This window comes from Flavobacterium panici (assembly GCF_024499525.1).
GTDB lineage: Bacteria > Bacteroidota > Bacteroidia > Flavobacteriales > Flavobacteriaceae > Flavobacterium > Flavobacterium panici.
The window spans coordinates 1903160-1960830 of sequence record NZ_CP100437.1 but is presented as its reverse complement, the minus strand read 5'-3'; the positions used below and the strand labels follow the sequence as shown (position 1 = coordinate 1960830).

The following is a 57671-nucleotide window of genomic DNA, read 5'->3' as shown; positions in this document are numbered from 1 at the left end:
ACTCTTGTAACCAAGGGTTGTTTGCATGTTGTCCATCACCCATACCTGTTTTAGTATATAATACTAATTCAAAGTCTCCAGCAGATTTTGATTTTGAAAGTGCACTTGCAGCACCAGCGAAATCAAATGAACCACCAGCTAAAGCAGTAGAGCCAATTACAAAAACACCATCATGTAAAACTTTATTCCAAGAAGAACCAGTAATGATTGCTGCAGAATTAGCTTTTACATAATCATAGAAAGTCCCAGGTGTTCCATTCACTGATAATAAAACATCCTGAAATTGTTTTGTATCAAAGATTGGACGAATTGTAGGCTGAGTTAAACTATAAGTTCCTTTTGTAATTACTACATCTCCCCAAGATTCTAAATAATGAGGTGCAGGAGCAGCAATTGTAGATATTGCAGCAGTTTCATCTTCTTTTAAAGAAAATGTAACTGAAGTTTTTACTTTTTTCAATCCAGACACGAAAGAAGCTGAATCAGCTAAAGTGTAAACCGGGTTAACACCACTCATAATTAAAGTATGAACACTTCCTGCATTCAAATCTTTAATTAACTGTGCTACAACAGCATTAGAACCTTTTCTAATTTGTCTAGTTCCAGCAGTATTAAAAGCTTCACTAGCCAATGCCTGATTGATAGCTAAAACTAATAATTGTGCATTTTTATCTTCAATTCCTGATACTAAAATTCCTTTTGTACCAGATGCTTTTAATTGCTGAGCAGCTTTTACAACTTCTGCTTTAAATTTTTCATCTAAAGTAACCGGAACAGAAGCACCAACAACAATATTATAAATTTGAACCAAAGCTTGTTTTTGATCAGCTGTACTCATTGGCACACGCTTATCAGCAGCAGCTCCAGATAAAGTCATATTTGATTCAAACTGAAAATGACGGGACATTTTTCCGTTTTGAGGAATACGTCCTTTTGCATATCCAGCATCGTATCCACCACCTTGCCAGTCTCCTAAGAAATCAGCACCAACAGATACAATTAATGAAGCTTTTGAAAAATCATAATCAACCAAAGCTCTCTCTCCATATACAGTTTCGAATGCATCTAATGCATCAGAAGAAGAAACGGCATCATAAACAACATGCTTTGCATTTGGGTTTTTAGCAATAAACTCACCTATTAATTTCTCAGTAGATGGACTTGCTAAAGTATTAGTTAATAATACTACCTGACCTCCTTTTGCTTTCGCATCTGCCAAACTTGATTTAATTTTTAAATCAACTGCTGACCAGCTGCTAGCTTTTCCATCTAATTTAGGAGCTTTCAAACGCATACTATCATATAATCCTAAGATAGATGCATGAACTCTTGCATTAGCTGAAAACTTAGCTCCAGAAATAGTATTGTTTTCAATTTTAATTGGACGACCCTCACGAGTTTTTACCAAAAGGTTAGCAAAATCAAAACCATCAAAAACAGTAGTTGCATAATAATCTGCAACACCAGGAATGATTTGCTCTGGTTGTAATACATAAGGGATAGACTTGTGCACAGGACCTTCACAAGCAGCAAGTGTAACTGCCGCAGTACTAAATCCTACGTACTTTAAAAAGTCACGACGTGAAGTTCCAGATGAAGCTAAAGCATCTGCATTTCCTAAGAATTCATCCGTAGGAATCTCTTCAACAAATTCGTTATTTCTAAGCGCCTCAACAATAGAACTATTTTCTAGTTCTTCAACACTTTTCCAGTATTTTTTGTTTGATGACATTGTATATAAATATTAAAATCTTAATAATTCGATTAATAGTGGCATTTACCGCATTCTAAACCTCCCATTTGCGCTGCAGTTAATTTCTCTACACCGTATTTTTTAGAAAGTTCAGCATGAATTTTATCATAATATGCATTTCCTTCCATCTTAACATCAGTTTTTCTATGGCAATCAACACACCATCCCATTGTTAATTTAGAGTATTGCTTCATGATTTCAAATTCCTGTACTGGACCGTGACAAGTTTGACATTCAACTCCTGCAACAGAAACGTGTTGTGAGTGGTTGAAGTAAACAAAATCAGGAAGATTGTGAATACGAACCCATTTTACAGGCTGTGTTTTTCCAGTATAAGCTTGTTTAGTCTTATCCCATCCAACAGCATCGTATAATTTTTGAATCTGAGCATCGTAAAATGCTTTGCTGTATTCAGCAGTAGCAGTAGTTTCTGCAACTTCAGAAATATTTTTATGACAGTTCATACAAACATTTAAAGAAGGAATACCTGCAGTTTTACTCACACGTGCAGCAGAGTGACAATATTTACAATTGATCTCGTTATCTCCAGCGTGAATTTTGTGAGAATAGTGAATTGGCTGAATTGGCTCATAATTCTGATCAACACCAACCTGCATCAAGTAACCATATACAAAATATCCACTAGCTAAAAGCAAGAATATAGAAGTAACTAATACTAAAAATTGGTTTTTAGCAAATGCTTTCCAAATTGGAGTTCTAGCTTCTTTAGGCCCAACTACAATTCCATTATTACTTGCAACTTTAGTTAATACTTTGTTCACCATGAACAACATAACAACTAAAATAGCCATTACTAAAGCAAGAGCTCCTAAAATAATATTGTTAGAAATTCCACCGCCTTCAACTTGAGTTCCCGGAGGCCCTGCACTCACCGTTTTAGTAGGATCAGCAACAGGTTTTTCTTCAGAAGTGTAAGCGATAATATTATCAATATCAGCTTCAGATAACTGAGGAAAAGAAGTCATTACAGACTTGTTATTCTCTTCAAAAAGCTTTACAGCAACAGGGTCACCTGACTTAATTACTTCAGAGCTATTATGAACCCACTTGTAAATCCAAGCCATTTCATGTTTAGCAGCAACTCCTCTAAGAGCCGGACCAGTTGATTTAGCATCTAATTTGTGACATGCAGCGCAATTTGCATTAAAAAGTTCTTTCCCTTTTACCGGATCACCACCACCAGATGCAGCAGCAGGAGCTGCAGCAGCTTCAGTCGCCGCAGGAGCTGCAGCCGGATCTTGAGCAAATGAAGTTAGGGAGAAAATTAACGTTAGCGATAAACTAAGTAATAATTTTCTGGAGATCGAATTATGGTTACCCACCTTTTTCATATAGTATAATAATTATCTACTAATTTTTGGTATGATTTTTTCTGTAATAAATCAGACAAAAACTAATACCTTCTTTTAAAACTTGCACAAAAATACGACTTATGAACTATTCTCAAAACCTTAAAATAGTCTTAAATATCAATTTATATCAATTCTAAATAATATTAAAATTTTACATACAAACTTTAAATAGTATTTTTGCATAAAAACCATCACATTATGAGAATTTTAACCTCTTCAAAAAACGTTTTCTTAACATTCACAATGTTGACATTAGCATATAATATTCATGCTCAAAGCCAAAATTTAACACTGAATCAAGACCCAAAATTTGAGCAATTATTGAACGACAAACGTAAATTTAACACATCAATAAGTACAAACGATTCTTATCGAATTCAAATTTTTAGCGGCAAAAGCGAAGATGCAAAAAAGACTTTGTCAGACTTCAAAAGAGAATATACAAATATTGACGGCACCATAATTTTTAACACTCCGAATTACAAGGTTATTGTTGGAAATTTTAAATCAAGAATAGAAGCCGAAAGGAATTTAATTGACATTAGAAAAAAGTACAAAAGCGTCTTTTTACTTAAGCCTGGTAAATAATTAAAAACTAAATAAAAAGAAAAAGCGAGATAATTATCTCGCTTTTTCTTTTTATAAACCTAAACGTCTTTAAACTCTTCAACTTTTGCAGATTCAACTATAAATCAAAATTTAGTTCACCACTTTTATTCCATCTGCTAAAAATCTAATTTCTTCTTTTGGCGCAGTAATAGCATCTATCTCAGCTTTTGACTTTTTAGCATCTTTTGCATAATGCTTCAACTCGTCTACAGATGTAACTTTGCGCTCTGCGTTACCTTCTAAAACTACTTTTTTACCTTTTAGAGCTGTTGGAACAAAAAACGCATAATCTTTCATTTTTACAAAGAAAGATGATCCATCTTCCATCTTAAGAGTTATCCAGCATCCCCTTTTTTCACAAACATTAGTCACCTCACCTTTCACAGCAATCCCTTCTTCTTTTTTTGTATCCTTTAATTTGCTTTCAAGCTTTTCAACAGAAATTGCTTTGTCAATTGAAACATCAGAAACATCAGCACCATAGAAATCTCCAATTAGTGCATTACCCGCTGGCGGAGCAGGTTTTTCTACAGCTTCCTGACAAAAAGACAAAGTAGAAAAACATAAAAACAAAACTAATGAATATATTATTGGTTTCATATTATATAGTATTAAATTGATTCTCCCAAAAATAATATTAAAATTTGAGTTGGCTAAAATATTTATAAACTATATCAAAGTAGACAAATATAAATTGAGCCCATAAAAAAAGTCCCAATTTTCATTGGGACTTTACATATAGATTTGAATATTATTTCAATTTCTTTTTAATTGCTACTTCATGGTAAGCTTCAATAACATCGCTTATTTCGATATCATTAAATCCTTTAATTTGGATACCACAATCATAACCTTTGCTTACTTCTTTAACGTCATCTTTGAATCGTTTTAAAGCAACAAGATCACCTGTATGAACTACAACTCCATCTCTAATAACTCTAATCTTAGAAGTTCTTAAGATTTTACCATCTGTTACCATACAACCAGCGATTGAACCAACTTTCGAAATTTTGAAAATCTCGCGAATCTCTGCAGTTCCTAAAATTTCTTCTTTCATTTCAGGAGCTAACATTCCTTCCATCGCATCTTTCAAGTCATCGATTGCTGCGTAGATAATAGAGTAGTAACGGATATCGATTTCTTCTTTATCAGCAAGCTGTCTTGCGTTTCCAGCAGGACGAACGTTAAATCCGATAATAATTGCATCAGATGCAGAAGCCAACATAACATCAGTTTCTGTAATTGCACCAACTCCTTTATGTATGATATTAATTTGAATTTCTTCAGTAGAAAGTTTAGAGAACGAATCTGATAATGCTTCAACAGATCCATCAACGTCTCCTTTAAGGATTACGTTCAATTCTTTAAACTGACCAAGAGCTATACGACGTCCAATTTCATCAAGTGTAATATGACGCTGAGTACGTACAGATTGTTCACGCATTAATTGAGAACGTTTAGATGCAATTTGTTTTGCTTCTTTTTCATCTTCAAATACATTAAACTTATCACCTGCTGTTGCAGCTCCATCTAAACCTAAAACAGATACCGGAGTCGAAGGACCAGCTTCTAAAACTATATGCCCTCTTTCATCATGCATCGCCTTAACTTTACCATGGTGTTTTCCTGCAAGCATATAATCTCCAACTTTTAAAGTTCCGTGCTGAACTAAAATTGTTGATACATATCCTTTTCCTTTATCCAAGAAAGCTTCAACAACTGTTCCTTGAGCCGCTTTATTTGGATTAGATTTTAAATCTAGGATTTCTGCCTCTAATAAAACTTTCTCTAATAATTCTTTTACTCCTGTTCCAACTTTTGCAGAAATATCATGTGACTGAATTTTTCCACCCCAATCTTCAACAAGTAAATTCATACTAGCCAGACGCTCTTTGATTTTCTCAACATTAGCATTTGGTTTATCAATTTTATTGATTGCAAATATAATTGGCACTCCCGCAGCTTGTGCGTGAGAAATTGCTTCTTTTGTTTGTGGCATGATATCATCATCCGCCGCTACTACGATAATAGCAATATCGGTAACTTGAGCTCCACGTGCACGCATTGCGGTAAACGCCTCGTGACCCGGCGTATCTAAGAATGCGATTTTTTGACCATTATCAAGAGTTACTCCGTAAGCCCCAATGTGCTGTGTAATACCTCCAGACTCACCAGCGATAACATTTTCTTTACGAATATAATCCAGTAAAGATGTTTTACCGTGATCGACGTGACCCATTACAGTAACGATAGGTGCTCTTGTAACTAAATCTTCTTCTTTATCTTCAACAACCTCAATTGCTTCTTCGATATCAACAGTAATAAACTCAACTTCGTAACCAAATTCATCAGCAACAATAGTTAATGTTTCAGCATCTAAACGCTGGTTCATCGTTACCATGATTCCAAGAGACATACAAGTTCCAATTACTTTAGTAATTGGCACATCCATCATGATTGCAATTTCACCTACTGTAACAAATTCTGTAACTTTAATCGTTTTACTTCCTTCGTCAAGAGCTCTTTGCTCATCATCAGATTTCTGACGGTGCGTTTCTCTTTTATCTCTTCTGTATTTAGCCGCTTTAGATTTACCGCCTTTACCTTGAAGTTTTTCAAGAGTTTCTCTAATTTGGTTTTTTACTTCTTCTTCAGTAGGCTCAACTTTTGCAACAATTGCAGGACGGTTTCCTTTTACAAAACCTGGTCTTGCACTTCTGTTAGCATTGAAGCCTCCACCTCCTGTATTTGGAGTAATTTTATTAGGATTTGGTGTTCCCGGCGCATTTCCTGTTGCAGGTTTTGGCGCACCCGGTGTACCAGGTTTAGGAGCGATTCTTTTACGCTTATTTTTATTAGCGTTATTATTGTTTCCAGCTCCCGGAGCTCCAGGTTTATTTGGAGTAATTTTCGGTTCTTCCTTCTTTTTCTTAGGCTTGTTAAATTGAGATAAGTCAATTGTCTGCCCAGTAAGAGTAGTTCCTGATAATTTTTGATATTGAGTAGTGATCGTTTCTTCAGCAGTTGCAGGGTCAGTTGAAACAATTGGCTCCTGCGCTGTTTTAGAATTCTCAGCTTTTACTTCTTTTTTCTCTGTAATAATTGGTTTTTCCACCTTTTTCTCTTCAGATACTACAGGAGCAACAGGCTCTGATGGTGTAGTTTCTTTTTGAACAGGTTTTTCTGTTTGAGATGGAGTAACAGTTTTAGGCTCTTCAGCCTTAACTGGTTCTTCTGGAGCAACAGCAGGTTTTTTTGGATTTAAATCAATTTTACCAACTTGAACAGGTCCGGTAACAACAGCTCTCGCTTTGATGATTTCTTGTTGTTTCTGACGCTCTTCGTCTTGTCTGCGTTTGTCCTCAATTTCTTTCTCGCGCTCAACACGCAATGCTTCTTTTTCTTTTCTTTTCTCTTCCCCTACTTCTTTAGAAGCTTCCTTATTCCCCTTATCGCCCGCAAATTGGCTTTGCAGGATATTAAATTCGCTGTCAGAAATTTTAGCATTTGGATTTGCATCAATAGCAATTCCCTTATCTTTTAGATAATCAACAGCTCTTTCTAACGAGATATTTAATTCCCTTAAAACCTTGTTTATTCTTATTACTCTCTCTTCAGACATATAACCTTTTTATTATTACCTTTTTCGTTGTGTTGTTAGAGCAGATAATTAGTTATCAAACTCTTCTTTTAGTATTTTCATAACGTCAAGAATTGTTTCCTCTTCTAAATCCGTTCTTCTTACTAAATCTTCTACTTCTTGTTTTAAGATACTTTTTGCAGTATCTAAACCTATTTTAGCAAATTCTTCAATTACCCAGTCTTCGATTTCATCTGAGAACTCTGTTAATTCAACATCGTCTTCATCAGCCGTTGCACCTGCAACATCTCCTTCACGAATAACATCTAATTCGTAACCTGTTAGCTGACCCGCTAATTTAATATTGTGACCTCCTCTACCAATTGCTTTAGAAACTTCTTCTAATTTCAAGAATACTTCAGCTCTTTTGTTTTCTTCGTCAATTTTGATTGAAGAAACTTTTGCAGGGCTTAATGCTCTTGTAATAAACAATTGAATATTGTTTGTATAGTTGATTACGTCGATATTTTCGTTTCCTAATTCACGAACAATTCCGTGAATACGCGATCCTTTCATACCAACACATGCTCCAACAGGATCAATTCTGTCGTCATAAGAGTCTACAGCAACTTTTGCTTTTTCTCCCGGAATACGCACTACATTTTTAACTGTAATTAAACCGTCGAATACTTCAGGAATTTCTTGTTCAAATAATTTTTCTAAAAACTTCTCAGAAGTTCTAGACATAATAATTTGTGGTTTATTTCCTTTTAATTCCACGCTTTCAATAATTCCACGAACATTATCTCCTTTACGGAAAAAGTCAGATGGAATTTGTTTTTCCTTTGGAAGCACAATTTCGTTTCCTTCGTCATCAACTAAAATAACAACTCTTGGACGTACGTGGTGTACTTCGGCAGTATAAATATCACCAATAATATCTTTAAATTGCTTGTAAAGATTTGTATTATCATGTTCGTGAATTTTAGATATTAAGTTTTGGCGTAAAGCCAAAATAGCTCTTCTTCCTAAATCAATCAATTTTACCTCTTCAGAAACCTCTTCACCAATTTCAAAATCCGCTTCGATCATTCTTGCTTCAGTCAAAGTAATTTCTTCATTTTCAAAATCAAGATCTTCGTCAGCAACGATAACTCTTCTTCTCCATATCTCCATATCTCCTTTGTCAGGATTTATAATGATATCGAAATTATCATCAGAACCGTATTTTTTCTTCAATGCATTTCTAAACACGTCCTCTAAAATTGCCATAAGCGTTACACGATCAATAAGTTTATTATCTTTAAACTCTGAGAATGAATCGATTAATGCTAAATTTTCCATGCGAATTCTTTAATTAAAATGTTACTGTAACAACTGCCTCTTTAATTTCTGTATAAGGTATCTGTTGTTCTTTTTGAACTGTTTCTTTTCCTTTTCCTACTTTTTTCGGTTCTCTTGCCTCCCAAGACAAAATTATAAAAACATCGTTAGCTTCTACTAATTCTGCTTCAATTTTTTCATTATTTGTAGTAACAATCAACGTTCTACCAATATTTTTCTTGTATTGTCTTATTAATTTCAAAGGAGAACCTACTCCAACCGATGCAACTTCAAGCGAAAAATCCTGTTCTTCACGATCCAGATTATTCTCAATTGCACGACTAATATCAATACAATCCTGAAGCGCCACTCCATTATCTCCGTCTAAACCTACACTAATTTTAAAAGAATCAGAAATAGCAAGATCAATCAAAAAGATCGATGGCTTTTCCAGAAGAGCTTCTGTAATTAATTCGTTTACTTTTTCCTTAAATGTCATAATTTTATAAAAAGAGGGGACAATTAGTCCCCTCATTATTTAGATTTTAATAAATAACGGTGCAAATATAGTGATTTTTTTATAAATCAAATAAATAGATTGCTCTAAAAATATTTCTTATCTTTATAGTAGCGTTCAAAAACATATTATTCTAATAATTTAACCCGAAAATTATGAAACGAATTTTAGTACCTACTGATTTTTCAGAACATGCAGAACACGCCTTAAAAATCGCCGCTCAAATCGCAAAAAAAAACAATTCTGAAATCATTATTTTACACATGCTCGAATTCCCGCATCAAACCAATGATGCAATATTTGGGGGTGTAAGCATTCCCGAAACTATGCTTTTTATGCAAAAAGCAAATGAGACTCTTGACGCAATCTCACAAAGCGCTTTTCTTGACGGAATTCAGGTCACGGAAGTTGTAAAAATGGACAAACCAATTCACGGTATTACTCAAGTAAGCAAAGACTATAATATTGATTTAATTATTATGGGCTCACACGGTTCTTCAGGACTTGAAGAATTATTAATTGGTTCAAATACCGAAAAAGTAGTAAGAAATTCCGAAATTCCTGTTTTAGTCATCAAAAAAGATATTTCAGATTTCAATGTTCAAAATATTGTTTTTGCTTCTGATTTTACAGAAGAAACCAAAAAACCGTTTGAAAGGCTTTTAAATTTCACTAGATCCTTTGACGCAAAATTACATCTGGTAACTATTTGCACTCCAAATAGTTTTAAACCAACACACGTAATCGAACAAGCAATTAAGGATTTTACAAATCATTTCAATCTCACAAATTACGACACACATATCTACAATGACACTAATATCGAAAAAGGAATTATCAATTTCTCTAACAGCATAAACGCCGATATTATTGGAATGTGTACTCATGGAAGAACTGGTTTCGCACACTTTTTTAACGGAAGTATAAGTGAAGGCTTAGTAAACCATGCGGTAAAACCCGTTATCACCTTAAAAATTTAAACTGAAATTTCAATGAAGAAATAAATACTCTGAATTTTAAATTTATTCCATAAAAAAAGCCTCTCAATCGAGAGGCTTTTTATGTTGGTCTACTAGGACTCGAACCTAGAAAGACTGCACCAAAAACAGTTGTGTTACCATTACACCATAGACCAGCAATGCTGTTAAGCGGGTGCAAAATTAAACCTTTATTTAAATTGTGCAAATTTTTAAGCAAACTTTTTTGCATAAAAAAAAGCCTCTCGATTTGAGAGGCTTTTTATGTTGGTCTACTAGGACTCGAACCTAGAAAGACTGCACCAAAAACAGTTGTGTTACCATTACACCATAGACCAGCAGTGCTGTTAAGCGAGTGCAAATTTAAGGTTTTATTTAGTTTGCGCAAACTTTTTTGTCAAAAAAAATATTTTTTTTCATTCTTTTTCATTTTAAAGTCTCGTACTTTTCCCAAAGAGCCTTATACACAATACATTAATATTTACAAATAGTTATTATAGAATTTTTTGTTAATGCTCGTTTCTTTACATAAAAAAACATTTTCTTTGTAGGATTGAAAAACATACAAAATTATAACACCTAAATATGGCACAATTCAATTTCAATAAATGGAATACAATTATTGGTTGGTTTGCATTTGCAATCGCTTTAATTACCTACACATTAACTGTCGAACCTACAATGAGCTTTTGGGATTGCGGCGAATATATTGCCACAGCAGCTAAATTAGAAGTTGGCCACCCGCCGGGAGCGCCTTTATTCCAAATGATGGGAGCTTTCTTTGCCATGTTTGCTATTGATGCCCAGCATGTAGCCTTAATGGTAAATATGATGTCTGTTTTTTCCAGCGCCTTTACAATTTTATTTATGTTTTGGTCTTCTTCTATGATTTTAAAGAAAATCGTAGCGCGTTTTGCCGAAATCGATCAAAATAATTCTATTGTTATTTTAGGAAGTTCTTTTGTTGGGGCTTTAGCTTATACTTTCTCTGACAGTTTTTGGTTTAATGCTGTCGAGGCCGAAGTTTATGCAATGGCTTCTTTATTAATTGCATTACTATTCTGGCTTGGATTACGCTGGGAACAAGATATGGACAAACCAAAAGGAAATAAATGGTTATTAATCATTTCTTTGGTTGTTGGTCTTTCTTTTGGAGTTCACTTTATGGCGTTATTAACGATTCCGTCAATTGGATTCTTATATTATTTTAAGCATTACGAAAAAGTTACCATTAAAAACTTCCTTATTGCCAATGTCGTTGTAATTGGAATTTTGTTGTTTATCTTCAAATTACTTTTGCCTTTAACCATGGCTTTCTTTGGTAAAACCGAAATTTTCATGGTAAATAGTTTGGGATTACCTTTTAATTCAGGAACTATTTTTGTGACTTTATTATTAATTGCTTTCTTCTATTTCGGATTAAAATTCACTAGACAAAAAGGATTAATTTTTTATAACACCATCATCCTTTGTACTTTGTTTATATTAATTGGTTTCTCTACCTGGATGATGCTTCCAGTTCGTGCAAATGCCAATACGGTAATTAATGAAAACAAACCATCAGATGCTGCCGAGGTTTTAGCCTACTATAATCGTGAACAATACGGTGTAAATCCATTATTTTATGGCCCTCAATATACCGAAGTTTTCGCCGGTCTTGATGCTAACACTCCATATTTAGACAAAAAACCTAACTACGAAAGAGACAATAAAACTGGTAAATATATTATTACCAACAATTATAAAAACGCTGAACAAAACAGCGACGACAATCAAAAAGCAATTCTGCCAAGAATGTGGAGTACCGAAACCGGACACATTCAAAACTATATCAGTTTCACAAATCCGCCTAAATTCCGAATCAATCCAGACTATAATTATGAGGATGATTTAGGTAAATACGGAATTGATGCAAGTCAATTAACCGAAGAAGAATACAACAAAGCAACTGGACAGCTTCGTAATGAAGTAGAAAAAACAATATCTGAATTCAGAAATGCTTATGCTCAAAAGCAAATTGACAACGAAGGTTATGTTAAGTTCTTAAAAAGCTACGGAGAATATCTTATAATCGAAAAACCAACTACTGGTGATAATTTCAGTTTTATGTTCGAATACCAATTTGGATATATGTACTGGAGATATTTAATGTGGAATTTTGTTGGACGTCAAAGCGATGTTCAGGGGAAATACGACAACTTAGATGGAAACTGGATTAGCGGAATCAAAGCGCTGGACTCTGTTCATTTGGGCTCTCAGGATAAATTACCATCTGATGTTTTAAACAACAAAGGACGTAATGTTTACTATTTCCTTCCTTTCATTTTAGGATTAATTGGAATAATGTATCATGCTAATAAAGACCTTAAAAGTTTTTATGTGCTTTTAGCCTTATTCTTATTTACGGGAATCGCTTTAAAAATCTATTTAAATGAAAGACCTTTTGAACCTCGTGAAAGAGATTATGCGCTGGTTGGATCTTTCTATGTCTTTGCCATCTGGATTGGTTTTGGAGTTTATTCTTTATATGAAAGTATTCAGAAATATATTGCTCCAAAAATCGCCGGGCCAGCTATTATTGCAGTAAGTTTATTGGCTGCGCCGGTTTTAATGGCTTCTCAAAACTGGGATGATCACGACAGATCAAACAGATATACTGCTGTTGCAATGGCAAAAGCGTATTTAAGTTCGTGTGATAAGGATGCTATTTTATTTACTATTGGAGACAACGATACCTTCCCGCTTTGGTATGCTCAGGAAATTGAACATTTTAGAACCGATGTTAAGATTGTAAATACAAGTCTTTTCATGACAGATTGGTATATCGACCAAATGAAAGCAAAATCATATGAATCTGATCCTTTACCAATATCATTTACACATGATCAATATGTTGGGGATAAATTGGATTATGTAGCTCATATTCCGAAGATTGAAACACGCTGGAACATTAAAGATTTCCTTGATTTTATTAAAAATCCAAAGTCAACTGTAGGTTTACAAAACGGACAAACGATTCATTTTTATCCAACGAATAAAATTAGAGTGAATGTTGACAAAAACATCATTCTTAAAAACAAAGTTGTAAATCCTAAATATAATGATTCAATTGTTCCTTATATGGATATTGACATTAAAGGAAGTGCGCTATACAAAAACAGGTTAATGATGCTGGATATTTTGGCTAATAACAACTGGAAACGTCCAATTTATTTTAGTGGAGGTGCTTTTGATGATGAAGATTATTTATGGTTGAAAGATTATCTTCAATTAGACGGTATGGTTTATAAATTAGTTCCTGTTAGAAACGTGCCTTCTAAAGATGGCGGGCCAATGGATATGGGACAAATTGATGCTGATAAAATGTATGATATCGTTATGAAATGGGATTGGGGTAACAGCGAAAGTGAAAAAATTTATCATGATCCTGAAACCAGAAGAAACAGTATTACATACCGTACTAACTTATCTCGTTTAGTAGACGAACTTATTGCCGAAGGTAAAATTGACAAGGCTAAAAACGTAATTAATTTAGCAATGACAAAAATGCCATTGGATAAATTTGGTTATTATTCTTTAGTTGAGCCATTTGCAGGCGGATATTATAAAGTAGGAGAAACAGCTAAAGCGCATGATTTATTAGATAAACTAGTAAATAAATACAAAGAGAATCTAAACTATTACGCTACTCTGCCGCCTGGTGACCAAACTGATTTAGCAATGGATATTATTACAGATATTGAGCGTTACAGAAGTTTACTTCATGTTATGAGAGAAAATAAAGATAAAGCTTTCTACGAAAAACATAAAACAGTATTTAATACGTATGTAAATGTTTTTGAACGTTTTGGACGCGAAAAAGAATAATAATATACGAAAAATATATTGATTAAAAAAATGCAGTGCTTCTTGATAAAAAGCGCTGCATTTTTTATTTTTACGTAGATATAAATAAAATCAAAATGAGCTTTTATTGGGTAAAAACTAATTCATTTATTAAAAAGGTGTTTTCTAAATATTGTTGGGATATTCCAAACAACGAAAAGAAAATATACTTAACGTTTGATGACGGCCCAACCCCAGAGATTACAGACTGGGTTTTATCTGAACTTAAAAAGTTTGATGCAAAAGCTACTTTCTTCTGTATTGGAAAAAATATTAAAGCCAATTTATCTTTATTCGAAAAATTAATCACAGACGGTCATTGTATTGGAAACCATACGATGAACCATGTAAACGGCTGGAAAATACATACCAATGATTATATCGAAAATGTAAATAACTGCGCTAAGATTTTAGAAGAAGAAATAAAACCAAACAATTTAATATTTCGTCCGCCTTACGGGAAAATTAAAAAAGCGCAATCAAAGATTTTACGCAAACTTGGCTATAAAATAATAATGTGGGATGTTTTAAGCGCGGATTTTGACCAAAGTATAACTCCTGAAAAATGCCTTGAAAATGTTACCAAAAATGTAAAATCGGGAAGCGTAATTGTATTCCATGACAGCATAAAAGCATCGCCAAATTTAAAATTTGCCTTACCAAAAACGCTGCATTTTTTAAAAGAGAATGGATATAAGTTTGACATTATTCATTAGAAAACCCGAACAATATCTTATTTCTGAAGTATTTTATACGTCGAATTGATCCTGAACAATTCCGATAAGTGTATTTGCATCAAGTTCTCCGGATTGTCTCCAGATCATTTGTCCTTCTTTATAAATCATTAAAGTCGGAAGTCCTTTAATTCTTAATGCTTCGGCCAGTTCCTGATTTTTATCAACATCAATTTTAATTACCTTCGCTTTGTCTCCAAGCGCAGCCGCAACATCCTTTATTACCGGATGCATCAATACTGATGATTCGTTCCAATCTGTGTAGAAGTCAATTAACACCGGAACCTGAGCATTTATAAGTTCTCCAAATTTTGACATAAAACCAAAAATTTAATTCTTTTAATCTATTAAAAAGATATAATTAATACAAATGTAGCATTTTTAACGAATTAAGCCACATTCTTACCTTTTTTTAGTTCAATAACCGTGATTTCAGGCATAATTCCAACTCGTCCAGGATAAGCATGAAAACCAAATCCGCGGTTCACATAAACATATCTTCCGGCTTCTTCATAAAGTCCCGCCCATTGTTTATAAATGTATTGCGCCAGACTCCATTTGAAATATCCCGGAATTTCAATTCCAAACTGCATTCCGTGCGTATGACCTGATAAAGTTAAATGAAAGTTTTTAGGATCTTTTTTAACTTCATATTCCCAATGACTTGGATCGTGGCTCATTAAAACTTTAAAATCAGATTCCTGAAGTCCTTGTGAAGCTTTTTTTAAATCTCCGGCCTTTTTAAAATTCTGTCCCCAGTTTTCAACACCAACTAAAGCAATTTTATCTGCACCTTTTTGAATGTATTTATTTTCATTCAGCATCAAATCAAAACCTATTTTACCATAAAGATTTTTGATTTCTGCAAAGTTCTCATCTTTTTCTTTTTCAGAAGGCCAAGTCACGTATTCTCCGTAATCATGATTTCCTAAAACAGCATATTTTCCGTATTTATAATCTTTAATTCTGCTAAAAGTTTCCAGCCACGGATGCATTTCTTTTGCATGCGTATTTACAATATCTCCTGTAAACAAAATCATGTCTGATTCCTGTTCATTAATCAAATCAATTGCATAATTAATTTTATCAGGATTATCAAAACTTCCGCTGTGAACATCAGAAATCTGTGTTATTTTAAAACCATCAAATTCATCTGGAAGATCTGGAAAAAAGATAGTCTGCTTGAATACTTTAAAATTATATTTCCCTTCGAAAATTCCGTAAATCAAAGATAAAAACGGAACAGCTGCCAATCCTAAAGCAATCTGACTAACAAACTTACGTCTGTCCGGCATCATTTCTTTTCTAGGCGCATTGTACATGCAGTAGTTTAATATACTGGCTCCAATTCTAAAAATATCTTCTCCAAACATTACAAGTGTAAGCACAATTTTAGGAACATAAACCAATAACATTAATCCCATTGTAAACATGGTTTGTTTGGTTTGCCCAACAGAACGGTCAAATTGCGTAAAAGAATATATAATGAAAACTAAAAGCAGTACACTAATAATTTGATAGCTGATCAATACCCATCTTAATTTTATTAAAGTACGAAAGGCTTGATACGAATAGAACTCAATAAATAGAAAAAGAGCACATAGAATTATAAAACGAAGGATCATTTATTTACAGTTTTAAGCAAAGTAACAAAGAATGAATATTCTATCGCTTTTTATTATCAAAAATTTAACTCAAATAATAGCAAAAGCCGATAGATTTCTCTATCAGCTTTTGCAGCCAAATTATTTAAAACCTTTAGTCTACAACAAAGTTTATTCAATAAACCTTTATCGCATTATTTTTGAGCTTTTGCCGCTTCTGGCTTAGCTTCTGCTTTTTTAGCTTTTTTATCAGCTTTTTTCTCTTTTTTAGCAGCTTTTGCTTCTTTTGCCGGAGTTTCTTTTACTGGAGTTGTTTGAGCATTTACCATTGCAGTTGTTCCTAAAACTGCTACCGCTAATAAAATTAATTTTTTCATGATTGTTGATTTTTGTGATTACTACTTCTTTATTTATAGCTCAAAGATATAATCAGTAAATGAAGACAAAATGAAGATTGCACCAATCTGAAAAAATTAACTTTTAATTGGGTTTTTGGGTTTCTGGAAACAACAAAGTAAAAGTTGTTCCTTCGTTTATAAGAGAATTAACTTTAATTTCTATATGATGAAAAACAGCAATACTCTTAGCAATAGCAAGGCCTAACCCCTGCCCTTCCTGATCTGAGCTTACTCTGGCAAAGCGGTTGAAAATATTTTCGATTTGCGATTCATTTAAACCAATACCAGAATCAGTAATTGAAATAAAATATTGATTTTGCAAAAACCCATCAGAAACAATAATACTTCCATCCGGTTTATTATATTTTATGGCATTCGTTACTAAATTATAAATCAGAATATGAATTAAAGTTTTGTTTCCTCTAAAAGCAAAATCATGTTCCATTTTATTGACAAACTCAATTCCTTTATCATCAATACGATCCTGCAAATCTTCCTGCAGATCTTTTATTATTTCCTGAAAACTGATATTTTCGTTAGCTTCATATTGATTGTTTTCGATTCGGGAAATCAACAGTAAATTATTGATGATTTTTTTCAGCATATCGAGCGTTTTCAATGAACCCGCAATTTTATCCACAGCATTATCATCTAAAGAATCATTTTGTAATAAATTCTCCAGCTTGTTTTTTAATAAAGCAATTGGAGTTAAAAGCTCGTGCGAAACATTAGAAATAAACTGTTTTTCTTTTTTAAAAAGCTCTGCAATACGATTCATCATTTGGTTTAAAACCAAATCTAATTCCCTAAAATCTCTCGATTTTGCATTTATGGGCGTATGATCAAAAACCTCCGGTTCATTGACCCGCCTTATTTTAGTATCGATAATTTTATAAAAAGGTTTCAGTAAATATTCGATATAAAAAGTATCGGCCAAAAAAGTAACCAAAAGAATAACGACCAAAACTACAATTATAAAAAGCTTTATAATAAAAGTCAAGTCTTTTACTTCGCTTAAGCTGCTGCCAATTTCGAGTTGATATTCTTCATTTTGATAACTAAAATGATGCTGCAGAATTCGGTATTCATTTTCCTCCCCTTCAATAATTCGATATTCATTACTAAAAGTTGTTCTTTTTTGATGTGGTTTTATGGGAACTCTGGAAAGAACCAAAAATTCGCTGTGAAGTGTAGAAAACTGCGAATAAGTTTCGGTAGAATCATCTTCATTTTCGATAAAATCATTAATTTCCTGCTGATTTAAATGATCAATGAATTTCTGTTTCTTTTCGATTAATCCATTATTAATATGTCTGTAAACCACATTTTCGACCAAAATAGGAAGCATGAGCCATAAAACCAAAATCACCAACAATCTTGTTAGTGCATTAAATATGGCCAATTGATGTTTTATCTTCACAAAAATCTATTTATTCATTAATACGATAACCAACATTTCTAACGGTTTCAAACCAATCAATCGAAGTATGTTTGTCTAATTTTTTTCGAAGGTTACGAACGTGTACGTCTATAAAATTAGAATCGGAGTTTACCTCCAGAATATCGCCCCAAATATGTTCTGTCAATTGAAGTCTTGTAATTACCCTGTTTTTATTTAAAACCAAATATTGAAAAATATCAAATTCCTTTTTGGTCAAACTTAAAGGCACATCATTAAAACTCACTTTATAATCCTGAAGCTGCAGTAAAAATCCGTGAATGCTTAAATTGTTTAAAGTAAAACCATGAATACGGCGGATTACGGCAAATAATCTTGCTGCTAATTCGGTTAAAGCAAAAGGTTTCGTCAAATAATCATCCGCTCCAAGATGAAGTCCGTTAATCCTGTCGTCTAATTCTCCGCGCGCCGTTAGCACAATTACCGCAATTTTTGATTTTGTTTTTCGAATCGTCTGTAAAACCTCAAAACCATCTCCGTCCGGCAAACCAAGATCCAGCAGCATCGCATCATAATCATTGCTTGCAAATTCTTCAAGAGCATCGGCGCAATTATTAGCGATTTTACAAATATAACCCGCATTGCACAAAAAGTCGTAAACCTCTACAGCAAGTTCCTTATTATCTTCAACAATTAAAACATTCATAAAAAAGGCATTTAAACGCAACTAAAATTAATCAATTATCAAAAGTCCAGTTACGCGTTATTAAAAAATTAACGAATAAAAAAAGCTGACAAATTTCTTCATCAGCTTTCTTCAATCGCATTCATCATAATCATTATTCCTGTTTTGCCTCCGTTACAATGCTTCGAAAACAAAACGAGAGTAATTCTTATTTTTTCACAGTTGCAGCTTCGTCTTTTGGAGCTTCAGCTTTTGCCTTTTTATTTCCTTTATGATGGTGTTTTGTCGCTTTAACTTCTTTTGCAGGCGCTGCCTGAGCTGGAGTTGTTTGAGCATTTACCATTGCAGTTGTTCCTAAAACTGCTACCGCTAATAAAATTAATTTTTTCATGATTTTAAATTTTTAAATTAACCAACCTTTTTTTCTAAATTATCTTTTTGTTTATTTTTTTGCTTTTGCTGTTTCTGCTTTTGGAGCTTCACTTTTTACTGATTTTGTTTTTTTATCAGTTTTGCTTTTCGGGTGTTTTGTTGCTTTTACTTCTTTTGCAGGAACTGTTTTACCATCTTTTGCAGGAAACGCATGAACCATTGCGCTTGTTCCTAAAACTGCTGTTAATAACATCAATAAATTTCTCATGATTTCTAAGATTTAAATTAATTACCTTTTATTTTACAGATCAAAATTACTCCCATAACATTAAGACAAAATGAAGAAATCCCTGAATAAAAAAAATTAACTTGACATTAACGCTTTGCTCGTTTTTCCACCATATAAGTTATATAAGTTCATTTTAGTAGAGACGCACAGCAGTGCGTCTATTTCGATACCGCATATATTAAATGAACTTATATAACTTATATGGTGAAAAAAAATCTATGGTGGAAAAAAAATCTCGTTAGTCTAATTTTTGAGGACCCAATTGTTTATTTTTACAGACTAATATTTTTTATATGTCAACTCAAAAACGCCTTTTTCTTCTAGATGCTTATGCATTAATTTTTCGCGGCTATTATGCCTTTATAAAAAACCCGAGAATAAACTCAAAAGGAATGGACACATCTGCAATTATGGGTTTTATGAACTCACTTTTAGATGTTATTAAAAGAGAAAAACCAGATCATCTTGCTGTTGCTTTTGACAAAGGCGGAAGTCATGTAAGAACGGAAATGTTCGTAGAATATAAAGCCAATCGTGATGAAACGCCTGAGGCGATTAAAATTGCAGTTCCCTATATTCAGGAATTATTAAGAGCCATGCATATCCCGATTATTGAAATCGAAGGTTGTGAAGCCGATGATTTAATTGGAACTATTGCCAAACAAGCCGAAAAACAAAATTATAAGGTTTTCATGGTAACGCCGGATAAGGATTTTGCGCAATTGGTTTCTGAAAATATTTTCATGTACAAGCCTGCCCGTATGGGTAACGGAATCGAAATTTGGGGAATTCCCGAAGTTTTGGCAAAATTTGAAATCGAAAGACCTGAACAAGTTATAGACTTTCTAGGAATGATGGGCGACGCCGTGGATAATATTCCAGGATTGCCTGGAGTTGGTGAAGTTACCGCTAAAAAGTTCCTAAAAGAATTTGGTACAATGGAAAACCTTTTAGACAATACACATTTACTAAAAGGAAAAATGAAGGAGAATATCGAAGCGAATAAAGATAAAGGTATTTTGTCTAAAAAACTGGCAACGATTATCTGCGATTGCGATGTTGTTTTTAATGAAGATGATTACGAACTTTCTCGCCCTGATATTGAAAAAACAGATGCTATTTTTCAGGAACTGGAATTTAGAAGAATGGCGGAACAGTTTGACAATTTGTTTAAAGTTGGAGGCGGAAATGAATTAGCAAATAGTGCTCCGGCAGCCGATCCTAAATTATACAAAAAACCGCAACCTAAAAACGAAGACCAATTTGATCTTTTTGGCGGAGGCGGAATTACTCTTGATGAAAGTGCAGAAGCTGCAAGAAATTCATTTTACAATACTTTAGAAAATACTGAGCACTCCTATCAAATCGTTCAGGGGGATTTAGGAATTAAATTGCTTTTACAGAATTTACAAAAACAGACTTCAGTTTGTTTTGATACCGAAACTACAGGAATCGATGCGTTGCATGCACAACTTGTGGGAATGTCTTTCTCTTACGAAAAAGGAAAAGCATTTTATGTTCCGTTTCCGGAAAGTCAGGAAGAAGCAAAAGCTTTAGTAGACAAATTTGTTCCGTTTTTTGAAAATGAAAACATCGAAAAAATTGGACAGAACTTAAAATACGATTTAAAAATTCTTGCTAATTACGGAGTTACGGTAAAAGGAAAACTTTTTGATACCATGATTGCGCATTATTTGATTAATCCGGATATGCGTCATAATATGGATATTTTGGCCGAAACGTACTTAAAATACTCACCAAAATCAATTGAAACTCTAATTGGTAAAAAAGGAAAAAATCAGCTTTCGATGCGTGATGTTCCTTTAGAAGATATTAAAGAATATGCTGCAGAAGATGCTGATGTTACTTTACAATTAAAAGAAATCTTTACTACAGAATTAGACAAAACAGAAACTAAAAAGCTGTTTGATGAAATTGAAATTCCGTTAGTAAGCGTTTTAGCTGCAATGGAAACAGAAGGAATTCGCCTTGATGTTGATTTCTTAAAACAAATGTCTGGAGAGATGGAAATTGAAATCAAATCTTTAGAAGAACAGATATATGAAACTGCGGGCGAGAAATTCAACCTTGCGTCTCCAAAACAATTAGGAGATATTTTATTTGATAAACTTAAAATTGGCGGAGCAAAGCAAAAGAAAACCAAAACGGGTCAATATGCAACCGGAGAGGAAGTTTTGACTTATTTAGCAAACGACAATCCTATTGTAAAACAAATTTTGGACTGGCGTCAAATGGTGAAGTTACAAAGTACTTATATTTTGGCTTTGCCGGAACAAGTTGACAAAAAAACATTACGCGTTCATACCGATTATATGCAGACTGTTGCCGCAACTGGACGTTTGAGTTCTAATAATCCGAATTTACAAAACATTCCGATTCGTACGGAAAGAGGACGTCAGATTCGTAAAGCTTTCGTAGCACGCGATGAAAATCACACGTTAATCTCTGCCGATTACTCGCAAATTGAATTACGAATTATCGCTGCTTTGAGTGGTGAAGAAAATATGATTGCAGCTTTCCAAAACGGTGAAGATATTCACAGAGCTACTGCAGCAAAAGTTTTTGATGTAGCGCTTGAAGAAGTTTCACGCGAACAAAGAAGTAATGCTAAAACGGTAAACTTTGGAATTATATATGGTGTTTCTGCTTTCGGATTAAGTAATCAGACTTCATTATCTCGCGGTGAAAGTGCAGCTTTGATTGATGCTTATTACAAAACGTATCCGAGATTAAAATCATATATGCAGGATCAGGTTGATTTTGCGCGTGAAAACGGTTATGTACAAACTATTTTAGGTCGTCGCCGTTATTTAAAAGATATTAATTCTGCGAATGCCGTTGTGAGAAGTGCTGCCGAACGAAATGCTGTAAATGCACCAATTCAAGGAAGTGCTGCCGATGTGATTAAAATTGCCATGATTAACATTCATAAAAAATTACAAGACGAAAACTGGAAATCCAGAATGCTGCTGCAAGTTCATGATGAGCTTGTGTTTGATGTGCACAACGACGAATTAGAAAAAATCCAGCCAATGATTAAACACGAAATGGAAAATGCTTTCAAAATGGCAGTTCCTTTAGAAGTTGAACTTGGTTTGGGTAAAGATTGGTTAGAAGCGCATTAATTTATTTTAGATTGTTGATTTTAGATTTTAGATTTATGAATCAAGAACAATCAACACAATCTTGTCATTTCGACGAAGGAGAAATCTTCGCGAGAAGCTCGACAAAGATTGGATCCTCATTGCGGAGTTACTTGCGGAGATTTCTCCTTCGTCGAAATGACACTAAACATAAAAAAAAGGACTGTTCAAATGAACAGTCCTTTTTTTATGAATTACATTTTATAATTAAGCCTTTCTTGTAGACTCTCTTTCTTTCAATTTTGTTTTGATGATGATCGTTTCGTAATCAGAAGTTTCACCTTCTGGCTCTTCCAGTCTTTCGATTAGTTTTTTGGCAGCCACTTCACCAATTTCAATTCCGTGCTGGCTTACTGTTGTTAAACTTGGAGACAAACGTCTTGAAGCCAAGATTCCATCAGCAAAACCAATTATCGAAATATCTTCTGGAACTTTGTATCCTTTTTTCAAACTTACTCTTAAAGCTGCAACTGAATCATTTTCATCTAAAGCAAAAATCGCATCAATTTTATGATCAAAAATCGAATCAATTTTAGCTTTCATATCATCTTCAGAATCCGTACGAAGAATAATTTTTTCGTTTACCGGAATATTATTGTCTTTTAAAGCTTTTAAATATCCATCAGCTCTTAATTTTCCAACACTTAAATTATCTACAGAAGAAATTAAGGCGATATTTTTACAGCCTAAATTAATTAAATGCTGCGTCGAGTTTAAAGCAGAGTCAAAATCATCAACTACAACTTTATCACATTCTACTTCATCAGCAATTCTGTCAAACATTACAATTGGCGTTCCGTCATTAATAATAGCCGAAAAGTGATTGTAATCTTGCAGCTTTTGTGCTTCTTCAGAAACCGAAAGAATAAATCCGTCGATAGTTCCGTTGCTTAACATTTCAAGCGTATGAACCTCTTTCTCTAAAGATTCATTCGAAATACACGTAATTACATTATATCCCTTTTTATCGGCAACCTTTTCGATGCCGCTAAAAACCTTTGCAAAAAAGGAGTTTAATATATTAGGTATAATTACACCAATTGTTTTGGTTTTTCGATTCTTCAAGTTCAGACCAATAACATTCGGTTTATAATTTTTGAGTTTGGCATACTCTTTAATCTTCACCTTCGTCTGCTCACTTATTTCCGGGCTGTCGTTTAGTGCTTTAGACACTGTAGACACAGAAACACCTAGTTCCTTCGCAATTTGTTTTAGAGTTGCTTTAGCTTTCATCTAATAAAAGTTTATGTAATTAATACAAATATAGTAGAATTACCGAAAATAAAACAAAAAACCCCTACCACTATTTGAAATAATAGTATCTATTCGAAATAATTCTAAAAAAGAAGAAATTTCTGAAACCGCATGTCTAAAAATTTCGTTAATAAACTTAATAGAATGTTATTAACTTAATAAAAGCCTAGATTATGAAAAACGAAGTTAAAATTCAGGAAGTCAACCCTTCCCTGGATAGCAGAAGGAGCTTTCTGAAGCTCAGTGGACTAACATTAGTTACCGCAGGTTTGGTTTTAGCTGGTTGCAGCGACAATGATAACGATGACAATATGGAGGATAATTCCTTACCTGGAGTCAAAAATGGTGTTTTTGACTTAGGCTCAGGAGACTTTGGTGTTCTAACTTATGCGTACGCCTTAGAGCAGTTAGAAGCCGATTTTTACACTAAAGTGGTAAATGCCTCCAACTTTAATACTGTATTTAATGACACAGAACGTCAGGTCCTGACAGATCTTTACCATCACGAAGTAGTGCACAGAGATTTTTTTAAAGCCGCTTTAACCGGAGCGCTTCCAGATCCTGGTTCTCAATTACTTCCTTCTTTAGCCTTTAGTTATGGTGCTTTAAATTTTAATAGCCGTACCGAAGTTTTAGCTACCGCAAAAGCACTTGAAGATACTGGTGTTGCTGCTTATAATGGAGCTGGCAGACTTATTAAAAGCCCTGATTATTTATTATTAGCCGGAAAAATTGTTTCTGTAGAGGCCAGGCATGCTTCTGCAATTAGAAGTTTAATCAACCCGAATTCAAAAGATTTTGCCGGAGATGATATTATAAGCACTTCAACCGGATTAGACGTTGCAAAAGATCCGTCAAAAATCCTACCAGTTGCCGCAGGATTTATTACCACAAAATTCACGGCAAACTATTTACCTTAATCTTAACTAGCTAAAAATTAGAAATTATGAATATTTTAAAATTTATAGAAACCTTTACTGATGACAGCTTAATGAAAAGCACTGGTTCCAGAAGAGACAGTTTTACGCAGTTTGGGAATATCGGAAAAAACCTGGCAATGGCATCAATTCCTTTTGGATTGGCTGCTTTTACCAATAAAGCTTTTGCAAAAGACATAACCGCAACACCGGCGACACCAATTGGAGCTTTGCAGTTTGCATTGACTCTGGAATATCTGGAAAACGAATTTTACGCCATGGCATTAGATTCTGGAGTAATCCCAGCTTCTGAAAATGGCGGACGCGATTTAAAAGTTTTTCAGCAAATCGCGGCACACGAAGCAGATCACGTTTCGTTTTTAATTGCGGGGCTTGGCGGAACAATGAGCGCTAACTTCGTTCCAAAACCAACTTTTGACTTTACTGTAGGCGGAGCATTTGATCCTTTTAATGACTATCCTACCTTTCTGGCATTGGCACAAGCTTTTGAAGATACAGGCGTAAGAGCATATAAAGGTCAGGCCGCTAACTTAATATCTACACCTGATTTACTGACAGCAGCATTACAAATTCACTCAGTTGAGGCCAGACACGCTTCTGAAGTTAGAAGACTGCGAGGTTTAAAAGGCTGGATCTCTAATGCTGAAAGAGGTGCCGGAATGCCGGCAGCAACGCAGGCTGTTTATGATGGCGAAGGAGTAACCATGCAGGCAGGCTTCAATACAGCCTCAGCATTTGGTGCTGCCGCAGGATCAGAAGCTTATGATGAACCGTTAACGACACAACAAGTGGTCGATATAGCCAATATATTTATTGTTTAGTTAAAAATTAAGGTTAATTTTGAACCGCCCTCGCGTTATTGTGAGGGCGGTTTTTTTATGGTTTTAAAAATAAAAACTGAAAGCCTGATTTTCAGGATATAAAATATTCTTTTCAGGTATTTGGTTTTAAAATAATTAATTGTACTTTTGCATCCCCTTTATTGGGGATGGAATGTTTAATTAAAATAATATTATGGACGCATTAAGCTACAAGACAATTTCAGCTAGCAAAGCCACTGTAAATAAAGAGTGGATTGTTGTTGATGCAGAAGGTCACAACTTAGGTCGTCTTGCTTCAAAGGTTGCGATGATCTTAAGAGGTAAGTACAAGCCAAGTTACACACCGCACGTTGACTGTGGAGATAACGTAATTGTTATCAACTCAGAAAAAATTAACCTTACAGGTACAAAAATGAATGACAAAATTTACATGCGTCATACAGGTTACCCAGGAGGACAAAGAACTTTAACTGCTAAAGTATTGCAATCTAAAAACCCTGCATTATTAGTAGAAAAAGCTGTAAAAGGAATGTTACCTAAAAACAAATTAGGAGCTGAACTTTTTAGAAATCTAAATGTTGTTGTAGGTGCTGAGCATACTCACGGAGCTCAAAAACCTAGAACTGTTAACCTAAACGATCTTAAGTAATGGGAGTTATTCACAAAATCGGTAGAAGAAAAACCGCTGTTGCACGTGTATATGTTTCTGAAGGAACAGGTAAAATCACTGTAAACAAAAAAGAATTCGCAACTTACTTTCCAACTGCAACTTTACAATACAAAGTATTACAACCATTATCTATGACAGAAAATGCTAGTAACTTTGATGTAAAAGTAAACGTTTACGGAGGTGGTTCAACTGGTCAGGCAGAAGCTGTAAGAATGGCATTAGCACGTGTAATGTGTGAAGTGAACATCGAAAACAGAGCTATCCTTAAACCAGAAGGTTTATTAACAAGAGACCCTAGAATGGTTGAACGTAAGAAATTCGGTCAGAAGAAAGCTCGTAAGAGATTCCAATTCTCTAAACGTTAATATTACCTGTCTTGTTCAGATGGGACAAGACATTATCAATTATTTATTGAAATTAAAAAACACAGTTATTGTTGCTCTCCTATCGAGGTAGGATATAGTTTAGCATCTAAATGTATAAAGCCAGAGAAATCGCCATTTATACATTGCTAATCAACAGAACGTAAACTAGTACAAAAATGGCAAACAAAATAGAAGTAAAAGAATTACTAGAAGCAGGTGTTCACTTCGGACACATGACTAGAAAATGGGATCCAAACATGGCTCCTTACATTTATATGGAGCGTAATGGTATTCACATTATCAATCTATATAAAACTGCAGCTAAAATTGAAGAAGCTAACGAAGCTTTGAAAAAAATCGCTGCATCAGGTAGAAAAATCTTATTCGTAGCTACCAAAAAACAAGCTAAAGACATCGTTGCTGATAAAGCAAAGGCTGCAAACATGCCTTATATCACTGAAAGATGGCCAGGTGGAATGCTAACTAACTTCGTAACTATCAGAAAGGCAGTTAAAAAAATGTCTTCTATTGATAAAATGAAGAAAGATGGTACTTTCATGACGTTATCTAAAAAAGAGCGTTTGCAAGTTGATCGTCTACGTGCTAAATTAGAGAAAAACTTAGGTTCAATCGCTGATATGTCTAGACTACCTGCAGCATTGTTCGTAGTAGATATCAAAGCTGAACACATCGCAATAAAAGAAGCACAAAAATTAAACATTCCAGTTTTCGCAATGGTTGATACGAATTCTGACCCAAGAGAGGTTGATTACGTTATTCCAGCAAATGATGATGCTTCTAAATCAATTGACAAAATTTTATCTTTAGTGACTACTGCAGTTATCGAAGGTCTTTCTGACAGAGGTTCTGAAAAAGAAGTTGAAGTAGCTGAAGAAGCTGCTGCTCCTGCTGCTGAGGCTGAAGCTGCTCCTGCAACTGAAGAATAAATCAAATTTAAATTCCAAATTTTAAATTCTAAAATCCAAACCACAAATTAAAAACGTTATGTTGATAATTTAATAAAATTGGAGTTTAGAATTTAAAAGATGGAATTTTTACTTTTAACATTAAAATTCAAAATATTATGGCAACAATTACTGCTGCAGACGTAAATAAATTAAGACAATCTACAGGTGCCGGAATGATGGACTGTAAAAAAGCTTTAGTTGAAGCTGATGGAGATTTCGATAAAGCTATACAAGTCCTTAGAGAAAAAGGACAAAAAGTTGCTGCTAACCGTTCTGACCGTGAGTCTTCTGAAGGAGCTGCTGTTTCTTTTGTTAATGCTGACAACACTAAAGGAGCTATCATCACTTTAAACTGCGAAACAGATTTCGTAGGTAAAAATGAGGCTTTCGTAACTTTGGCTAAAGATTTAGTAGAAAGAGCTATCAATTTCTCTTCTAAAGAAGATTTCTTAGCTTCAGATTTCAACGGAATTACTGTTGCTGAAAAATTAATCGAGCAAACTGGTGTTATCGGTGAAAAAATCGAAATCGGTGGTTTTGAAATTTTAGAAGGTGCTTTCGTTGGATCTTATGTTCACGTTAACAAAATTGCTGCATTAACTGCAATTTCTGCTGCAATTCCTAACGCTGACGTTTTAACTAAAGATGTTTCTATGCAAGTTGCTTCTATGGGAGCTGATACATTATCTTACAAAGATTTTGATCCTGCTTTTGTTGAATCTGAACTTGCTGCTCGTATTGCTGTAATCGAAAAAGATAATGAAGAAGCAAAACGTTTAGGAAAAACTTTAAAAAATGTTCCTAAATACATTTCTTACTCTCAATTAACTCCAGAAGTTTTAAAACAAGCTGAAGAAGATGCTAAAGCTGAATTAAAAGCTGAAGGTAAACCAGAGCAAATTTGGGACAAAATTATTCCAGGAAAAGTACAGCGTTTTATCTCTGACAATACTACTTTAGATCAAGAGAAAGCTTTGTTAGATCAAAACTTTATCAAAGACGATAGTAAAAAAGTTGGTGATTACGTTAAAGGATTCAACGTTGAAATCACAGGTTTCAAAAGAGTTACTTTAGGTTAATATATTATTATTTCAATATAAAAAGCCCGAATATTAATTTATTCGGGCTTTTTTATTTTCAGTTTTTAACTTTCAACTGGAAAATTTCTCGCACGCATCAAAGCATCCGATTTTGGAGCATGTCCTCTAAAATCCTCATACATCCTTTCATTATCTACACTATTCCCAACACTTAAAACAATGTCATAAAGACGTTCTGCTACTTTTTTATCATAAGGGCCGTCTCCTTCCAGAAAAGCTTCATAAGCATCTGCATTTATTACGTCAGCCCATAAGTAACTATAATATCCGGCTGCATATCCATCGCTTGAAAAAATATGTGCAAACTGCGGAATTCTATGTCGCATCACAATCTCTGACGGCATATTAATTTCTGCCAAAACATCTTTCTCAAATTGATGCGGATCAACAGTTTCTGTCGTTAAATGCAGTTTCATATCTACAAAAGAACTCGAAATGGTTTCGACAGTTGCAAAACCTTCATTAAAATTCCCTGCTTTTTCTATTCTTTCTACCAAAGATTCAGACAATGGCTGATTTGTTTTATAATGAAGTGCAAACTTGTTCAGTACCTCTGGAGTTGCCAGCCAATGTTCCAGTAATTGCGAAGGAAACTCAACATAATCTCTCGCAACCGAAGTTCCTGACAAACTAGGATAAGTAACATTTGAACATAAACCGTGCAAAGCGTGCCCAAATTCATGAAATAAAGTTGTAGCATCGTCCCAGGAAATCAATACTGGATCATCACTATTTCCTTTTATAAAATTACAGTTATTCGATACTATTGGCAATACTTTTTGTTTTATTTTTTGCTGATCTCTATGCGAGTTCATCCACGCTCCAGAACGCTTGCCAACACGCGCATAAGGATCAAAGTACCACAGCCCGATTAATTTACCTGTATCCTTATTATTCACTTCCCAAACGCGAACATCGGGATGATAAACCGGAACATCAAATAATTGTTTAAATCCTAAATTAAATAATTCACCCGCAACCCAAAACATGGCTTCACGTAAATTTTCCAACTGCAGATATTGTTTTATCTCATTTTGGTCTAAATCATATTTTGCTTTGCGCACTTTTTCTGCATAATAACGATAATCCCAAGGTTGAATTTTAAAATTTCCGCCTTCGTTATTTACCATTTCCTGCATTGCAGCAACATCATTTTTTACTTTTTCAACAGCTGGCTTCCATACCGATTCCATTAAATCTAAAGTCTTCTGTGGGTCTTTAGCCATTTTATTAGACAAACTCCACTCAGCAAAATTCTTAAAGCCTAATATTTTGGCTTTCTTCGCACGTAATTGTAAAATTGAAACCAGTGTTTCATTAGTATCATTTTGATTCTTGTTATCACCACGTTTTACAAAAATATCAAATGCTTTTTCTCGTAAATCTCTTCGATTTGAAAAAGTCAAAAACGGTTCTATTGAAGATCTTGTGTTGCCAATACTAGCTAAACTATTCAGCTTTCTTTCTTTCGCTTCAGCAATGGCTGCGTTTTTAAATTCCTCAGGCAAACCATCCAAATCATTTTCAGATTTTAATTCTAAAAACTGATCATTTTCTTCTGCCAATAATTTTTGGCTGAAAAGAGTAAAAAGTCCGGCAAGTTCCTGATTAATTCTGGCTACTTCCTTTTTATCTTCTTCATTTAACTCCGCTCCTTCTCGAACAAAATCAGTATAATAAAGCCAAAGCAAACGCTGTTGTTCAGGATTTAACTTTTTACTTTCGGCAGCTTTATACAGTTTTTCAATTCTGAGGAACAATTTATCGTTTTGATATAGTTTATCACTAATCTCTGCCAGTTTTGGAGACATTTCTGTATCAACCACATTAAATTCAGGACTGCTTAAATTGGATCTGTAAATTCCGTAAACGGCATGAATTCTGTCCAGTTTTTCGCCAGAAAGCTCTAAAGCAACAATTGTATTATCAAAAGTAGGTTCTTCAACATTGTTTGCAATTGCATCAATCTCCTCTAATTTTTCCTGAATAGCAAACTCAATTGCGGGTTTAAAATCAGAGATTTTATATTTTGTAAAATCCGGAACTCCGCCATAAGCACCAGACCATTCCTGAAGTAACGGATTATTTAAATCTATTTGTGTTTTCATAATAAAATGCATTAATAATTTTCTGCTTAAATAGTTTCCCAAAAAAATAAGCAGCAACTCAAAATTAACCAATCAAAAGCAAACTTCAAACGAACTCATTAATCCATTTCGAACATTTGAAGAAATAGTTTAAATTTGAATCATTATAACCAAAATAACATGTTTAAAACCCGAAAAGAAATTGTCTTTGTAGTTCTATCAGGAATATTTATCACGAATGCCGTTGTGGCTGAACTTATTGGAGGAAAATTAATTCAGATTGGTCCTTTTGTAATGAGTATAGGGATTTTACCCTGGCCGATTGTTTTTCTAACTACTGATTTGATTAATGAATACTTTGGCGAAAAAGGAGTAAAAAAACTCTCTTTTATAACCGCTTGCCTAATCGCATATGCTTTTTTGATTTTATTTATGGCGATTGTAATTCCGGCAGCAAAAGGAATCAGTCCGGTTAATGATGAGCAGTTTCATGCCGTTTTTGGACAAAGTATGTGGATTATCTTCGGAAGTATTGTTGCTTTCATGGTATCACAGTTAATCGACGTTTGGATTTTTTGGTTTTTCAAAAAAAGAACCGGAGAAAAGAAAATATGGTTACGAGCAACTGGTTCTACTGTAATTTCTCAATTATTTGACTCTTTTATTGTATTGGGAATAGCTTTTTGGCTTCCGGGAAAAATCGATTTTAAAACTTTTATCACTTCTGGGCTAACAGGTTACATTTTCAAACTTTCGGTTGCGGTTGTATTAACTCCTTTAATTTACCTTGGACATCATTTGATAAAAAAATATTTGGAAGAAGATCTTACTATCAAAGATTAAAGCTAACTTGTAGTTATGAAAAAGACAATTGCCACGCTATTTCTTTCAATTACCTGTTTTTTGATGGGCTGTGGCAACGATGAAAAAAAGCAGCAGAAACGAAAAACAATTTATCCTGTCGATAAATTAACTCCCGCTTCTGCGAAAACATTAAAAAAAACACCATTAAAAACTATCGGAATATCTAAAGATCTTGCTCATAATTCTGCAACTAACAAACGAAATCATTTTTCATCAAAAAAGGAAAGCCAAAGCAGACCACTAATTCAAAATCAACAAGTTGAGACAGAAAACGCTAACTTAAACTGGAATGAAGAAGAAAACAAATCTTTGGTAACATTTGGCAATCTAAAAAAAATACTTTCTCTCAGTAAAATTGGACAGACTTTAAATCAGAAACAATTAACTGAAAATTTTGAAATCCCTAAAGAAGCCGTAAAACTTGTAAAAAGTATTACAAAAACTTCTGAAGATGAAATAGCCATAAAATGGCGGTCGACCTGGTTTATTGAAAAAGTTTCAGATGCTAAATTCAAAGATGGTCTTATGAAAATTACTTTTAAAGCTAATAAATTATATACATCAGGAACAGCAATTGGCATTAAGTACGACAAAAAAATCCATAATGAATTGATCATAATTGGACGTTCTGCTTATATTCCGGGAGTAGAAGGATATAGCTGGCAAATAGGAAAATAATGAAAAACGAAGATCAAGTAAGATGCGACTGGTGTTCAGCCAGTGATTTATACAAAAAATATCATGATGAAGAATGGGGCGTTCCCGTTTATGATGATGCATCTTTATTTGAGTTTTTAATTTTAGAAACTTTTCAGGCTGGATTAAGCTGGATTACCATTTTAAATAAAAGAGAGAATTTCAGAAATGCCTTCGATCATTTCGATTATAAAAAAATTGCGAATTATTCTGAAGATAAAATTGAAGAATTATTGCAGAATACCGGAATCATCCGAAATAAACTTAAAGTTAAAGCAACTATTTCAAACGCTCAGGCTTTTATAAAAGTTCAGGAAGAATTTGGAAGTTTTTCAGAGTATATATGGAAATTCACCGATGGAAAACCTATCGACAATAATCCCAAAACTTTAAAAGACGTTCCGGCAACAACGCCTCTTTCAGATGCAATCAGCAAGGATTTAAAAAAACGCGGATTCAAATTCGTAGGCTCAACCGTTATTTACGCTCACATGCAGGCAACCGGAATGGTAAATGATCATATCAAAGACTGCTGGACGAGAAAAAAATAGTTTCCAGTCTTTAGTCGCAGTTTTCAGTTTTCAAAAAACTTGAAACCTGAAACTTGAAACTTTTAAACAAAAAACATTATATTTGCTTCACACTTTAGGGGTGTCTACAACTTGTAGGCTGAGATTTTACCCTCTGAACCTGATCTAGTTCATACTAGCGTAGGGAAAAGTAAGATGACTTCTGCGCGCATTTTTATGCGTTCTTGTAGCCATTCCTAAAGTATAACTCTATACTAATTCAAGAAGGAATGGAACTAAAAATCAATCAACAAACCAAACATTTCAATGCTCAATCGCTAAGCGTTCAAGCATTGCTCGATCTCGAAATTCCGAACAAACAAAACGGAATCGCCGTTGCTATTAACAACACTGTTGTTCCAAAAACCAAATGGAACGAATTCCTCATACAAGAAACTGACGAAATTTTAATTATTTCTGCCACGCAGGGTGGATAGAATTTAAATTCCAAAAAATAAATTTCAAATTCCAATTATATACTGGACGTAGACGCACTGCTGTGCGTCTCTACGGAAAAAAATGCGTTAAAAAACATAATCCATATCAACTTGAAACTTTAAACTTCAAACCTGAAACAAAAAACACGATGACAACAGAAGAACAAATATCCAGAACTCCATTTCCTAATTCTAAAAAAGTATATATAGAGGGTGAAATTCACCCTATAAAAGTGGCGATGCGTGAGATCCATCTTAGCGACACGAAACTTTCAAACGGTGGGATCGAAAAAAATCCTCCAGTAACTGTTTATGATACTTCTGGTCCATACACAGATCCAAATATCGAAATTGATATTCGAAAAGGATTGCCACGTTTGCGCGAAAGCTGGATCCTGGATCGAAATGATGTTGAAATTCTAAGCGAAATCACCTCAGATTACGGTCAAAGCCGATTGAAAGATGAAAGCCTAAACCATCTTCGTTTTGAATATTTACATCAGCCAAAACGTGCTAAAAAAGGTGCAAACGTAACGCAATTGTATTACGCCAAACAAGGAATCATTACTCCGGAAATGGAATACATCGCAATTCGCGAAAATCAGCGTATTGAGCTTTTAAACGAACAAACGAAAGCTATGCAATGCCAGCATGGCGGTCATAGTTTTGGAGCCAATACACCAAAAAGCAAAATCACACCAGAATTCGTTCGCACAGAAGTTGCCTGCGGAAGAGCCATAATTCCCAACAATATCAACCATCCTGAAAGCGAACCTATGATCGTAGGCCGTAATTTTTTAGTAAAAATTAATGCTAATATCGGGAATAGCGCCGTGACTTCGAGCATTGAAGAAGAAGTTGAAAAAGCCGTTTGGGCGTGTCGCTGGGGCGCTGATACCATTATGGATTTATCTACAGGAAAAAATATTCACGAAACCAGAGAATGGATTATTCGAAATTCCCCAGTTCCAATTGGTACCGTTCCCATTTATCAGGCTTTGGAAAAAGTAAAAGGAATTGCCGAAGATTTAACTTGGGAAATTTTCCGCGATACTTTAATCGAGCAGGCAGAACAAGGTGTTTCTTATTTTACAATTCATGCCGGAGTTTTACTTCGATACATTCACTTAACTGCAAATCGTGCAACGGGAATTGTTTCTCGCGGTGGCTCCATTATGGCAAAATGGTGTTTATTTCATCATAAAGAAAACTTCTTGTACACGCACTTTGAAGAAATCTGCGAAATCATGAAACAATATGATGTAGCTTTTTCTTTAGGAGATGGTTTACGTCCGGGTTCAATTGCTGATGCTAATGATGCAGCACAATTTGCGGAATTAGAAACTTTAGGCGAATTGACTAAAATTGCCTGGAAACATGATGTACAAGTTTTCATTGAAGGCCCGGGACACGTACCAATGCACATGATTAAAGAAAACATGGACAAACAATTAGAACATTGCCATGAAGCGCCTTTTTATACTTTAGGGCCTTTAACTACAGATATTGCGCCGGGTTACGATCATATTACGTCTGCAATTGGAGCAGCAATGATTGGCTGGTACGGCTGCGCGATGTTGTGTTATGTAACACCGAAAGAACATCTTGGTTTACCGAATAAAAAAGATGTAAAAGATGGCGTGATTACCTATAAAATTTCTGCTCATGCTGCCGATTTGGCAAAAGGTCATCCAGGAGCTCAATATCGAGATAATGCCTTGAGTAAAGCCCGTTTTGAATTCCGTTGGGAAGATCAGTTTAATTTGGCTTTAGATCCAGATACAGCAAGAGAATTTCACGATGAAACACTTCCTGCAGATGGCGCAAAAGTGGCGCATTTCTGCTCCATGTGTGGTCCAAAATTCTGTTCTATGAAAATATCTCAGGAAATTAGAGATGTTGCTGCCGCAGAACAAGGAATGAAAGAGAAATCAGAAGAGTTTATTGAGCAGGGAAAAGAGATTTATATCTAAAAGAAAATAGAATAAAGAGCATAGAAAAAAGATATGATTGTAATTACAAATCCTTTTTTTATTGAAGATGAAATTCGAATTCTTCATTCTTTATTTGAAGAAGGATTGTCTTTGCTTCATCTTCGGAAACCTGATTTTTCTGAATTGGAAATGGCGCAGTTTATTCATCAAATTAAGATCGAATTTAGAGATCGAATTGTCTTGCACAATTATCATTTGCTAGCTGAAGATTTTGGAATTAGCAGAATTCATTTTTCTGAAAAAGAAAAAAAACGTATTCATGATTTTCCTGCAAGGTTTCCAAAACCTTGTAGGTATAATTTTTCCACATCAACACATTCTATAGAAGATTTTAATTCTCTGGAAAATGATTTTGATTATGCATTTCTAAGCCCTGTCTTTAAAAGTATTTCCAAAGAAAATTACGAGCCAAAAATCGATCTTTTTGAAGCATTAAAATCTAGAACAAACTATAAAACAAAAGTGATTGCTTTAGGCGGAATTGATTCTCAAAACATTCAAAAAACAATGAAAAATGGCTTTGATGATATAGCTCTTTTAGGAACAATTTGGAATAATGAAAACCCGATAAAACAATTTAAATTATGTCAGCAAATCGTCCTTTCGTACTTACAATCGCAGGTTTAGATCCGTCTGGCGGAGCTGGTATTTTGGCTGATATCAAAACATTTGAACAGCATAAAGTAACTGGTTTTGCTATTACAACAGCCAATACGATTCAGACCGAAAATACATTTTATGAGATTCAATGGACAGATTTGAGTTTTGTTATTCGTTCAATCGAAACGTTATTTTTAAATTATAAAATCAGTGCTGTCAAAATTGGAATTATTTCTTCTTTGTATGATTTAAACCGAATTGTTTCGACGATTAAAATGCTTTCTCCTTCCACCAAAATTGTCTGGGATCCGGTTCTTCGATCGACAACAAAATTTGAATTTATGGCGATTAAAGATTATTCTGATTTACATAAAATCTTGTCTAAAATCGACTTGATTACCCCTAATTACAATGAAATTGAGATTTTATTTCCAGATTTTATATCAAAGAATCTTCATCTGCAAAATGAGATTACAACAAATATTTTATTGAAAGGCGGACATAATGAATCAGCGATAGGAACTGATCTTTTATTTCTTGAAAATGAAGTTTTGGATTTGCTTCCAACTAATAAAAAATGCTTTGAAAAACACGGTTCCGGCTGTGTGCTTTCTTCTGCAATTGCTTCCAATTTGGCTTTAAATCAAAATATAACAGAAGCCTGCAAAAATGCTAAAATATATATCGAAAATTACCTGAGTTCAAGTTCAACATTAATTGGATATCACTATGTATAACAAGCTGCAATATATTTCACAAGGCGAAACCAGCAAAGAACAATTGTACAATATTCATCAGGCTCTTGATGCTGGCTGTAAATGGGTACAAATGCGTTTTAAAAATCAAACCAGCAAAGAAACATTTGCTTTAGCAGAGAAGGTAAAACCTTTGTGCGAAGAGTATCTGGCTAATTTTATTATAAATGATGATCTGCACCTTGCTGAGCAGATTGCTGCAGACGGGGTTCATTTAGGTTTAACAGATATGAAAATCGATGAAGCGAGAGCCATTTTAGGAGCAACAAAAATTATTGGAGGAACGGCTAATACTTTTGAAGACATTCAAAATCATGTCAAAAACGGCTGTGATTATATTGGTTTAGGCCCTTTTCGATTTACGATTACAAAAGAAAAACTAAGTCCGATTTTAGGGTTATCAGGGTATTTCGAAATTCTTCAAAAAATGAAAAAGGATAAAATCGAAATACCAGTTTATGCCATTGGCGGCATTACATTAAAAGATGTAAGTCCATTAATGGAAACCGGAATTCACGGAATTGCCGTTTCTGGGATCATCACAGAAAGTGCAGAGAAAAAAATACTAATTAAACAATTAAAGGAAAAATTATATGCAAACGTCATTGTTTAATATTGGAGACAAAAGTTTCAAATCCCGTTTGTTTTTAGGAACAGGGAAATTTGGTTCTAACAAAGAAATGGAAGAAGCGATTTTAGCTTCAGAAAGTGAATTGGTAACCGTTGCTTTAAAACGCATTGATTTAGAAACTGAAACTGATGCTATTCTTTCGCATTTACAACATCCGAATATTAATTTACTACCAAATACTTCCGGAGCAAGAAATGCAAAAGAAGCCATTTTTGCAGCTCAATTAGCTCGTGAAGCGCTTGAAACAAATTGGATAAAATTGGAAATTCATCCGGATCCAAAGTATTTAATGCCAGATCCTATTGAAACTTTAAAGGCTACGGAAGAATTGGCTAAACTTGGTTTTTTTGTTCTGCCTTACATTCATGCCGATCCTGTTTTGTGCAAACATTTAGAAAGTGCCGGAACAACTGCCGTGATGCCTTTAGGATCTCCAATTGGAAGTAATAAAGGTTTAAAAACCATTGATTTTTTAGAAATTATAATTGAACAAAGCAACGTTCCGGTTATTGTAGATGCAGGAATTGGCGCTCCCTCTGACGCTGCAAAAGCAATGGAAATTGGCGCCGATGCTGTTTTGGTTAATACTGCAATTGCCGTTGCCGGAAATCCAAAATTAATGGCCGAAGCTTTCAAAGAAGCCGTAATAGCAGGAAGAAAAGCCTTTGAAGCAAAAGTAGCCAATCAACAAAATTATGCTGTGGCTTCTAGTCCTTTAACTTCTTTTCTTTATGAGTAATTTTCTAACGCAAAGTTCTCAAAGTTTTTTCGCAAAGTTCACTAAGCTTTGTGAACTTTATTATTAATAATAAGAACTCAAAGCTTAGTGAACTTTGCGTATTCTTAGCGCACTTTGCGTTAAAAAACAAAATAAAAAATGAACACATTCAAATCAATTTTTGAGCAATATAATTGGGATATTATTCAATCAAAAATATACCAAACCTCATCAAAAGATGTCGAACGAACTTTAGCTAAAACCAGACTAAATCTCGATGATTTTTTGATTCTAATCTCTCCTATTGCTCAAAATTATTTAGAAGAAATGGCGCAGAAATGCCATGAAATCACCAAAAAACGTTTTGGGAAAACCATCCAAATGTATGCGCCGTTGTATTTAAGCAACGAATGTCAAAACATCTGTACGTATTGCGGTTTTAGTTTAGACAACAAAATCAAACGAAAAACGCTTTCGGATGCTGAAATAAAACTCGAAGTCGAAACTTTAAAAAATACAGGTTTTGATCATGTTTTACTGGTTACAGGTGAAGCAAATTACACCGTTAACATCAATTATTTCCTCAATGCAATTGCTTTAATTCGGGAAGAATTTTCGATTATTTCTGTTGAAGTTCAGCCGCTTTCTACCGAAGATTATGAACGTTTACATAGCGCCGGAGTATACTCGGTTTTGGTTTATCAGGAAACCTATCATCAGGAAGTTTACAAAAAGTACCATACCAAAGGGAAGAAATCAAATTTTGATTATAGGCTTGAAACTCCGGACAGAATTGGAACTGCGGGAATTCATAAAATTGGTTTAGGCGTTTTACTAGGCTTAGAAGACTGGAGAACAGATAGTTTTTTCAACGCTTTGCATTTAGATTATCTTCAAAAAAAATATTGGCAGACGAAATATTCGGTTTCATTCCCTCGCCTCCGTCCCGCCGAAGGAATTATTGAACCTAATTTTATTATGGACGATAAAGATTTGACACAATTAATCTGCGCTTATCGTTTGTGGAATGAAGATTTAGAAATTTCGATTTCAACCAGAGAAAATGAAAAATTCAGGAACAATATAATCCCAATTGGCGTTACAAATATGAGCGCAGGTTCAAAAACAAATCCGGGTGGTTATGTTGTTGATCCACAATCTTTAGAACAATTCGAAATCAGCGATGAACGTTCTGCAGAAGAGATTTCAAAAATCATAAAAGATGCAGGCTATGAACCCGTTTGGAAAGATTGGGACAAAAGTTTTATTTCAGATTTCAGAGTTTAGATTTCAGATTTTTTTATCTTTTTCAGCAATCTAAAATCTAAAATCAACAATCTAAAATTATCAAAAGTGAGCATTATCAAAGAATTCCTCCGTTACAACAGACAAACCATACTTCCAGAAATTGGCGATGAAGGTCAGGAAAAACTAAAAAAAGCTAGAGTTTTAGTAATTGGTGCAGGTGGTTTGGGCTGTCCAATTTTACAATATATTGCAACTGCGGGAGTTGGTTTTATTGGAATCATGGATTTTGACACAATCGAAATTCACAATCTGCACAGGCAGATTTTATATACCGAAAATGAAATTGGGCAATTTAAAGCAATTGTGGCTAAAGATGTAGTTTCAAAACTGAATCCCTTAATTAAAGTTGAAGCAATTCAGGAGAAACTAACTTCTCAAAATGCATCAAAAATAATTCAGCAATATGATATAATTGTGGATGGTTCAGATAATTTTACAACACGTTATTTGGTCAATGATACTTGCGTTCAACTTAACAAGCCTTTAGTTTACGGAAGTATTTTAAAATTTGAAGGACAAATTGTAGTTTTCAATCATAACGGAAGTAAAAACCTGCGAGATTTATTTCCAGAAATGCCCGATCCGAAAGATGTTCCGAATTGTGATTTAAATGGTGTTTTGGGGACTTTACCCGGAATTATTGGAAATATGATGGCACACGAAACGCTTAAATTAATTTTAGAATTACCTGTTTTAAAAAACGAATTGGTTCTTTTTAATACACTGAACTGGAATTTTACAAAACTGAATTTCTAGAAAATAAGTGCGTCTCCAACCTTAATATTTCCAGAGTTTAAACTCACGATATTCGTTCCGAACAAAACAGAATTATTTACATTTCTGTATTTGCTTAAGGTTTTTAAAGGCTCTTTTTTTAATTTGCCATTTTCCGGATCATTATTAACCATAATGCATCTTCCGCAAGGCTTTATATTTTTAAATTGAACTTCTCCAATTTTAAAAGTATTAAAATCATCTTCTTCATGTTCACTCTGACTGCTGATTACAATATTTGGACGAAACCTTTTTACTGTGATTTTTTCATCGAGTTTGTCATTTAAAAAATCCAGGCTTTTTGATCCAATTAATAAATAAGGATAACCATCGGCTAAACTTACATTAAAAGTTTCTTTTAGTTTTGAGCTTTCATGTTTACGGTCTCCATTTTTCATGATTTTGACTAATTTACATTCAAAGCCCAAATGCTGGCTAAACCATTTTGAAGTTTCGTGATTTACCTCAACAACTTCGCTTTTATCTTCCCAAACATCGACTTCCAGAGAATTTTGCAAATGTTCGTTGATAGAAAATTCATGTTTTTGATCCTTAAAAGTAATACTGATTTTTCCATCAGAAATTTGTGGATAAAACTGACTCATAATACGATGTTCTCTTTGCGTTATCATTTGATTTTCAGCATCGATTAACATCCATCTTCGGTCATTTTCAAATCCCATTTCTTCAGCCAGAGCAGATTGAACACTAATTCCTGCTAAGCTTTTTATCGGATAAATATAAATTTCTTTTACAACATGAACTGCACTCATTTTTATTTGCTTTTTAAAATGGACATAAATTCGTCACGATCAATTTCGCGACATCCTAAACTATCTAAATGCGGATTATAAACCTGACAATCTAATAATTTATAATTCTCTTTTTTTAAATGATTTACCAAATATATAAATCCGACTTTAGAGGCATTTGATACTTTAGAAAACATACTTTCGCCACAAAAAACATGGCCCAAATCTATTCCGTACAAACCGCCTACTAAAACTTCATCCTGCCAAACCTCAACAGATTTTGCAATTCCCTCTTTATGGAGTTCGCAATATGCTTCTATCATTTCATCAGAAATCCAGGTTCCGTCCTGACCGTCGCGTAATATTTTTTGGCAGTTTAAAATTACTTCTTTAAAACGTGTATTAAAAGTAACAGTGAAAATATTCCTGTTCAGAATGTTACGCATACTTTTAGAGACAATTAACTCATCCAGAAACAAAACCATACGCGGATCCGGAGCCCACCAGAGAATCGATTCGCCTTCATTAAACCACGGAAATATTCCGTTGTTGTACGCCAGTTTTAATCGTTCCGGACTCAAATCACCGCCAACGGCCAGAATGCCTTCATCATCGGCTTCTGAAACGGGTGGAAAATATAATCTGTCAAATAGGAAATACATCTTTTTAAATAATCAATTTTTAAATTCCAAAATCCAATAAATTGAAATTTCAATACTGAAATTCCAAATTCCAAACTTCAGCAATCTTATATTTCTCCCTTCGGTTGAAATGACAAAGCTTGTGCTTAAACTTTATACAAAAAATTCCAAATCCCAAATTCATGCTAATGAATTGGAATTTGGAATTTATGTTTTGAAATTTAAACTTTCTTAGAACGGTAAATCGTCTGGTTCGTCTTCGTTTAAATTTGTAGCTGGAGCAAAAGCTTCTGCAGCAGGGACTGACGGTGTTTGTGCAGGTCCTTCTGGCGCCATTCTTTCGATTCTCCAACCTTGAATACTATTGAAATATCTGGTTTCTCCTTGTGGATTAACCCATTCTCTTCCTCTTAAATTGATAGAAACTTTTACTGCCTCTCCTTGTTTATAGCTGCTCAATAAATCGCATTTATCTTGTGTAAATTCGATTAAAATGTGTTGTGGATACTGCTCATCAGTAGTAACTACTAATTCTCTTTTTTTGAATGAAGCACTAACTTGCTGTTCAGGATTAACCACTTTTACTTTTCCTATAACTTCCATCTTCGTCTATAATTAATTATTGTTTCTATTCTTATTTTTTAGCTAAAAGTACTTTCCAAGCCGATTCTATATCATCATTATTCAGATACTTTTTGGCTTCTAAGTGTACTTTTTCCTGATCATCTGAGCTTAAAACTCCTTTCACAGAAAAATTTTCCTTCACAAATATACTAACTTCTTCGCTTGTAGGCAAGGCTTCGATATTTCCTAATTTTCCAAGATCATTCCCATTAAACACAGGACTTTCCTTGATAAAATTAGGTATTACGTCAACACCAACGCCTAAAGTGGTCAGCGGTTTTGGCACTTCAAAAAGTCCTTGATTCGATCTTGAATACCAATTTCCCCCAAGTCTTGAAACCAAATCTATTTTATGCTGATCGATTGCTCCGTTTTCATCTAAAATTGATTCGTGAATATGCATTTTTACTACTTCACATAAAATCAGGTTCCCTGCTCCTCCTTCTGTTCCTAACGGAATAATCTGTGTTATCTTGCATTCAAACTGAACCGGAGATTCTTTTACGCGGTATGGTTTTACCAAATCTGACGGAATCTGTGTTAAACCTGCTTTAATAAATTCGTTTACGCCTTCTCCATATTCTGTACTTGCTAACGAAGTCTGCTGTACCAAATCGTAATTTACGACATTTATAACAACTTCCTTTGTTGCTTCGGCATTAATTAAAGTATGTTTTACGGTATTGTCGCGCACGCGTCTTGAAGGCGAAAAAACCAGAATTGGCGGATTAGCACTAAAAACATTAAAGAAACTAAATGGCGACAAATTCGGAATTCCTTTTTCGCTTATTGTACTTGCAAAAGCAATTGGTCTCGGCCCTACCGAACTTTGCAGATAGGCGTGCAGCTGCGGCGTTGTAATTTCTTTTGGATTGATGCTAATCATAATTTTCTAGTTTAACCGAACCTCATTTCGGTTGTACAAAAGTAGAGAAATCGTTCAATTCATGGAAATAGTTTTAGAAGATAAAACCAAAAAAACTTTTAAAGCCCTGCAAAATATAAAATGTGTTAATTTCGTTATATTTATACCTCAAAAATTAATTTATGCGTTTTTCTGAAAGTAGAAATACAACTCGCTGGGTCATCATTATTATTTCCTTTTCAATCATTACTTTGATTCTTTGGAATACTTATACTTTTTTCCAAATTTTTAAAAATGAAGAACGTCTGAAAATGAACCTTTTTGCGAATGCGCAAATTACAATCGTTAATGCAGACGAAAATACCGATGTAGATCTTCCGCTTCAAATTTTCAGCAACAACACTTCAATTCCTGCTGTAGTAATGCTTTATGGTAATGTTGTAAGTTCTAAAAACGTTCCTGATGATATTCTTAATGACAAGAAAAAATTAAAAAATTTCCTGAAAAATTTAAAAAATGAAAATGAACCCATAACGTTTGAATATGCTCCGGGAAAATATCAACATTTGTATTATGGTAATTCTGAATTGCTGAATAAACTAAAATATTATCCAATTGCCTTATTACTGATTATATTTTTATTTGTTGCTTTAATTTATAATTTTTACAAAAGCACCAAAATGGCGACACAGAACAAATTGTGGGCGGGAATGGCAAAAGAAACGGCACATCAAATTGGAACGCCGCTTTCCTCATTAATTGGATGGGTTGAGATTTTAAAAACCGAAGAAATTGATCCATCTATAACATTGGAAATAGAAAAAGATATTGATCGATTACAAACCATTACGGATCGTTTTTCTAAAATTGGTTCTATTCCTGTTTTAGAACCGTATGATATTGTCAGCGAAACTTTAAATACTTATGAATATTTACAATCTCGTTTTTCTAAACAGGTTTCGTTCTCGTATCATGCTCCTGAAAAACTTATTTTTGCTTTAATTAATCCAACGCTACACAGCTGGACAATTGAAAACCTGATCAAAAATGCAATTGACGCCATGAAAGGAAAAGGAACTTTGGAGCTTTCGATTGAGCAGGATTCACATCATGTAAAAATACATGTGAAAGATTCTGGAAGCGGAATTCAAAAAAAACAATTCAAGACTATTTTTGAGCCTGGTTTTACAACAAAAAAACGCGGCTGGGGATTAGGACTTTCTTTAACGAAAAGAATTGTCGAAGAGTATCACAACGGAAGTATTAAGGTTTTACATTCTGAAATTGGAAAAGGGACTACTTTTCAAATCAGTTATAAAATAGTTGAACCTCTTTAAAAATAGAAATAAAAAAACACCAACTCATAATTTGAATTGGTGTTTTTTTTATTTCTGGTTTTATTATGTCATGTTGAGCGAAGTCGAAACCTTTTCAACCAAGCTTAGGACTTCGACTTCGCTCAGTCTGACAGATGTTTAAAGATTTGCCTGAATGTCTTTTGCTAAAGCTTCAAATTCATCTTTTGAAAGAGATACTTTATTTTGAAAACGCATTTCATCCATATGGTTTAACGGAATCAAATGTACGTGTGCATGAGGAACTTCTAAACCTACAACTGCAATTCCGATTCTTTTGCAAGGAACCGTTTTTTCAAGGGCAGCGGCGACTTTTTTAGAAAATTTCATCAAACCTAAATACTGTTCGTCATCCATATCAAAAATCTTGTCGATTTCTTGTTTCGGAATACAAAGTGTGTGTCCTTTAGCATTTGGATTTACATCTAAAAAAGCTAAAAAATTATCATCTTCAGCAATTTTATATGCAGGAATTTCTCCGTTTACTATTTTTGTGAATATGCTGCTCATTGTTTTATTTTTAAAATCTTAATAGTGTGATTGCTTCGTTCCTCGCAATGACTTAGTCTCTTGAGATTTCCAAGATTTCAAATTTCAAAACACCATTTGGTACCGTAATTTCTGCTACTTCACCAACCGATTTTCCTAGTAAACCTTTTCCAATAGGAGAAGTTACAGAAATTTTTCCTGTTTTTAAATCTGCTTCACTTTCTGCAACAAGTGTATATTTCATTTCCATTCCGTTGCTTTGGTTTTTAATTTTCACATTAGAAAGTACCAAAACTTTCGAAACATCTAATTGTGATTCGTCGATTAATCTTGCGTTAGAATATACTTCTTCTAATTTAGCAATTCTCATTTCTAATAAACCCTGCGCTTCTTTTGCAGCATCATATTCGGCGTTTTCAGATAAATCGCCTTTGTCTCTTGCCTCTGCTATATCTTGAGATGCCTTAGGACGCATTACACTTTTTAAATGCTCTAATTCATCTTTCAATTTTTTTAATCCCTCTGCGGTATAATAAGATACTTTACTCATAACTTCATCGTTTACATAAATAGAAAAAATCCCATCGGGACGGGATTTTGTATTACAAATATACTATTATTTTTAATAGTACATAATTATATGTTAATCATATAAAAATCAAATCTAAATAAATTATTTTTGTTTAACTAATTCTTATTAAAATAATGAAAAAAATCTGGCTCTTACTTCTTTTCGTTTCTGTGCTTATCGCATGCAGCGACAGCGAACGCAGTAATAAAAATCCTTACATACCTAATTACAGTGTTAATTTGTCTGTAGACATGAACCTGCCGGCTTATTCAAATCTTAAATTTGTAAGTAACGGTGTTATTGTTCCTAATTACGGGGCAAAAGGAATTATTATTTTTAATGCAGGAAGTGGCTATAATGCATTTGATGCAGCATGTCCAAATCAGGAATTAACTTCTTGCGCTGCAATGACAATTGATGGTATAAATGCCGTGTGTTCGTGTGATAAAACTTCTTACAGTTTGTTTACCGGACTTGGAGGAAAAGAATATCCGCTAAAACAATATAAAGTACAAGTAACCGGAACTGTGATTCACGTTTACAACTAGAAATAAAAAAAGCCTGAAAGTTTAATTTCAGGCTTTTTTATTTTTTAGAATTTCAATGTCAATCCGGCTAAGAAATTAATTCCTGCCTGCGGATAGTAATAGGGATAAATATCCCACATTGCTCCGTTTGAAACATATTTTTTGTCTAAAATATTATTTACCAAACCTGTTATTGTAATTGATTTAAAGATTGATTTTGGTTTTATTTCATAAGAAACATTCAAATCGTTTACAAAATAATCAGCCAGTTTAGCTTCTGGCAATTCGATATTATTCATGTATTGTTCGCCAACATATTTTTGCAATAAAGAAATATGCAGACTCTTAATTGGACTATACACGATTATATTTCCGGCAATAACTTCTGGAGAATATGCAATTTTTGTTGTTCCATAATATTGTCCTTCAACCGCAAGATCCACATTTTTATTACTGCTAAGCGTAAAATTTGGTCTAAGAATAAATTTTTCTGAAAGCGAAATTGTTGCATCAAATTCAAAACCTAAACGGTAGCTTTTTTCAGTATTAGCGCGAATTGGCGCTCCAACATCATCTAATCTTCCGGTTAAAATCAATTGATCTTTGTAACCCATATAATAGAAATTAGAATTCAACTGGAATTTCTCTGAATTAAACCTCCAGCCTAATTCAAAATCGTTTAGTTTTTCCGGTTTTACATTTCCGCCTTCATAATCCGTTCTGTTTGGTTCACGATTCGCACGAGCGTATGAAAAATACAAAGTGTTTTTTTGATTGATTTCGTAGTTCAAACCCGCTTTTGGGTTAAAGAAATTAAAGGTATCATCAACTAAACCAGTTTCAGGACTATCTGCTTTATATTCTACTCTTCTATATTGTAAATCACCATAAAAGCTTAATTTTTCTGTAAACTGATAATTTGCTTTTGCAAAGATATTTCCATCTGTTTTTGTAGAAAAATCATCGTAATAATGATCTCCCAATTCTGATTGTGAAGCGTATCTTGCCCAGATTACTTTTCCGTAATGATCGCCTTCGTATTTATTCCAGCCTCCGCCAAGAATAACGTCTAGTTTTTCATCTTTGTATTTCGCTGAAAATGTAGTGCCGTAAAAATCATTGTCTAACCATTTCTGACGTACTAAATCTGTTGTTGTAATAGCTCCAACAGGATTCAAATTATATTCAGCCATATCGGCATCTTCTTTATAATTTTCATAGTAACCCTGCCCTTTTGTATAATGCAAAGCTAAATTAGTACTCCATTTATCAGAGAAAGATTCGCTCCAGTGTAACTGATAATGATCTTGTTTATAATTGTCAGTTTCATTGTCATAAAAACGCACATTTCCTGCTTCATCTGTATACATTCCTGCAGAGTTAAAAGTACGGTCTGAATTTAAAGTTGCAGCGTCGATTCCGTTCCAGGATTGGTATGTTTTTTCTGTTCCGCCAAAAACCAAAGCTTTTATTAAAGTTGTTTTTCCAACATAAGTTCCTTGCAGGAAATAAGATTTCAAGTCAGAACTCGCTCTATCAACATAACCATCAGATTTAATTCTTGACAAACGTCCTGCCAATTCAAAATGATCATTTAGCAGACCAGTGCTGAATTTTACTGTTTCTTTTTGAGAATTAAAACTTCCAAATGAGCCTGAGACTTCTCCAGTTGGTTTAGATGCATAACTATCTGTCAGCATATTTAAACTTGCTCCAAAAGCTCCAGAACCATTAGTAGATGTTCCTACTCCGCGCTGTAATTGTAAGCTTTCTACAGAAGAAGCAAAATCGGGCATGTTTACCCAAAAAGTTCCCTGACTTTCTGCATCGTTGTACGGAATTCCGTTTATGGTTACGTTTACTCTTGTAGCATCGCTTCCGCGGACACGAATTCCGGTATAACCAATTCCTCCTCCAGCATCAGAAGTTGTAACAACAGATGGAAGATAATTCATTAAAACAGGAATATCCTGTCCAAGATTTCTAAATTTAATTTCTTTTTTGTCCATATTACTAAACGTAACCGGAGTTTTAGCGGTAACACGAACTGCCGAAACCAAAACATTATCAAGCTGATTTACCTGAGTTGAGTCTTGTTCCTGTCCGAATGTGAATAGAGAATAGAATAAAGAAAATAGAATAAAGAAAATAGATTTGGTTCTGGCTGCATTTTGAACCTTAGAACCTTTGTAACTTAGTACCTTAGTACCTTCAAAAATAGTTTTCATTCGTAAAGAATTACGAATAAAAGGGGGAATTATTCTTTTGTTAAATTAATAAATGTGTTTCACGACAAAACAAAGTATTCACACTGAAATTGTCGTTTTTCCCTTAGCAACATTACTCGCTCAGGTTCTTTGGGTATGATCTCAGCTCGTTATTTAGAGCACCCCTTTGAGACAATGCAAATGTAATGTGTTAAATCTCAAAAAACAAATTCCAAATTCCAAAACTCACTTTTCAAGTTAGTGTCTTTGGAATTTGGACTCGAGCGATAGCGAACAGGCGAAGCAATTTAAAAAATTGGGATTTTACTCCAAGTTAGGTTTTCTCCTTGATTGTTTTATTTCAGAAATACTTTTCTTATCCTTGATCCTTTTCTTGATTACCGATTTTGGAATCTTTGTCGCTTTTCGAATCTTCGGAACATATAATCCCTTTTTAATTATTTCCAAAAAACGTTTCGTAACAATATCTTTATTTTTAAGCTGACTTCTGTCTTCGTCGCAATTTAAAATTAAGACATTTTCGGTTGTTAAACGAGGAGCAATATTAGTTTGCAAAAGCAGCTTTTCATCTTCAGACAAAGCTTGTGATGCATTTAAATCAAAAGACAAAACCACTTTTGATGAAACTTTATTTACATTTTGTCCGCCCGCACCACTGCTTCTAACGGCTTTGAAATTTAATTCTGATATGATTTTATCGCTATCCATTATTGTGGCTGATGTGCCGGTTTTAGTAAATCATTTACGGTTTTCACCGGATTAAAAGTAATTAACGGAACTGCCACAAAAACAGTTAACCAATTTGCCATTGACCCATTCCATAATCCCGGAAGTTCATAGCTTTTTACCGGTTTCCCTTCAACACTTTTTTCTACAATAAATCCTGATTTTTGATCTACAAATTGTTTTAGGTCAAATTTTTCGCCTTTATAATTCTTAATTCCACAAACTAAATCAACTGGATTAAAATGTGTTGCTTCTTCTAAAATTTCAAGCTGTTTTTTATTCCCCAAATCAACTTGAGAAGTTTCTACAATTTGCAGAGAAGTTTCTCCTTTTTCATTCATTACCCAAAACGGCCCGCCGCCCGGTTCTCCTTCATTTTTTACCATCCCGCAAACTCTGATAGGTCTGTCTAATAAATCTTTAATTTTAGCAATTTTATTTTCAAAAGTAAATTTATTAAAATCTTTAGTCATTTTAATGTTTAGCTTTTGCACTAAAAAATCTACAATTTCCTGAATATTATTTTCATATATTTCATTCTTTTCAATGGCACTTAAATAACCAAATACTTTTTGTTGTACGGCAATTAAAATACCTCCTAAAGCTTTTTTGTACAATGTAATTTGATCAATATGATTTTGAATTACATTATCGATATTTTTAATAAAAATGATATCTGAATCCAGACTATTTAAATTCTCAATTAAAGCACCGTGTCCGCCTGGTCTAAAAACTAGATTGCCATCTGCACTTCTAACAATTTTGTTTTTTGTATCAACATTAATAGAATCTGTGCTTTTATTTTGATACGAATAATTTATATTAATTTTTATTCCTGAAGGTTTTTCTATTTTCTCTCTAACCTCATCAACTGCTTTTTCAAACAAATCCTGATGAATTTCTGAAACTGTGAAATGTAAATTTGAAACACTTTTTGATGTAGCATAATGCACACATTCATTTAAATGTTCTTCAATTGGATTTGCAATGTGCGTTTTATATAAATGGAAAGGTAAAACTGCTTTTGGCTTGTTTGCTGAATTGTAATAATCCGGAGACAAGAGCAATTTTATAAAATAATAATTTTTATAATCTCTTTCTAAATTTTCAAAATCAGGATAAATTTCTTTAAGCTTTTCATGAACTGTTTCAAAAAAAGGAAACTTATCCATCCCAATAATAAAAATGGCAAGTTCTTTATCTTTTTTTCTGTTTAGATAAGCGTTTATCGTTTCTTTTTCGATATCAAAATCATTCAAAAAAGCACTTAAAAATTTGAACATTCTGGTTGCTGCGCCAGATGCAGGAACAAATTTTTTAATTTTTAATTTCTCTTTCTGCTTATCAAAAAAAGAAGCTTTTTCTTCAAAATCAGTTTCAGACAAACTTAAAATTCCGTTGTTTATGGTTGCCGGACTAATCAGATTGCTTTTTGCTATTCCTTTCTTAAATATTTTTAATTGCTTTAAGATATTTTCGAAAGGGATTCCGTGATTATAAATTTCAACAAAGTCCTGAGATGAAAGTCCTTTTTCTTTAAAAGCATATAAAGCATCAACAATAGCGGTTGCTTTTGCCAAACGACTTTCTTTATCTCCTGAAAGTGTTATAAAAGGTTTCTTGGTATCTATTAAAGCTTGTTTAAAGACAGAGAATACTGTTTCTCTTCCTTCCGGAGTATCTCTAATATCATCTTTCTCCCAAGGAACATCAATATCCGTCAGGAAAAATAAATCGTAATCATGCTCAAGTGCAGCTTCATTTAAAAGAGGGTCGCAAAAACCATAATATACTTCCGAAAAAACTTTGGTAACCATTAAATTGGTATCGCAAAACAGATATTTATTTGCTGCAGCAAGTTTTTCATTTTCTAGTGCAGTCTGCCCGTAAGCAATAGGCATCATATCATCAGCAGTACAAATATGCTGATTTTCTTCCCATTTTTCCTGCAGATAATCGCGCGCAAATTCAGGAACCCATTCGGTTTCATAATAATCTGCAAGCTGTTTTGCTAAAGTTGTTTTACCTGTACTTTCAGGGCCAAATAAAGCAATTTTTATTATTGTTGTTTTTTGCTGTCTAAGATCTTTTTCCATTCTAAATAAGCTGAAATAGCCAAAATTGTAAAAATTAAATATTGAAGTGACAGCATCCCTAAGCCGCGATAAGCATAAAGAGGTACTACAATAATATCACCGATAATCCACAATGTCCAGTTTTCGATTTTTTTCTTTGCCATATACCACATTCCTGCAAAAAAGATTCCAGACGATATCATATCGACATAATTGTCATTGTGTATTTCGTAATCGAAATATTTATAAATCCCGAAAACTACGAAAATGGTCACGAAAAACAACAAAACCCCGATTATTTTTTCATTAAAATTTGTTCTTGTAATTGGCAGGTTATCTTCAACCGTTCCGCCTTTTGCCCAAACATACCAGCCATAAATACTCATAATCGAGAAATAGGCGTTGATAATCATATCACCAATATAACCGGCAACATATAAAAGATATACTGAAATTACGGTGGCAATTAATCCTGTTGGATAAACCCAGATATTTTCTTTTTTAGCAAACCAAACACTTAAAATTCCAAAAACAAAGACCAAAAACTCCAAAGCGACATGCCATAAAGGAGTATTTTTATAACTATTAAGAAAAAAGTCAATCATTTTTGCGGTATTTGTGGCTGTTAAATTTTATTTATGAATCAAAAAAATGACTGTCGTTTTCAAAAGCAGTTCCAATAACTACTAAATCTGCACCGGCATTATATGCCTTTTTAATTCCGTGCAAATCTACAATTCCTCCTCCAACAATTACAGGAATTTCTATGTTTTGAGCAATTAATGAGATCATTTCCAGTGGCACTGCTTTTTTTGCGCCACTTCCTGCTTCTAAATAAATTAATTTATTTCCTAGCATTTCACCTGCCTGAGCTGTTGCTAAAGCCAAATCAAAATTTTCTCGGTTAAGCGGTTCTGTTTTACTAACGCGGGCAACTGCCGTTTCATTACCGCTTTCGATTAAAATATATCCCGTTGAAATAACTTCAAGCTTTGTTTTTTTGAGAATTGGTGCTGCCTGAACCTGATATTCGATTAAATAATCCGGATTTCTGCCAGATAATAGAGATAGAAATAAAATAGCATCGGCTTGAGGAGAAATCTGTGACGGATCGCCCGGGAAAATTATAACAGGCAGATTTGTTTTTTGTTTTAACTGTGCAATTAAATCTTCTAAAATGGTACTTTGAACAATACTTCCGCCCACAAAAATATGTGTTGCAGGTGATTGGTTTATTTTAAGTAATAAATGATCTAAATTTTCCCAAACAATTTTATCAGGATCTAAAAGAATAGCCAATAGTTTTTGCCCGTTTTTCTTAGCATCCAAAATTTGTTGGTGAATCGTGCGTATTTTTTGCTCCATAACGGCAGTAAAAGTAAAAAGTTTTTAACGTAGAAGAACTATTTTGAATGAATTATATTTGTAAACTCTCTGTTAACACCCAAAGAAAACAAATATGATTGCGACTGAATTATTAGAAAAATATGGCGCCTTGAAAAAGTCTTTTGAAAAAAGTGAAATCATTTTTGAAGAAGGAAATCTGCCAACGCATTATTATCAGATAATTTCGGGCGAAATTAAAATGAGTAATTACAATGATGACGGACGCGAATTTATTCAGGGCATCTTTTATAAAGATCAATCTTTTGGAGAACCTCCTTTATTTTTAAACCAAAAATATCCTGCTAATGCTATTGCGGTTGAAGACAGTGAGATTTTGCTGCTTCCTAAAGCAACTTTTTTGAAACTGCTGGAAGAAAACCCTGCAATCAGCATTAAAATAATCGAAAATCTCGCACAGCGTTTGTATTATAAATCGGTTATGGCTGCCGAAATTTCTACACATGAACCAGAACATCGCGTATTAAAATTAATTGATCACGGAATTGCTTATTTTAATTTTAAAAAAGATACAAGCGGCTATTTAATAAATTTTACACGACAACAAATTGGCGACTTAACCGGTTTGCGTGTCGAAACTGTGATTCGAGCTATTAAAGCCTTGGAAAAAAAAGGCGAATTGAAGATTATTAATCGAAAAGTATACCGATAAAATAATTCCTATTTTATGATTTTAATCATAAAACGCAGCAGTAAAGTGGATGTAACTTTGTAGTGTAAAAATCTCAATATCATGACACTATATCAAACAACATTCGAAAATTTCAATAAAAATTATATTGGTTCTGCAACAATGGCTGTAATTGGCCAAAGCTGTTTAGGTGCGGCTGCAGCAATGTATATTCTTTCTCACGGAACTTCTATTGGTCAAATGATCCAATTGGCCATTATTGTATTGGCTTGTATCTTTGTAAACACTTCAATTTTGGCACAAATGAAACATAGGGTTGTTTTTAACCTTTTAATTTTGAGTACATTTCTAAGCGTATTGTTTATTCTTTTAAATACCTTTATTCTGTGAAAAAACAAATAGAAAACAGAGCCGATATTTCTTTCTTAGTACATCAGTTCTATGCTAAAATAAGAGCCGACAAAGAAATCGGCTTTTATTTTAATACGATGATTCAGGATTGGGATATGCATCTGGAAAAACTGACTGATTTTTGGGAAACTAATTTGTTTGCCGTAAGAAAATACAAAGGAAATCCACACGCTGTTCACAATGAAGTTGACGCACATTTTGGTGATAAAATTACGGCAAATGAATTCGGAATATGGCTTAATCATTGGGCTCAGACATTAGACGAACATTTTGAAGGCGAAAATGTAGAAACACTAAAAAGACGCGCCCGTAAAATGAGCACCTTTTTATATGTGAGTATGTTTGAGCATCGAAAAAAAGAAAGTGAAGTTTAATGTCATTGCGAGGAACGAAGCAATCGCATTTGCTAAATCAATCATAGTGAGATTGCTCCGTTCCTCGCAATGACCAAACTTTGAGCTTATTTTTCAAAGGCATATACCAAAGTAAAATTCCCTTCGAAATTATCTGATTTGATTTCTTCATAATGCACATCAAAATCTTTTATTAAATCATCAAAATGAAGGCTTGCCTGCACTTTAGATTCATTTAAAGAGAAATCTCCAACTCTGATATGATCTTTAAAACTAATTCCTTTTTCGTTTCTAATTTTAAAGATTGCTTCTTTTGCACCCCAGATTACGGTAAGTTTTTTAACGTAGTCTCCTAAAACATTTGGATTTAAATACTCAAATTCAGTATCAACAAATTTATCAGCTATGCGAAGGATTTTTTCGCGCTGTAATTCCATATCGATTCCTACCGTTTCATGGCTTATAATTATGGCCGCAAAATGATACGAATGTGTTATTGAAATATAATTATGACAATCAAAATAAGGTTTGCCGAATTCGTCATAATGCAAATCTTTATCTGTAAAGCCCATTTCCTGAATCAACATGCGAACACTTAAAAAAGCGCGCTGATGCATTTGCGATTTCATTCCGTCCAGTCTCTTTTGTGTTTTTTCTTTCAACACAACTTTGCTCAATAACTCCTCTAAGGATTCGGTTATTTCCCAAATTAAGATTTTAGTCGTTTCATTAAATTGTATGGTTTGAAATAAAGGCATTCGTGTTTTTCGTTACGGTTATTATTTTTAACCATATAAGTCATGTAAGAAAATATAACTTTTGGGTCAAAAAATGTATTAAGTAAATATAAGCAATTCGCAGCAAAGGTAATAGTTTCAGAATCTTTTTTAAATGAACTTACATTACTTATATGCTTAAAAACGATTCATAAACTAACATTCTAGAGATTAAGATTTTAAAGATTTCACAAATCTTACAGAAAGTAGTAAAAATAAAAAGGTATTCCGTAAATTTGCAAAAATTTTACAATTATACAAATATACTATAAATGAGTACTACAACTACGCCTTTTGTGGCTTTCAAAGTAAAAGACATTTCTCTAGCGGCTTGGGGAAGAAAAGAAATTGAACTGGCTGAGGCTGAAATGCCAGGTTTAATGGCGCTTCGTGCTGAATACAAAGACGAACAACCTCTTAAAGGTGCTCGTATTGCTGGATGTTTACACATGACGATTCAAACTGCAGTTTTGATCGAAACTTTAATTGCTCTTGGTGCTGAAGTTACTTGGTCTTCTTGTAACATTTTCTCTACTCAGGATCAGGCTGCTGCTGCTATTGCTGCTGCTGGAATTCAAGTTTATGCTTGGAAAGGTCTTGATGAAGAATCATTTGACTGGTGTATTGAGCAAACTTTATTCTTTGGTGAAGACAGAAAACCATTGAACATGATTCTTGATGATGGTGGAGATTTAACTAATATGGTTATTGATCGTTTCCCAGAATTAGTTCCTGGAATTAAAGGTCTTTCTGAAGAAACTACAACTGGTGTTCACAGACTTTACGAAAGAGTAAAAGCTGGAACTTTACCAATGCCTGCAATCAACATTAACGACTCTGTTACTAAATCTAAATTTGATAACAAATACGGATGTAAAGAATCTGCTGTGGATGCTGTACGTCGTGCAACTGACTTAATGTTAGCTGGAAAAAGAGTTATCGTTTGTGGATATGGTGATGTTGGAAAAGGAACTGCTGCTTCTTTTAGAGGTGCTGGTTCTATTGTAACTGTTACTGAAATTGATCCAATTTGTGCTTTACAAGCTGCAATGGACGGTTATGAAGTTAAAAAATTAAACACTGTAATTGCTAATGCTGACATCATCATTACAACTACAGGAAATAAAGATATCGTTCTTGGAGAGCACTTCGAGCAAATGAAAGATAAAACTGTTGTTTGTAACATTGGTCACTTCGATAACGAAATTGATATGGCTTGGTTAAACAAAAACCACGGTGCATCAAAAATCGAAATCAAACCTCAGGTTGATAAATACAACATCGCTGGAAAAGATATCATCATTCTTGCTGAAGGTCGTTTAGTAAACCTTGGTTGTGCTACAGGTCACCCAAGTTTTGTAATGAGTAACTCATTTACAAACCAGACTTTGGCTCAAATCGAATTATGGAACAACAGCGCAGCTTACAAAAATGAAGTTTATATGTTACCAAAACATTTAGATGAAAAAGTTGCTGCTTTGCACTTAGCTAAATTAGGCGTTGAACTTGAAGTTTTACGTGACGATCAGGCTGCTTATATTGGTGTTCCAGTTGAAGGTCCATTCAAACCAGAATACTACAGATACTAGTAAATTTTAGATTTCTGATCTTAGATTTTAGATTATATAAACCCTTGCAGAAATGTGAGGGTTTTTTATTTTGGTTTGAGTCTATTTCAAAATATAAGTATATTTTTGAAAACCAAAACCAAATTATGAGAACACTCCTGATTGCATTAATAATCATACTATTTCCCCTTTTTGCAGCCGCACAGAATTTTGATCCTTCAAAATATGGACCTCGCACACAAGACTTATTGTTTCCTGGAGCGAATCAGAATCCAAAACTTCCACAATTGGAAACCGTTAAACCTCTTTCAAGAAATGATGTAGAAAAAACAAAAGCAAAATTAGCAAGAGAAGAGCAAAAACTAATCAAGCTTGCAGAAAAAAAATGGCAAATAGAACTCGACCTAAGGGCAAAACGGGAAAGTTTAAAAAACCTTGAAAATACTTCGAAGAACAATAATGATCCTGATTATCAAAAAAATATTGAAAAATTAAAAAAGGAAATAGCTATATCTCAAAATAAACTAGATGACGCGAAAAGTAAGCAGGATTTTAGAGCTGAAAAAGTACTTGAATTAGAAATAATGCTAGAAGAATCCAAATTTACGAGAAAAGGTTCTTAAAAATATTTCAAACCCGACAGGTTTTTAAAACCTTGTCGGATTTTCTTTTTAATTTAAATTAATTAGAAGATTTCTCGTGTTTCTTTTAAATATAAATATACATTTGATTCACCAAAAACAAATCCTAATTTAAATCATGAAAACACGTTTTATTCTATTACTATTATTACTACTTCCATTTTTTGTTTCTGCACAATTTAGCAATATGCAATCGCAAGCAAGAAGTATGCATACACAAATGAATATGCAAAATCAGAAATGGGCAAGCGAAAGGGCTGCTTCAAATCAGCAATGGCAAATGAGAAATATGATGTCGCATCAAGTTTCTAAAATTGAAGCTGCTGAACATAAATTAGCTAAAGAAGAAAAAAACAAACAAAAATTAGAAAAGAAGACAGAAAAACTAGAAGCTGATTTAAAAACAAATCAAGATCAATTAGCTAATCTTAAAAATAATTCAGAAAACAATGCTGACCTTCAAAAAGAGATTGAAAAATCTGAAGAAAAAGTAAATAAGTCTGAAGAAAAATTAAACAAAAGCAGAACAAAAATTGAATCCAGTTCAAAAAAAGTGGAAGACTTAAAAAAAGAAGTAGCAAAATACAAAACCGAAAAAGAAGAATTACAGAAAAAACAAGAAGAAGAGAAAAAATTAAAAGAAGAAGAAAAAGCTAAAAAAGAAAAGGAAAAGCTAGAAAAGAAAGCGAAATAAATCAAGCCTTCTTTTTAATATCTAAATCAATTTATAGATAAAAGCAACTGAATATTATTTCAAAAACTAATCTTAAACCAAAAAATTATGAGAACTTATTTTCTTTTAATAGTATTAATGTTACTGCCG

Annotated in this window: 58 protein-coding genes, 2 tRNA genes and 1 riboswitch (2 of these 61 running past the window's edge); of the genes, 31 read left to right on the top strand and 29 right to left on the bottom strand. The window is 33.7% G+C overall.

All coding sequences use genetic code 11. The features are described 5' to 3' along the window. Together NLJ00_RS08650 and NLJ00_RS08645 are read right to left on the bottom strand one after the other, a co-directional pair. Positions 1 to 1732, bottom strand: partial view of a TAT-variant-translocated molybdopterin oxidoreductase gene (locus NLJ00_RS08650; protein ID WP_256636909.1) — the 5' portion only. 1328 nt of this gene lie to the left of the window's left edge; 1732 of the gene's 3060 nt are visible here — the first part of the coding sequence; it begins with the start codon at positions 1730 to 1732; the stop codon falls past the left edge of the window. A gap of 32 nt (positions 1733 to 1764) precedes the next feature. Beyond that, complete coding sequence (locus tag NLJ00_RS08645) at positions 1765 to 3105, bottom strand: c-type cytochrome (RefSeq protein ID WP_256636908.1); 1341 nt, start codon at positions 3103 to 3105, stop codon at positions 1765 to 1767. A 219-nt stretch (positions 3106 to 3324) separates the two neighbouring features. Here NLJ00_RS08645 and NLJ00_RS08640 point away from each other — a divergent pair, with 219 nt between their 5' ends. Then, positions 3325 to 3714 carry an SPOR domain-containing protein gene (locus tag NLJ00_RS08640; protein WP_053474389.1) on the top strand — a complete coding sequence of 130 codons (390 nt, stop codon included), beginning with the start codon at positions 3325 to 3327 and terminating at the stop codon, positions 3712 to 3714. Positions 3715 to 3825: 111 nt separating this feature from the next. On the opposite strand, the gene NLJ00_RS08635 is transcribed toward NLJ00_RS08640, so the two are convergent. The 4 genes from NLJ00_RS08635 to rimP all read right to left on the bottom strand — a co-directional run bounded on the left by NLJ00_RS08635 (position 3826) and on the right by rimP (position 9137). Next, positions 3826 to 4335 carry a DUF4920 domain-containing protein gene (locus tag NLJ00_RS08635; RefSeq protein WP_256636907.1) on the bottom strand — a complete coding sequence of 170 codons (510 nt, stop codon included), beginning with the start codon at positions 4333 to 4335 and terminating at the stop codon, positions 3826 to 3828. 151 nt (positions 4336 to 4486) lie between these two features. Continuing rightward, entirely contained in the window at positions 4487 to 7357 is a 2871-nt protein-coding gene (gene infB / locus NLJ00_RS08630; protein WP_256636906.1) for a translation initiation factor IF-2, read from the bottom strand. Positions 7358 to 7405: 48 nt separating this feature from the next. After that, positions 7406 to 8659: a transcription termination factor NusA gene (gene nusA, locus NLJ00_RS08625; RefSeq protein ID WP_053474392.1), complete on the bottom strand. Its 1254-nt coding sequence runs from the start codon at positions 8657 to 8659 to the stop codon at positions 7406 to 7408. Positions 8660 to 8672: 13 nt separating this feature from the next. Then, positions 8673 to 9137: a ribosome assembly cofactor RimP gene (gene rimP / locus NLJ00_RS08620; RefSeq protein WP_256636905.1), complete on the bottom strand. Its 465-nt coding sequence runs from the start codon at positions 9135 to 9137 to the stop codon at positions 8673 to 8675. A gap of 173 nt (positions 9138 to 9310) precedes the next feature. On the opposite strand from rimP, the gene NLJ00_RS08615 reads away from it, so the two are divergent. Then, positions 9311 to 10135, top strand: coding sequence for a universal stress protein (locus NLJ00_RS08615; protein ID WP_053474393.1), 825 nt, complete (start codon positions 9311 to 9313; stop codon positions 10133 to 10135). A gap of 84 nt (positions 10136 to 10219) precedes the next feature. Here the strand turns inward: NLJ00_RS08615 and NLJ00_RS08610 are convergent. Together NLJ00_RS08610 and NLJ00_RS08605 are read right to left on the bottom strand one after the other, a co-directional pair. Beyond that, positions 10220 to 10290: transfer RNA gene (locus NLJ00_RS08610), tRNA-Gln, on the bottom strand. Positions 10291 to 10399: 109 nt separating this feature from the next. Then, positions 10400 to 10470: transfer RNA gene (locus NLJ00_RS08605), tRNA-Gln, on the bottom strand. 247 nt (positions 10471 to 10717) lie between these two features. Here NLJ00_RS08605 and NLJ00_RS08600 point away from each other — a divergent pair. Together NLJ00_RS08600 and NLJ00_RS08595 are read left to right on the top strand one after the other, a co-directional pair. Further along, a complete protein-coding gene (locus NLJ00_RS08600; protein ID WP_256636904.1) occupies positions 10718 to 13999 on the top strand; it encodes a glycosyltransferase family 117 protein in 3282 nt (1093 codons plus the stop codon). Between the two features lie 95 nt (positions 14000 to 14094). Beyond that, complete coding sequence (locus tag NLJ00_RS08595) at positions 14095 to 14733, top strand: polysaccharide deacetylase family protein (RefSeq protein WP_073483111.1); 639 nt, start codon at positions 14095 to 14097, stop codon at positions 14731 to 14733. 33 nt (positions 14734 to 14766) lie between these two features. Here NLJ00_RS08595 and NLJ00_RS08590 read toward each other — a convergent pair whose 3' ends face one another. From NLJ00_RS08590 to NLJ00_RS08560, 7 genes are all read right to left on the bottom strand, one after another. Then, positions 14767 to 15069 carry a thioredoxin family protein gene (locus tag NLJ00_RS08590; protein WP_053474396.1) on the bottom strand — a complete coding sequence of 101 codons (303 nt, stop codon included), beginning with the start codon at positions 15067 to 15069 and terminating at the stop codon, positions 14767 to 14769. A gap of 71 nt (positions 15070 to 15140) precedes the next feature. Further along, entirely contained in the window at positions 15141 to 16376 is a 1236-nt protein-coding gene (locus NLJ00_RS08585) for a metallophosphoesterase (protein WP_256636903.1), read from the bottom strand. A 173-nt stretch (positions 16377 to 16549) separates the two neighbouring features. Further along, the gene (locus NLJ00_RS08580; protein ID WP_180856371.1) at positions 16550 to 16732 is read right to left on the bottom strand and encodes a hypothetical protein; all 183 of its coding nucleotides are present in this window, start codon (positions 16730 to 16732) and stop codon (positions 16550 to 16552) included. 103 nt (positions 16733 to 16835) lie between these two features. Continuing rightward, positions 16836 to 18173: a sensor histidine kinase gene (locus NLJ00_RS08575; RefSeq protein ID WP_256636902.1), complete on the bottom strand. Its 1338-nt coding sequence runs from the start codon at positions 18171 to 18173 to the stop codon at positions 16836 to 16838. A 10-nt stretch (positions 18174 to 18183) separates the two neighbouring features. After that, positions 18184 to 18858, bottom strand: coding sequence for a response regulator transcription factor (locus tag NLJ00_RS08570; protein ID WP_053474400.1), 675 nt, complete (start codon positions 18856 to 18858; stop codon positions 18184 to 18186). Positions 18859 to 19045: 187 nt separating this feature from the next. Further along, complete coding sequence (locus tag NLJ00_RS08565) at positions 19046 to 19228, bottom strand: hypothetical protein (protein ID WP_053474401.1); 183 nt, start codon at positions 19226 to 19228, stop codon at positions 19046 to 19048. Between the two features lie 51 nt (positions 19229 to 19279). Then, positions 19280 to 19477 (bottom strand): hypothetical protein, encoded by a 198-nt coding sequence (locus NLJ00_RS08560; protein ID WP_256636901.1) that lies wholly within the window; start codon positions 19475 to 19477, stop codon positions 19280 to 19282. Between the two features lie 314 nt (positions 19478 to 19791). On the opposite strand from NLJ00_RS08560, the gene polA reads away from it, so the two are divergent. Beyond that, positions 19792 to 22644 carry a DNA polymerase I gene (polA, locus tag NLJ00_RS08555; RefSeq protein WP_256636900.1) on the top strand — a complete coding sequence of 951 codons (2853 nt, stop codon included), beginning with the start codon at positions 19792 to 19794 and terminating at the stop codon, positions 22642 to 22644. A gap of 225 nt (positions 22645 to 22869) precedes the next feature. Here the strand turns inward: polA and NLJ00_RS08550 are convergent, their stop codons facing one another. After that, the gene (locus NLJ00_RS08550) at positions 22870 to 23895 is read right to left on the bottom strand and encodes a LacI family DNA-binding transcriptional regulator (RefSeq protein WP_053472630.1); all 1026 of its coding nucleotides are present in this window, start codon (positions 23893 to 23895) and stop codon (positions 22870 to 22872) included. Positions 23896 to 24089: 194 nt separating this feature from the next. Here NLJ00_RS08550 and NLJ00_RS08545 point away from each other — a divergent pair, with 194 nt between their 5' ends. The 6 genes from NLJ00_RS08545 to tsf all read left to right on the top strand — a co-directional run bounded on the left by NLJ00_RS08545 (position 24090) and on the right by tsf (position 28757). Further along, positions 24090 to 24836 carry a ferritin-like domain-containing protein gene (locus tag NLJ00_RS08545; RefSeq protein WP_053472629.1) on the top strand — a complete coding sequence of 249 codons (747 nt, stop codon included), beginning with the start codon at positions 24090 to 24092 and terminating at the stop codon, positions 24834 to 24836. 26 nt (positions 24837 to 24862) lie between these two features. Further along, a complete protein-coding gene (locus tag NLJ00_RS08540) occupies positions 24863 to 25675 on the top strand; it encodes a ferritin-like domain-containing protein (protein ID WP_053472628.1) in 813 nt (270 codons plus the stop codon). 193 nt (positions 25676 to 25868) lie between these two features. Further along, complete coding sequence (gene rplM / locus NLJ00_RS08535) at positions 25869 to 26324, top strand: 50S ribosomal protein L13 (RefSeq protein WP_256636899.1); 456 nt, start codon at positions 25869 to 25871, stop codon at positions 26322 to 26324. Beyond that, positions 26324 to 26710: a 30S ribosomal protein S9 gene (gene rpsI / locus NLJ00_RS08530; RefSeq protein WP_017497947.1), complete on the top strand. Its 387-nt coding sequence runs from the start codon at positions 26324 to 26326 to the stop codon at positions 26708 to 26710. The genes rplM and rpsI overlap by 1 nt, the downstream gene beginning before the upstream one ends. Positions 26711 to 26886: 176 nt before the next feature. Further along, the gene (gene rpsB / locus NLJ00_RS08525) at positions 26887 to 27657 is read left to right on the top strand and encodes a 30S ribosomal protein S2 (protein ID WP_053472627.1); all 771 of its coding nucleotides are present in this window, start codon (positions 26887 to 26889) and stop codon (positions 27655 to 27657) included. Positions 27658 to 27794: 137 nt separating this feature from the next. Further along, positions 27795 to 28757, top strand: coding sequence for a translation elongation factor Ts (gene tsf, locus NLJ00_RS08520; RefSeq protein WP_180856366.1), 963 nt, complete (start codon positions 27795 to 27797; stop codon positions 28755 to 28757). A gap of 65 nt (positions 28758 to 28822) precedes the next feature. On the opposite strand, the gene NLJ00_RS08515 is transcribed toward tsf, so the two are convergent. Then, positions 28823 to 30886 (bottom strand): M3 family metallopeptidase, encoded by a 2064-nt coding sequence (locus NLJ00_RS08515; RefSeq protein ID WP_256636898.1) that lies wholly within the window; start codon positions 30884 to 30886, stop codon positions 28823 to 28825. Between the two features lie 159 nt (positions 30887 to 31045). Between NLJ00_RS08515 and NLJ00_RS08510 the strand changes: the two genes are divergently transcribed. The 11 genes from NLJ00_RS08510 to NLJ00_RS08460 all read left to right on the top strand — a co-directional run bounded on the left by NLJ00_RS08510 (position 31046) and on the right by NLJ00_RS08460 (position 40193). Further along, positions 31046 to 31708: a queuosine precursor transporter gene (locus tag NLJ00_RS08510; RefSeq protein ID WP_053472625.1), complete on the top strand. Its 663-nt coding sequence runs from the start codon at positions 31046 to 31048 to the stop codon at positions 31706 to 31708. 15 nt (positions 31709 to 31723) lie between these two features. Next, positions 31724 to 32407 (top strand): hypothetical protein, encoded by a 684-nt coding sequence (locus NLJ00_RS08505; protein WP_256636897.1) that lies wholly within the window; start codon positions 31724 to 31726, stop codon positions 32405 to 32407. Beyond that, entirely contained in the window at positions 32407 to 32976 is a 570-nt protein-coding gene (locus tag NLJ00_RS08500) for a DNA-3-methyladenine glycosylase I (RefSeq protein ID WP_256636896.1), read from the top strand. The genes NLJ00_RS08505 and NLJ00_RS08500 overlap by 1 nt, the downstream gene beginning before the upstream one ends. A gap of 86 nt (positions 32977 to 33062) precedes the next feature. Continuing rightward, positions 33063 to 33159: riboswitch (TPP riboswitch) on the top strand. A gap of 65 nt (positions 33160 to 33224) precedes the next feature. Beyond that, the gene (gene thiS, locus NLJ00_RS08495) at positions 33225 to 33431 is read left to right on the top strand and encodes a sulfur carrier protein ThiS (RefSeq protein WP_256636895.1); all 207 of its coding nucleotides are present in this window, start codon (positions 33225 to 33227) and stop codon (positions 33429 to 33431) included. Between the two features lie 149 nt (positions 33432 to 33580). Further along, positions 33581 to 35404, top strand: a complete 1824-nt coding sequence (gene thiC, locus NLJ00_RS08490; RefSeq protein ID WP_256636894.1) for a phosphomethylpyrimidine synthase ThiC — start codon at positions 33581 to 33583, stop codon at positions 35402 to 35404. A gap of 33 nt (positions 35405 to 35437) precedes the next feature. After that, the gene (locus NLJ00_RS08485) at positions 35438 to 36052 is read left to right on the top strand and encodes a thiamine phosphate synthase (RefSeq protein ID WP_053472620.1); all 615 of its coding nucleotides are present in this window, start codon (positions 35438 to 35440) and stop codon (positions 36050 to 36052) included. Next, on the top strand, positions 36010 to 36762 hold the full coding sequence (locus NLJ00_RS08480) for a hydroxymethylpyrimidine/phosphomethylpyrimidine kinase (RefSeq protein WP_053472619.1): 753 nt from the start codon (positions 36010 to 36012) through the stop codon (positions 36760 to 36762). The genes NLJ00_RS08485 and NLJ00_RS08480 overlap by 43 nt, the downstream gene beginning before the upstream one ends. Further along, the gene (locus tag NLJ00_RS08475; protein WP_256636893.1) at positions 36755 to 37393 is read left to right on the top strand and encodes a thiamine phosphate synthase; all 639 of its coding nucleotides are present in this window, start codon (positions 36755 to 36757) and stop codon (positions 37391 to 37393) included. The genes NLJ00_RS08480 and NLJ00_RS08475 overlap by 8 nt, the downstream gene beginning before the upstream one ends. Beyond that, complete coding sequence (locus NLJ00_RS08470) at positions 37374 to 38150, top strand: thiazole synthase (protein ID WP_269468186.1); 777 nt, start codon at positions 37374 to 37376, stop codon at positions 38148 to 38150. The genes NLJ00_RS08475 and NLJ00_RS08470 overlap by 20 nt, the downstream gene beginning before the upstream one ends. A gap of 138 nt (positions 38151 to 38288) precedes the next feature. Beyond that, on the top strand, positions 38289 to 39416 hold the full coding sequence (thiH, locus tag NLJ00_RS08465) for a 2-iminoacetate synthase ThiH (protein ID WP_256636892.1): 1128 nt from the start codon (positions 38289 to 38291) through the stop codon (positions 39414 to 39416). Positions 39417 to 39482: 66 nt separating this feature from the next. After that, positions 39483 to 40193 carry a HesA/MoeB/ThiF family protein gene (locus NLJ00_RS08460; protein WP_256636891.1) on the top strand — a complete coding sequence of 237 codons (711 nt, stop codon included), beginning with the start codon at positions 39483 to 39485 and terminating at the stop codon, positions 40191 to 40193. Here the strand turns inward: NLJ00_RS08460 and NLJ00_RS08455 are convergent. From NLJ00_RS08455 to NLJ00_RS08440, 4 genes are all read right to left on the bottom strand, one after another. Continuing rightward, positions 40190 to 40984, bottom strand: coding sequence for an MOSC domain-containing protein (locus NLJ00_RS08455; RefSeq protein WP_180856356.1), 795 nt, complete (start codon positions 40982 to 40984; stop codon positions 40190 to 40192). The genes NLJ00_RS08460 and NLJ00_RS08455 overlap by 4 nt on opposite strands. 2 nt (positions 40985 to 40986) lie before the next feature. After that, a complete protein-coding gene (aat, locus tag NLJ00_RS08450; protein ID WP_256636890.1) occupies positions 40987 to 41625 on the bottom strand; it encodes a leucyl/phenylalanyl-tRNA--protein transferase in 639 nt (212 codons plus the stop codon). Positions 41626 to 41835: 210 nt separating this feature from the next. After that, complete coding sequence (locus tag NLJ00_RS08445) at positions 41836 to 42207, bottom strand: DUF3127 domain-containing protein (RefSeq protein WP_012023670.1); 372 nt, start codon at positions 42205 to 42207, stop codon at positions 41836 to 41838. A 31-nt stretch (positions 42208 to 42238) separates the two neighbouring features. Next, entirely contained in the window at positions 42239 to 43114 is an 876-nt protein-coding gene (locus NLJ00_RS08440; protein ID WP_053472611.1) for a flavin reductase family protein, read from the bottom strand. A gap of 161 nt (positions 43115 to 43275) precedes the next feature. Between NLJ00_RS08440 and NLJ00_RS08435 the strand changes: the two genes are divergently transcribed. Further along, positions 43276 to 44430 carry a sensor histidine kinase gene (locus NLJ00_RS08435; RefSeq protein WP_256636889.1) on the top strand — a complete coding sequence of 385 codons (1155 nt, stop codon included), beginning with the start codon at positions 43276 to 43278 and terminating at the stop codon, positions 44428 to 44430. Positions 44431 to 44568: 138 nt separating this feature from the next. Here the strand turns inward: NLJ00_RS08435 and NLJ00_RS08430 are convergent, their stop codons facing one another. Together NLJ00_RS08430 and greA are read right to left on the bottom strand one after the other, a co-directional pair. Next, the gene (locus NLJ00_RS08430; RefSeq protein WP_256636888.1) at positions 44569 to 44958 is read right to left on the bottom strand and encodes an HIT family protein; all 390 of its coding nucleotides are present in this window, start codon (positions 44956 to 44958) and stop codon (positions 44569 to 44571) included. A gap of 52 nt (positions 44959 to 45010) precedes the next feature. Further along, positions 45011 to 45487 (bottom strand): transcription elongation factor GreA, encoded by a 477-nt coding sequence (greA, locus tag NLJ00_RS08425; protein ID WP_053472608.1) that lies wholly within the window; start codon positions 45485 to 45487, stop codon positions 45011 to 45013. 155 nt (positions 45488 to 45642) lie between these two features. Between greA and NLJ00_RS08420 the strand changes: the two genes are divergently transcribed. Further along, complete coding sequence (locus NLJ00_RS08420; RefSeq protein ID WP_053472607.1) at positions 45643 to 46056, top strand: Rieske (2Fe-2S) protein; 414 nt, start codon at positions 45643 to 45645, stop codon at positions 46054 to 46056. 44 nt (positions 46057 to 46100) lie between these two features. On the opposite strand, the gene NLJ00_RS08415 is transcribed toward NLJ00_RS08420, so the two are convergent. The 5 genes from NLJ00_RS08415 to NLJ00_RS08395 form a co-directional block, all read right to left on the bottom strand. Continuing rightward, positions 46101 to 48263, bottom strand: coding sequence for a TonB-dependent receptor (locus tag NLJ00_RS08415; RefSeq protein ID WP_256636887.1), 2163 nt, complete (start codon positions 48261 to 48263; stop codon positions 46101 to 46103). A gap of 303 nt (positions 48264 to 48566) precedes the next feature. After that, complete coding sequence (arfB, locus tag NLJ00_RS08410; protein WP_256636886.1) at positions 48567 to 48971, bottom strand: alternative ribosome rescue aminoacyl-tRNA hydrolase ArfB; 405 nt, start codon at positions 48969 to 48971, stop codon at positions 48567 to 48569. Beyond that, entirely contained in the window at positions 48971 to 51085 is a 2115-nt protein-coding gene (locus NLJ00_RS08405) for a DUF4301 family protein (RefSeq protein WP_256636885.1), read from the bottom strand. The genes arfB and NLJ00_RS08405 overlap by 1 nt, the downstream gene beginning before the upstream one ends. Continuing rightward, positions 51049 to 51669 carry a nicotinamide riboside transporter PnuC gene (gene pnuC / locus NLJ00_RS08400; protein ID WP_256636884.1) on the bottom strand — a complete coding sequence of 207 codons (621 nt, stop codon included), beginning with the start codon at positions 51667 to 51669 and terminating at the stop codon, positions 51049 to 51051. Before pnuC ends, NLJ00_RS08405 begins: the two co-directional genes overlap by 37 nt. Positions 51670 to 51700: 31 nt before the next feature. Further along, on the bottom strand, positions 51701 to 52429 hold the full coding sequence (locus tag NLJ00_RS08395; protein ID WP_256636883.1) for a phosphoglycerol geranylgeranyltransferase: 729 nt from the start codon (positions 52427 to 52429) through the stop codon (positions 51701 to 51703). A gap of 94 nt (positions 52430 to 52523) precedes the next feature. On the opposite strand from NLJ00_RS08395, the gene NLJ00_RS08390 reads away from it, so the two are divergent. The 3 genes from NLJ00_RS08390 (at position 52524) to NLJ00_RS08380 (ending at position 53884) form a co-directional block, all read left to right on the top strand. Then, complete coding sequence (locus NLJ00_RS08390) at positions 52524 to 53120, top strand: Crp/Fnr family transcriptional regulator (protein WP_256636882.1); 597 nt, start codon at positions 52524 to 52526, stop codon at positions 53118 to 53120. A gap of 81 nt (positions 53121 to 53201) precedes the next feature. Further along, on the top strand, positions 53202 to 53489 hold the full coding sequence (locus NLJ00_RS08385) for a hypothetical protein (protein ID WP_256636881.1): 288 nt from the start codon (positions 53202 to 53204) through the stop codon (positions 53487 to 53489). Continuing rightward, on the top strand, positions 53486 to 53884 hold the full coding sequence (locus tag NLJ00_RS08380; protein ID WP_256636880.1) for a group III truncated hemoglobin: 399 nt from the start codon (positions 53486 to 53488) through the stop codon (positions 53882 to 53884). Before NLJ00_RS08385 ends, NLJ00_RS08380 begins: the two co-directional genes overlap by 4 nt. A gap of 86 nt (positions 53885 to 53970) precedes the next feature. Here the strand turns inward: NLJ00_RS08380 and NLJ00_RS08375 are convergent, their stop codons facing one another. Then, on the bottom strand, positions 53971 to 54621 hold the full coding sequence (locus NLJ00_RS08375) for a 4'-phosphopantetheinyl transferase family protein (protein WP_256636879.1): 651 nt from the start codon (positions 54619 to 54621) through the stop codon (positions 53971 to 53973). Between the two features lie 290 nt (positions 54622 to 54911). Between NLJ00_RS08375 and ahcY the strand changes: the two genes are divergently transcribed. The 4 genes from ahcY to NLJ00_RS08355 all read left to right on the top strand — a co-directional run. Next, positions 54912 to 56228: an adenosylhomocysteinase gene (gene ahcY / locus NLJ00_RS08370; RefSeq protein ID WP_256636878.1), complete on the top strand. Its 1317-nt coding sequence runs from the start codon at positions 54912 to 54914 to the stop codon at positions 56226 to 56228. A gap of 266 nt (positions 56229 to 56494) precedes the next feature. After that, positions 56495 to 56830, top strand: coding sequence for a hypothetical protein (locus tag NLJ00_RS08365; protein WP_256636877.1), 336 nt, complete (start codon positions 56495 to 56497; stop codon positions 56828 to 56830). Between the two features lie 136 nt (positions 56831 to 56966). Continuing rightward, complete coding sequence (locus NLJ00_RS08360) at positions 56967 to 57542, top strand: hypothetical protein (RefSeq protein ID WP_256636876.1); 576 nt, start codon at positions 56967 to 56969, stop codon at positions 57540 to 57542. Between the two features lie 87 nt (positions 57543 to 57629). After that, positions 57630 to 57671: the 5' portion of a hypothetical protein gene (locus tag NLJ00_RS08355; protein WP_256636875.1), read on the top strand. The gene runs 540 nt beyond the window's last position; 42 of the gene's 582 nt are visible here — the first part of the coding sequence; the start codon lies at positions 57630 to 57632; its stop codon lies off the right edge, out of view.

Excerpts from the sequence above, each read along its gene's own strand:
- NLJ00_RS08645 (WP_256636908.1), bottom strand. The coding sequence starts at position 3,105 with ATGAAAAAGGTGGGTAACCATAATTCGATCTCCAGAAAATTATTACTT.
- NLJ00_RS08640 (WP_053474389.1), top strand. The coding sequence starts at position 3,325 with ATGAGAATTTTAACCTCTTCAAAAAACGTTTTCTTAACATTCACAATG.
- NLJ00_RS08635 (WP_256636907.1), bottom strand. The coding sequence starts at position 4,335 with ATGAAACCAATAATATATTCATTAGTTTTGTTTTTATGTTTTTCTACT.
- infB (WP_256636906.1), bottom strand. The coding sequence starts at position 7,357 with ATGTCTGAAGAGAGAGTAATAAGAATAAACAAGGTTTTAAGGGAATTA.
- nusA (WP_053474392.1), bottom strand. The coding sequence starts at position 8,659 with ATGGAAAATTTAGCATTAATCGATTCATTCTCAGAGTTTAAAGATAAT.
- rimP (WP_256636905.1), bottom strand. The coding sequence starts at position 9,137 with ATGACATTTAAGGAAAAAGTAAACGAATTAATTACAGAAGCTCTTCTG.
- NLJ00_RS08615 (WP_053474393.1), top strand. The coding sequence starts at position 9,311 with ATGAAACGAATTTTAGTACCTACTGATTTTTCAGAACATGCAGAACAC.
- NLJ00_RS08600 (WP_256636904.1), top strand. The coding sequence starts at position 10,718 with ATGGCACAATTCAATTTCAATAAATGGAATACAATTATTGGTTGGTTT.
- NLJ00_RS08595 (WP_073483111.1), top strand. The coding sequence starts at position 14,095 with ATGAGCTTTTATTGGGTAAAAACTAATTCATTTATTAAAAAGGTGTTT.
- NLJ00_RS08590 (WP_053474396.1), bottom strand. The coding sequence starts at position 15,069 with ATGTCAAAATTTGGAGAACTTATAAATGCTCAGGTTCCGGTGTTAATT.
- NLJ00_RS08585 (WP_256636903.1), bottom strand. The coding sequence starts at position 16,376 with ATGATCCTTCGTTTTATAATTCTATGTGCTCTTTTTCTATTTATTGAG.
- NLJ00_RS08580 (WP_180856371.1), bottom strand. The coding sequence starts at position 16,732 with ATGAAAAAATTAATTTTATTAGCGGTAGCAGTTTTAGGAACAACTGCA.
- NLJ00_RS08570 (WP_053474400.1), bottom strand. The coding sequence starts at position 18,858 with ATGAATGTTTTAATTGTTGAAGATAATAAGGAACTTGCTGTAGAGGTT.
- NLJ00_RS08565 (WP_053474401.1), bottom strand. The coding sequence starts at position 19,228 with ATGAAAAAATTAATTTTATTAGCGGTAGCAGTTTTAGGAACAACTGCA.
- NLJ00_RS08560 (WP_256636901.1), bottom strand. The coding sequence starts at position 19,477 with ATGAGAAATTTATTGATGTTATTAACAGCAGTTTTAGGAACAAGCGCA.
- polA (WP_256636900.1), top strand. The coding sequence starts at position 19,792 with ATGTCAACTCAAAAACGCCTTTTTCTTCTAGATGCTTATGCATTAATT.
- NLJ00_RS08550 (WP_053472630.1), bottom strand. The coding sequence starts at position 23,895 with ATGAAAGCTAAAGCAACTCTAAAACAAATTGCGAAGGAACTAGGTGTT.
- NLJ00_RS08545 (WP_053472629.1), top strand. The coding sequence starts at position 24,090 with ATGAAAAACGAAGTTAAAATTCAGGAAGTCAACCCTTCCCTGGATAGC.
- NLJ00_RS08540 (WP_053472628.1), top strand. The coding sequence starts at position 24,863 with ATGAATATTTTAAAATTTATAGAAACCTTTACTGATGACAGCTTAATG.
- rplM (WP_256636899.1), top strand. The coding sequence starts at position 25,869 with ATGGACGCATTAAGCTACAAGACAATTTCAGCTAGCAAAGCCACTGTA.
- rpsI (WP_017497947.1), top strand. The coding sequence starts at position 26,324 with ATGGGAGTTATTCACAAAATCGGTAGAAGAAAAACCGCTGTTGCACGT.
- rpsB (WP_053472627.1), top strand. The coding sequence starts at position 26,887 with ATGGCAAACAAAATAGAAGTAAAAGAATTACTAGAAGCAGGTGTTCAC.
- tsf (WP_180856366.1), top strand. The coding sequence starts at position 27,795 with ATGGCAACAATTACTGCTGCAGACGTAAATAAATTAAGACAATCTACA.
- NLJ00_RS08515 (WP_256636898.1), bottom strand. The coding sequence starts at position 30,886 with ATGAAAACACAAATAGATTTAAATAATCCGTTACTTCAGGAATGGTCT.
- NLJ00_RS08510 (WP_053472625.1), top strand. The coding sequence starts at position 31,046 with ATGTTTAAAACCCGAAAAGAAATTGTCTTTGTAGTTCTATCAGGAATA.
- NLJ00_RS08505 (WP_256636897.1), top strand. The coding sequence starts at position 31,724 with ATGAAAAAGACAATTGCCACGCTATTTCTTTCAATTACCTGTTTTTTG.
- NLJ00_RS08500 (WP_256636896.1), top strand. The coding sequence starts at position 32,407 with ATGAAAAACGAAGATCAAGTAAGATGCGACTGGTGTTCAGCCAGTGAT.
- thiS (WP_256636895.1), top strand. The coding sequence starts at position 33,225 with ATGGAACTAAAAATCAATCAACAAACCAAACATTTCAATGCTCAATCG.
- thiC (WP_256636894.1), top strand. The coding sequence starts at position 33,581 with ATGACAACAGAAGAACAAATATCCAGAACTCCATTTCCTAATTCTAAA.
- NLJ00_RS08485 (WP_053472620.1), top strand. The coding sequence starts at position 35,438 with ATGATTGTAATTACAAATCCTTTTTTTATTGAAGATGAAATTCGAATT.
- NLJ00_RS08480 (WP_053472619.1), top strand. The coding sequence starts at position 36,010 with ATGTCAGCAAATCGTCCTTTCGTACTTACAATCGCAGGTTTAGATCCG.
- NLJ00_RS08475 (WP_256636893.1), top strand. The coding sequence starts at position 36,755 with ATGTATAACAAGCTGCAATATATTTCACAAGGCGAAACCAGCAAAGAA.
- NLJ00_RS08470 (WP_269468186.1), top strand. The coding sequence starts at position 37,374 with ATGCAAACGTCATTGTTTAATATTGGAGACAAAAGTTTCAAATCCCGT.
- thiH (WP_256636892.1), top strand. The coding sequence starts at position 38,289 with ATGAACACATTCAAATCAATTTTTGAGCAATATAATTGGGATATTATT.
- NLJ00_RS08455 (WP_180856356.1), bottom strand. The coding sequence starts at position 40,984 with ATGAGTGCAGTTCATGTTGTAAAAGAAATTTATATTTATCCGATAAAA.
- aat (WP_256636890.1), bottom strand. The coding sequence starts at position 41,625 with ATGTATTTCCTATTTGACAGATTATATTTTCCACCCGTTTCAGAAGCC.
- NLJ00_RS08445 (WP_012023670.1), bottom strand. The coding sequence starts at position 42,207 with ATGGAAGTTATAGGAAAAGTAAAAGTGGTTAATCCTGAACAGCAAGTT.
- NLJ00_RS08440 (WP_053472611.1), bottom strand. The coding sequence starts at position 43,114 with ATGATTAGCATCAATCCAAAAGAAATTACAACGCCGCAGCTGCACGCC.
- NLJ00_RS08435 (WP_256636889.1), top strand. The coding sequence starts at position 43,276 with ATGCGTTTTTCTGAAAGTAGAAATACAACTCGCTGGGTCATCATTATT.
- NLJ00_RS08430 (WP_256636888.1), bottom strand. The coding sequence starts at position 44,958 with ATGAGCAGCATATTCACAAAAATAGTAAACGGAGAAATTCCTGCATAT.
- greA (WP_053472608.1), bottom strand. The coding sequence starts at position 45,487 with ATGAGTAAAGTATCTTATTATACCGCAGAGGGATTAAAAAAATTGAAA.
- NLJ00_RS08420 (WP_053472607.1), top strand. The coding sequence starts at position 45,643 with ATGAAAAAAATCTGGCTCTTACTTCTTTTCGTTTCTGTGCTTATCGCA.
- NLJ00_RS08415 (WP_256636887.1), bottom strand. The coding sequence starts at position 48,263 with ATGAAAACTATTTTTGAAGGTACTAAGGTACTAAGTTACAAAGGTTCT.
- arfB (WP_256636886.1), bottom strand. The coding sequence starts at position 48,971 with ATGGATAGCGATAAAATCATATCAGAATTAAATTTCAAAGCCGTTAGA.
- NLJ00_RS08405 (WP_256636885.1), bottom strand. The coding sequence starts at position 51,085 with ATGGAAAAAGATCTTAGACAGCAAAAAACAACAATAATAAAAATTGCT.
- pnuC (WP_256636884.1), bottom strand. The coding sequence starts at position 51,669 with ATGATTGACTTTTTTCTTAATAGTTATAAAAATACTCCTTTATGGCAT.
- NLJ00_RS08395 (WP_256636883.1), bottom strand. The coding sequence starts at position 52,429 with ATGGAGCAAAAAATACGCACGATTCACCAACAAATTTTGGATGCTAAG.
- NLJ00_RS08390 (WP_256636882.1), top strand. The coding sequence starts at position 52,524 with ATGATTGCGACTGAATTATTAGAAAAATATGGCGCCTTGAAAAAGTCT.
- NLJ00_RS08385 (WP_256636881.1), top strand. The coding sequence starts at position 53,202 with ATGACACTATATCAAACAACATTCGAAAATTTCAATAAAAATTATATT.
- NLJ00_RS08375 (WP_256636879.1), bottom strand. The coding sequence starts at position 54,621 with ATGCCTTTATTTCAAACCATACAATTTAATGAAACGACTAAAATCTTA.
- ahcY (WP_256636878.1), top strand. The coding sequence starts at position 54,912 with ATGAGTACTACAACTACGCCTTTTGTGGCTTTCAAAGTAAAAGACATT.
- NLJ00_RS08360 (WP_256636876.1), top strand. The coding sequence starts at position 56,967 with ATGAAAACACGTTTTATTCTATTACTATTATTACTACTTCCATTTTTT.